Here is a 57,671-nt window from a genome sequence, read left to right as displayed (position 1 = left end):
TAACAAGGAATATAGTACCAAGTAACTAGTTCTTATTGATGAGAACTACTCCTTGGATATTTGCCTCCGGTTCTCCAACCCGGGGGCATTTTTTTGCGTTTTTATTTTGTGTTCGTGTGGATAGGATAAAGACGAAACACCCACCACAAATCAACAGACAAATCGAACCGCAAACTGCGTTTTCCAAACGCTCAGGCCGTCTGAAACCCGCTCTCGAATATTATTCATGCTATATTTCAGACGGCCTGTTTAACCGTCCCTTGCAAAGCTTGGCACAAGCACCGCTGATCGACTGCAATTAATTACTATATAATCAAACGCATTGTTACCCCTACAAAGGAGCCACACCATGACCACAAAAATTAAAATTGGTATCGTCGGTGCAACCGGTTACACAGGCGTTGAATTGTTGCGCCTGCTCAGCAGCCACCCCAACGTAGAAGTCATTGCCGTCACCAGCCGAAGCGAAGCCGGTATTGCAGTTGCCGACTACTTCCCCAGCCTGCGCGGCATTTACGACCTTGCATTCCAAACGCCCGAGGATGCCGGGCTTGACCGTTGCGACCTCGTATTCTTTGCTACGCCCAACGGCGTGGCCATGAAAGAAGCACCGTCCCTTGTCGAAAAAGGCGTACGCGTGATTGACCTGTCTGCCGACTTCCGCATCCGCGACATCCCCACATGGGAACAATGGTACAAAATGACCCATGCAGCGCCGCAACTCGTTTCCCAAGCGGTGTACGGCTTGTGTGAACTTTACAAAGACGACATCGCCAAAGCCATGTTGGTGGCTAATCCAGGCTGCTACCCTACCTGCGTTTCCCTGCCCTTATTGCCACTGCTTCAGGCTGGCCGTCTGAAAGCCAACGCGCCGCTGATTGCCGACTGTAAATCCGGTGTTTCCGGTGCAGGACGCAAAGCCAGCACCCACGCCCTGTTGTGCGAAGCAGGCGACAACTTCAAAGCCTATGGTGTCGGCGGCCACCGCCATCTGCCTGAAATCCGACAAACCCTGTCCGGACTGCAAGACCACGTTTCAGACGGCCTGATTTTCGTGCCACACCTTGTTCCGATGATACGAGGCATGCATGCCACCCTGTATCTGCACCTGCAAGAACATACCGATCCTGAAGCCTTACTGCGCGAATACTACCGCGACAGTCCTTTTGTCGATATTTTGCCTTCAGGTTCGACACCTGAAACCCGCAGCGTGCGCGGCGCCAACCTTTGCCGTATCAGCGTTCAAAAAGCTCCCGAACAAGACGATGTGTGGATTGTTCTTTCCGTCATCGACAACTTGGTTAAAGGCGCAGCCGGTCAAGCCGTGCAGAATATGAACATCATGTTCGGCCTGCCCGAAACCACCGGCCTGACCAATGCACCATTGATGCCTTAAGCCATCCTTATTAAAAACACAAGGCCGTCTGAAACTTTGATTGTTCAGACGGCCTTTATCAATTCATTCACAAACATCACTCATACACCACGCCGGCAAGCATTTCTTCTTCATTCAAGTTGCCGTACTGTTGCTCCCAATCGTGGGTAGCCTCCACCATATCGCATTCTTTGGCGAAGGCAAGCAGCCTGCCGTCCATCTGATCCAGACTCAAACTGCCCAAGCGTTCGCATTCCGAAGCCGTCAAATTACCGTCCGCTTCATGTGCTTCCGAAGATCCGAAAGGCAGGGCAAAAAAACCCAGTACCAACGCCAGTAGCACCCAAAAAATATTTTTACGCGAACGAGTCATTTCACACCTCTCATCATAATCATATAGCAGGTTCAAGTCAGAAAAACTAAACCAAATAAAACCAAACTAAGAAAAATCAAATATAAAACTAGAAATATCGATTTATCTAAGACAAAACGAATAATACTAAGAAAAAATAAAATATGCAATACTTTTTCTTAGATTGAGTAATTTTTTTCTTACAATTTTATAAAAACTAAGGTAAAATACACTCAAATCGTCCAAACCATATAAAAAACATACCTCCATAAAGGCATAAACATGGATACCTTTAAAGACCGCCTGGCTTTCTTATGGAAAGATGAAGCCCGCCAAGCCAAAATTGCCGCCGACATCGATATGACCATCGCCGGATTCAGCCGTATCTGGAACGAAGGTGGCCTGCCGAAATCGGAAACGCTAAAAAAAATCAAACAACTTAAAGGCTGTAGCATAGACTGGCTTTTGACAGGCGAAGGTTCTCCCTTCCCCGATTCCGAAGCCCCAAAAGCCACGGCAACCGACACACTGGGCAACCCTGTCGATATAGACGAATTTGTCTTCGTACCGCGTTACGACATCCAAGCAGCGGCCGGACACGGCCAGCTCGTCGGCGATGAACAGCCCATGTTCGCCATGGCGTTCCGACGCTATTGGATAGAAAATTATGTGACGCGCGACATCAAAAACCTTTCCGTTATCTCAGTCAAAGGCGACTCGATGGAAGGCGTGCTGAATGATGGCGACACCATCCTCATCAACCACAGCCAAACCACGCCGCGCGACGGCCTCTATGTTTTGCGCCTTAACGAAAACCTTTTGGTCAAACGCCTGCAACTGATACCCGGCGGCATCGTCAACGTCATTTCTGCCAACGAAGCCTACCCTACTTTTGAAATCGACTTGAAAAACCCGACCGACGACGTTGCCATCATCGGCCGTGTAGAATGGTTTGGCAGAAGCATCTAAATCTGACATACTGATGCTTGAAATTTCTGCCATACCCTCCATGTAAGCTGGCAGATCCTGTCTGCACAAACTTGCCTTGACTAACGGTTTGCGCGACAATAGTAAAAATATTCATATAAAAGGAATCACATCATGTCAGACGAAAGCCCTATTATCTTTACTGACAGCTGCTGCACCAAAGTTGCCGACCTGATCGCCGAAGAGAACAATCCCGATTTGAAATTGCGCGTATTCGTCAACGGCGGCGGTTGCTCCGGCTTCCAATATGGTTTTACCTTTGATGAAATCAAAAACGACGACGATTTTGAAATCCAGAAAAACGGCCTGACGTTCTTGGTTGACCCGATGAGCTACCAATATCTGGTTGGTGCGGAAATCGACTACACCGAAAGCCTGCAAGGTTCTCAATTCGTCATCCGCAATCCGAATGCAGAGACAACTTGCGGTTGCGGTTCGTCCTTCTCCGTATAAACAATCCGTTTTTGCCATAAAAAACAGGCCGTCTGTATCTTCAGACGGCCTTTTGTGTGAATTTATTTTAAACAATATCAGATTTACCTTATAATAATAATATCGGGCGTGAATATTTACTCTACAATAGACATAACATTGGACATGCATATTGCCATATAAATAAAAAATCATTGTCCAGCCGATTAACGACACAAAGGCACCCCCTATCCGGTCTGCCTCAGACTGCGGCCTCTGTTTTTGCCTGCATCGCAAGCCAAAACAGCTCAAACACAATAACAAAACCTTAGGCTAAACCCATTTGGTTGACGCAGTCGAAATACTCATGGGATATCAATGAGCAAACAAGAAAAATTTTTCGACGTATACGTTTCCTATCCGCCGAACACGGATAGGGAGCGCATCCATGCCTGCCTGTATGACAACCTGCCTGAAAACGAAGTCGAGAGCCTGATTCAAGCCTTGGCCGAGCGTCCGCAAGCCATTGTGGCCGAAAAATGTACCCAAGACGAGCGCGAAAATGCGCAGCATTACTTCAGCTATTTGGGTTTGGACGTGATCGTCCGTCAGGCTATGGAGTTGGAAGCGGTCGAAGAAGAACCCGTGTTGGCAGTCAACACTCCCGACCCTATCCAATGCCCAGTCTGCATGACGATTATCGACGAACTCGACGCACAGGAATGTAAAACCTGCCACTTTGATTTGACAGAAAAAAATGAGCTGGCCATCCAGCGCAAGCGCATTGAATGGCAGGAAAAAATCTCTTTCGAGCATAAAAAACAAACCGAAATTGCCCATAAGCTCAAATATGAACGTGAGCAGGAAGAGAAAAAACTGCGTAAAAAAATCCGTGCCGAATTGGAATCCCAATTACGCGAAGAGTTAGGCCAAAATCCTGAGCTGGCCGCACTTGCAGCGAGGAAGAAAACACAGTTTCTGCTTACAATGGCTATTGTATTCGCCGTTTTGAGCCTGCTTGCACTCGGCTATATAGCTGCAAAATTCTTCTAAACCGATTCAAAAACTTAAGGCCGTCTGAAAACAGATTTTCAGACGGCCTTTTATTTCCTTATTGATTGAGCCATTTCAATCAAGCCTCTTGCACATCAACGTCCACGGACCATCTGATTTTACCGTCGCGGTTTTGCTGCAACACCTGCACCCACAAACTCACGGCGCGGTGCAAATCCTGTCGGGATGTCGATTCGAGGAAAATTTGCGCACGTTCGCGTTCGGCAAGACGTACCATCAGCATGGGAGCGGCGCCAAACTGGGAGACGCTTTCAGGCAAAAGTGGGGCGAGGGTTTCTTTGGCGGCGTTGAGAAATTCCATCGCATCGGCAACGCGCGGCGCATCGGCGCGGACGGCGGTCTGAAAACTGAAGGGCGGCATGGCGAACATTTGCCGCTCGTTCAATTCGTTTTCGGCGAACACGGCGTAGTCCTGCGCTTTGACGGCGGCGAAGACGGGATGTTCGGGCAGTTGGGTCTGTATCAACACCTTGCCGGGTTTATCGGCTCGCCCCGCCCTGCCGGACACTTGCATCAGCTCGGCGAACAGTCTTTCCGGCGCGCGGAAGTCCGCGCTGTACAGGCTGCCGTCGGCGTTCAACACGATAACGAGGTTGAGCCGCGCAAAATCATGACCTTTGGCAAGCATCTGCGTGCCGACCAGAATGTCGATTTCGTTGTCGGCGATGCGGCGGTACAAATCCGCCCAGTCGTTTTTGTGCGCGGTACTGTCCCTGTCGACGCGGACGACGGCGGCCTTGGGCAGGAAGGCGCGCAGGGTTTCTTCGACGCGCTGCGTGCCGTGGCCGACGGCGGTCAGATCTTGGTTGCCGCAGTCGGGGCATTTGTACGGGATGGGTTCGCGGTGATCGCAGTGGTGGCAGCGCAGTTGGCGGGCGCGTTGGTGCAGCACCATTTTGGTGGAGCAGTTCGGGCAGCCGAAGGTATGGCCGCAGTCTCCGCAAAACAGCGCGGGCGCAAAGCCGCGCCGGTTGAGGTACACCAGCGACATGCCGCCTGCTTCAAAATTCTGTTTCAAAAGCTGTAAGGCTTGCGGCGAGAAGCCATTGTCTAGTTTCAGACGGCCTACGTTGAGAATGTCCACTTGCGGCAGTTGCGCGGCGGTATGGGCGCGTTCAGTCAGTTGCAGCAGGCGGTACGTGCCGCTTTGCGCCTTGTACCAACTCTCCAAGCTGGGCGTGGCGCTGCCCAATATGATGGGGCAGCCGCTCTGCTTCGCCCGCCACACCGCCAAATCGCGGGCGTGGTAGCGCAATTCGTTGTCTTGTTTGAACGAGCCGTCGTGTTCCTCATCGACCACAATCAGCCCGACATCATCCATCGGCGTGAACACCGCCAGCCGCGTGCCGATCACCAGCTTCGCCTGCCCCAACATCGCGCGCAAATAATCCTGCGTGCGCTTGCCTGCCGCCATCTGGCTGTGCAACACGGCAGTCGGTACGTCGGCAAAACGGTTTTCCACCCGCTTCAAAAGCTGCGGCGTGAGGTTGATTTCCGGCAACAAAAACAACACTTGCCGCCCCTGCGCCAACACTTTCGCCATCGCATCGAAATACACTTCGGTCTTGCCGCTGCCGGTAATGCCGTACAGCAGAAACGGTTGAAATTTACCGAAGGCCGTCTGAATTTCATCGGAAGCCTTCTGCTGGTCGGCATTTAATACAAACTCAGAGTACGAAACCTGCCCATTGCACGACCTTAAAACGGACTTTGCCGCTTCCGTCGTTTCAATCCAACCCTGCTTCACCCAATCTTCGATTAACTTCGCCGCCTGCGCATTCATCTGCTTCAACGCCGCCATCGTCATTCCGCCCGACAGCAACGCGTCCCATAAAGCCGCTTTTTTGTTGAACCGAGCCGGCGGCGGCGTTTGCGCCCTGCCCGCTTCGTTCAGCGCGTAAAACAGCGGCGGCTGCGGCATTTCCACCGCGCGCGTTTCCTTCAAACCCTGCGGCAGCGCGACAAACACTGCCTGCCCGGTCGGATAGTGGTAATAACGCGACGTAAATGCCAACAAATCACGCCAGCTTTGAGGCAACGGCTTTTCTTCCACAAAGGCCGTCTGAACGCTCAAAATCCGCGCCGTATCCATATCGGGCGCGATATCCGTTTCCCACACAACCCCGACCACGGTTTTATTGCGGAAAGGCACAAGTACCCGCGTTCCCGGAGGAAGCGGCTCGGAATGGGAATAAGTCAAAAGGCCGTCTGAAAGCGGCACGTTTACGGCAATACGGTGGTAGAACATACAAACAATCAAATCATTTTTTCGTATTTTAACAGCCGAAAGCTATTTTCAGACGATAATTTGAGCCTGAGTACAATGCAGACATGACAGAGGTTTGATACAATGCCTTACTTTCAACACACGCAAGTCTCTCGCATGAAAACCAAGTTAATCAAAATCTTAACGCCGTTTGCCGTCCTTCCTTTGTTGGCATGCGGTCAACCTGCCGTATCCAACGCCAACGCGGCGCCTGCACAGGCTGCCAAAGCGGAAGCGCCTGCCGACAAATCTGTTGCCGCTTCTTTGAAAGCACGTCTGGAAAAAGTCTATGCCGCCCAAGATTTGAAAGTTTTGAGCGTCAGTGAAACACCGATTAAAGGCATTTATGAAGTTGTCGTCAGCGGCAAACAAATCATCTATACCGATGCCAAAGGCGACTATATGCTTGTTGGCGACCTCATCAACGTCAACACGCGCCAAAGCATGACTGAAGAACGCGCCGCCGATTTGAACAAAATCGACTTCGCTTCCCTGCCTTTGGACAAAGCCATCAAAGAAGTACGCGGCAACGGCAAACTGAAAGTCGCTGTTTTCTCTGATCCGGACTGCCCGTACTGCAAACGCTTGGAGCATGAATTTGAAAAAATGACCGACATCACGATTTATACCTTCATGATGCCGATTCCAAGCCTGCACCCTGATGCCGCGCGCAAAGCCGAGCTGTTGTGGTGTCAGCCTAATCCGACCCAGGCATGGATCGACTGGATGCGTAAAGGCAAACTCCCAAGCGGCAAAGCAAACTGCGAAAACCCTGTTGCAGAAACCACTTCATTGGGCGAACAATTCGGTTTCAACGGCACACCGACCGTGGTCTTCCCTAACGGCCGCAGCCAAAGCGGTTACAGCCCTATGCCTCACCTCAAAGAAATCATCGAGAAAAACCAGTAATCCGGGTTTAATCTCCATAAAGGACGCTTTACGTGTCCTTTTTTCATGTCGCCTGCCATCAACTACTTTCAGACGGCCTCGATACAGACAAAGATAAAAAAGGACGTGTCCAACACGTCCTTTTTTCCCTTTACCTTACAGGTAGAATTTTTCAATTACTTTCAGGTTTTCATCCAATTTGTACACCAGCGGCTGACCGGTTGGGATTTCCAAGCCCATGATGTCTTCGTCGGAAATGCCTTCGATGTGTTTGGCCAACGCGCGCAGGGAGTTGCCGTGTGCCGCAACCAATACACGTTTGCCGCTCAGAATGGCCGGAGCGATTTGGTCTTCCCAGAAAGGCAGGACGCGCTCGAGGGTAACTTTGAGGTTTTCGCCATCAGGTACGACATCACTAGGCAGGTTGGCATAGCGGCGGTCGTTGTGGGCGGAGTGAGGGTCTTTAGGATCGAGCAGCGGAGGCAGGGTATCGTAGCTGCGGCGCCAGATGTGGACTTGCTCGTCGCCGTATTTTTCTGCGGTTTGTTTTTTATCCATACCTTGCAGCTGGCCGTAGTGGCGCTCGTTCAAACGCCATGATTTGATTTGCGGAACAAACAGTTGGTCGGATTCTTCCAAAACGATGTTACAGGTTTTGATGGCACGGGTCAGAACGGAAGTAAAGGCGATATCGAACTCGTAGCCTTTCTCTTTCAGCTTTTTACCTGCTGCTGCGGCTTCTGCCAAACCTTGCTCGCTCAGCTTGACGTCGCGCCAGCCGGTGAAAAGGTTTTTCGCGTTCCATTCGCTTTGTCCGTGACGGATGAATACTAATTCCATGATAGTTTGCTCCAATGAAGTTTGGGAAAGGGTATTTATATCACACTTTGCCGCCGCGCTGATAACACCGGCGGTTTCTTTTGATATGTTGCAAGTTTGCTTTTAGTCTTCAGACAGCCTTGTCGGAAGGTAAACGTCAAAACGCGTGCTTTTGCCTGTGTATTGATAAGCAGGTTTGCACCCGTCGAGAAATTCGCCCAAGCGCGGGCGTTTGACGACAATGCGTTTTTTGGCGGTATTCAATGCAACGTCCAACAACTCGGCTTCGTCTTGTGCCACGCCGACCAAGTCGTGAAAGTAAGCCATTTCTTTTTTCACGGCGGCGGTTTTGCGACGCTCTGGGTACATCGGGTCAAGGTACACCACATCGGGGCTGCCGTTTTGCGCGGCCAATTCCTGCATTAAATCAACGGCATTGCCGAAGTGCAAAATAATTCGTTGGGCAATCTCCCGTGTTTCTTCACTTTGCCCTGCCCTGTTGAGGCCGTCTGAAAGTAGACAGGCAACGGCAGGATTTTGTTCAAAAGTGTGTACCTTCAAGCCCAACGAGGCAAGCACAAAACTGTCGCGCCCCAGTCCGCCGGTAGCATCCCAGACAGTCGGTTGCGCAGTGTGGTTGACGGCTTTGGCAATCAACTCGCCTCCACCTTTAGTGCGCCGATAATGGGCGGCACCGCCATCAAAATCAACGCGTACACGGCCTTTTTCACCGGCGCGGCACAAGCTGATGCCGCTTTCGTCAGCAATAAGGAAACTGCCTTCTTCAGGCTGTCGGTCGATAACGGTCAGCCCGAACGGCTCGGCAAGGCTGCGAAGTTCGGCGGATGCGGTTTCGTCAAAATAAATCTTGTACATAAGGCTTATGTTTCAGACGGCCTTGAAAATTCAGGCCGTCTGAACGTTTTAATTGATGTCCAAGCGTTCCATGCGGTAGCGCATAGAGCGGAAGCTGATGCCCAAAAGCTTGGCGGCTTGGGTACGGTTGTAACGGGTTTGCTGCAAAGCCTGCTCGATGATGCTACGTTCCACTTGGTCGAGGTAATCCTGTATCTGCATGGTGCGCGGATCAAACGGCGGAATGGGGCTGTGATTGAGCGTAGTTTCGCGCGCGTCAGGTTCGGCAATATCGTCAAAGGAGAAGCCGCTGCGTTCTGCCTTAACCTGTGGGGCATTTTGAATCTGCAAGTCGTCCACTTGTATCACTTGGCCGACCGTCAGTGCAACTGCGCGTTCGAGGATATTCTCCAACTCGCGGAAGTTGCCGGGATAGCTGTAATGCAACAGGGCTTCTTGGGCTTTCGGGCTGAGTTTGTAGGTTTGATTGCCGTGACGGTGTTTATACAGCAGATACAGAATCAGCGCGCCCAAGTCTTCGCGCATTTCGCGCAAAGGCGGCATGTGCAGGGAGACAACATTGAGGCGGTAATACAAGTCCTGACGGAATGCTCCACTTTCAACCAAAGCTTCGAGGTTTTTATGGGTTGCACAAATAATGCGCACATCCACAAAGGTTTCCCGCGCATCGCCGATACGGCGCACGGCTTTTTCTTGAATGGCGCGCAGGAGTTTGACCTGCATGGCAAGCGGCAAATCGGCAACTTCGTCAAGGAACAAAGTGCCGCCGTCAGCGTGTTGGAAAAAACCTAAACGGTCTTGATCCGCGCCGGTAAAGCTGCCTTTTTTGTAACCGAAAAATTCGCTTTCCATCAGGTTTTCAGGAATGGCACCACAGTTGACGGCAATAAACGGTTTATCAGAGCGGTCGGACAACTCGTGAATCGTGCGTGCCGCCTGCTCTTTCCCCGTACCGGACTCGCCAGAGATATAAACGGGAACAAGGCTGCGGGCCAATCTGCGAATCAGGTGACGCACTTCAACCATTTGCGGCGAAGTACCCAACAGGCGCGGCATATCGTCCTCGCCTTCCAATATAGGTGCATCTTGTTGCAGAGCAGGATTGATGCTGCCGGCCGAAAAACGCTCTTTTAAGGAATTGAGCCCTTCCGGAACAGTCAAAGGCCGGTTAAATTCGCTCTGTACGCTCTTAGGAGGCGTAACGATAGGCTTGACCGGCTGAGGTTCGGGTTTATACAGGGCGGCAGAAACAGGCGCAGGCTGCGATTTGACTTTTTCAGACGGCGTGGGTTCGACAGTATTATCGGAAACCGATACTGCCGATTTAACCAATGAACGCAACTGCGACAGCGTAATCGGTTTTTGCAGATAATCAAACGCCCCTGCTTTCAAGGCTTCAACGGCTTGGTCGGCATTGCCGAAAGCCGTAATCACGGCGACGGGCGTGTCGAGCATCAACTCGTCGATGTATTGGACAACCTCGAGGCCTGAGCCATCGGGCATACGCATATCGGTCAACACCAGCGAATAATCGTTGTTGTCTAGCCTGTCTTTGGCTTCTTCAACACCAGCCGCAGTATCGACGCGCAGACCCATTTTCATCAGGGTCATTTCCATCAGGTCGCGGATGTCTGCCTCGTCATCGACAACCAAAACCGGCTCTTGCAATTTATTCATCCTGCGCTTGCTCCTTCGGTAAAATCAGTTCAAACCCGTTCATTTCAGGGTGATAATGCAGCTGCCCCATATTGGCGTGTGCCAACTCGCGTGCGACGTAAAGCCCCAAACCGGTGCCTTGTTTTTCGGTGGTGTAAAACGGCTCGAACAAATGATTTCGTACATCGGGCGGCACGCCTTTGCCGTTGTCCGCCACGACGATGGAAATATGCATCCTGCCGCTAGAGCGGATAAGGACGGTAATGGCGTTTTCGTCCTGACGGCTGTGTCGCCACGCATTGTTGCACAAGTTCCACATCACTTGCTGCAAATGCATGGGGTCAACCAATACGGTCAGGTTGTTGCCGTCCATATTCATGCGCAAACAGCCGATGGCATCGGGATTATTCAAGGTAAATTCCTGCTTGAACTCCAACCAAAATTTCATCAGATTAATCGGCTGGCGGCTGATGTTGTCTCGTTTGTTAAGCAGGGATACGTCTTCCAACATCTTGTCGATGCGTTGGATATTGCTGTCGATGATGTTGTAGAGCTTGGCCTTGAGCGGATCTGCCTCATCGCCTTCCTGCAACAAATCGCTGGCATGACGGATGGCGGACATCGGATTACGGATTTCGTGGGCAAGGTTGGCAGTCAACTGTCCGAGCGAAGTCAGCTTGGTGGACATGGCCTCCGCAGCCACTTCACGCAATGAGCGGACGTACAACATCAGCAGCTCGGTTTGCTCCTGAATCAGCGGAACGGCACGGACGTGCATGGCGTGTTGAAAAATATGGATATCGGTTTCAAAAGGTTTGTCGGGTTGACGCTGCCAGCGTGCGACCAGTTCGCCGAACACGATTTCCTGCTGATCGATAATCAGGCTGGGAAAATAGATTTTTGCCTGTTTGTTAAACAGCCACACGCGCTGGGTCGCATCAATCACCACCACCGCTTCCTGTACGCGGTTCAAAACCAAATGGTTCAAGCCGCTGATACGGCGATAGGCCAGTTGATGACGGCTGGCGGACTCTGTGGCCTGCTCCAAATAACGGGCGGCAAACGATGTCAGCATCGCCACCAGATAGCCTGCACCGATCAGCATCGAAGAATTCACCATTGATTTCGCGTCCCAATTAAACGAATCGAAACGCATACTGCCATCTAAAAACAGGTTCAAAATAAACAACATTGCCGTATAACCTGCGTACAACATGGGGTAATGGCCATAACTGAGCAGACACGACGTGGCGACAAACGGCAAAACCAAAATCCCGAAACCGGAAGCCGTACCGCCGGAGATATACACCAAAACCATGATCATGGTGATGTCGACCACGGCGCTGGCATTGGGCAAGTCCAAGGATTGCCACTGCCAGCCCGGGCGGAGCACGGAGAGCATAATCAGGAAGAAATACAACGTTATCCAGATATAAAACTCAACGTCCGGCAACGAAACGCCAATCAGGTTGCCACCTGTGTAGCTGCCGAAAGCGTGCAAAACCAAAAGCGGTAAGACGATGGCTATTCGGGCAATGTTGATTACACCGGGAATCCGCTCCCTCAGATTACCCAGTTCTTGAAGATTGGCTCTGTTCATAAGTGAACCTTTTTTATTATCATGCAATGTCGTATAAATTTAATTTATTTAGATATATTTGTTCTTGTTTCAGGACAAACTTTTCAGACGGCCTGAGATTTCCAATACTTTGCCTTTTTTACCGCGTTTGCCGTCAATATCGGCAATACGCAGTTTTTCCTGATGTTCTGCACCGCGTCGGCCGACCGATACAACGGTAAACTCAGGAGAGGTTGTTACCATAATGTGTTCCAAAGATGCGCCATCGGCCAACGACATCAGCTGCAAACCGCGGCCTTTAGGCATGACTTTGAGCTCGCCGATGGAAAACGCCAAGAGGCGGTGGTCGCTGCTGGCCAGTACGACTTTGCAGTCGGGATTGATCAGCGAGGAAGCATAGACGGCAACCGGCGGCAGGACGGTTTCGCCACTGTCCACGGTCATGACCACTTTACCCGCTTTCACGCGTCCGATCATATCGGCCAACTTGGTAATGAAGCCGTAGCCGCCGCTGCCTGAAAGCAAGTAATACTGTTCGGGCTGACCGGTGAGCATGGCGACAGGTTTCGCGCCGTTTTGCAGCTCGATTAATGATGAAACCGGCACGCCGTCGCCGCGTCCGCCGGGGATTTCAGCGGCATCAAGCGTGTAGGTTCTGCCCAGTGAATCCAGGATGACGACGGGTAAAACAGTGCGGCCTTCGAGGGTTTGTTTGAGGCGGTCACCTTCTTTGAACGCGGTTTGGCTCAAATCGAGGTTGTGTCCGGCACGGCTGCGTATCCAGCCTTTTTCCGACAGAATCAGCGTGATCGGCTCATCGGCGGTGGTCTGCGTCAGCACAGCACGTCCGGCTTCTTCCACCAGCGTGCGGCGTGCATCGCCAAACTGCTTCATGTCCGCCTGCATCTCTTTGATAATCAACTTGCGTTTTTCGTTTTCGTCGCCCAACAGGATATTCAGACGGCCTTGTTCTTCGCGCAATTCGTTCAATTCTTTTTCGAGTTTGAACCCTTCCAAACGCGCCAACTGACGCAGGCGGATTTCCAAAATGTCTTCTGCTTGGATTTCGGTCAGCCCGAACGCCGCCATCAAATCGGCTTTCGGGTCGTCTGATTCGCGGATGACTTTAATCACTTCGTCAATGTGCAGAAAGACTTTCAGACGGCCTTCAAGGATGTGCAGCCGTTTTTCCACTTGGTTCAAACGGAATTTCAGACGACGTGTTACGGTCACGACGCGGAAATCCAGCCATTCCTGCAAAATCGTTTTCAGGTTTTTCTGCGCGGGGCGGTTGTCCAGCCCCATCATCACCAAGTTCATGGACACATTGCCTTCCAGCGAAGTCTGAGCCATCAGCGTATTAATGAAGGTATCGGTATCGATGCGGCTGGATTTCGGTTCAAATACAAGGCGCACAGGATGTTCGCCGTCTGACTCGTCGCGCACGCGGTCGATTAAATCCAGCATCAGCTTTTTGGTGTTGAGCTGGTCTTGGTTGAGCTGCTTTTTGCCCGCTTTCGGTTTCGGGTTGGTTTGTTCTTCGATTTCGGCAAGGATTTTGGCGGAGTTGGCGTTCGGCGGCAGCTCGGTCACAATCACGCGCCACTGTCCACGCGCCAATTTCTCGATTTCATAACGCGCACGCACGCGCACGCTGCCCTTGCCGGTTTCGTAAATCCGACGCAATTCGTCCGCCGGAGTGATGATTTGACCTCCGCCGGCAAAATCGGGCGCAGGAATGTATTGCATCAGGTCGGCGGTTTCCAGCGTCGGTTTCTTCAACAGTGCAATAGCCGCCTGCGTGACTTCGTTTAAATTGTGCGATGGGATTTCGGTCGCCATGCCTACCGCGATGCCCGACGCGCCGTTGAGTAATACCATAGGCAAGCGGGCGGGAAGGTGCAGCGGCTCGTCAAACGCGCCGTCGTAGTTCGGCACAAAATCCACCGTCCCCTGATTGATTTCGGACAACAGCAATTCCGCAATCGGCGTCAGCCGCGCTTCGGTGTAACGCATCGCCGCCGCCCCGTCGCCGTCGCGCGAACCGAAGTTGCCGATGCCGTCGATTAAGGGATAGCGCAAGGTAAAATCCTGCGCCATGCGAACCATCGCCTCATATGCAGAACTGTCGCCGTGCGGGTGGTATTTACCCAAAATCTCGCCGACCACGCGCGCCGATTTCACCGGCTTCGCGCCCGCCGTCAAACCCATATCGCGCATGGCAAACAAAATACGTCGTTGTACAGGCTTTTGGCCGTCTGAAACTTCAGGCAGCGCGCGGCCTTTGACCACGCTCATGGCGTATTCGAGATAGGCGCGTTCGGCGTACTGACCTAACAGCAGGTAGTCTTCACCGACAGGAGATGGGCTTGAAGCGGAAATGTGTTCTGTCATCAGGATGGTAAAACGAAATAAATTAAAGAAGGATATTGTAAAGCAAAATCGGTAGTCATAGCCAATTTGAGTGATGAACGGTAGTGCAGCAACAATAAGGCTTATCGAATCAGATCAGCAAATGGAATCCATTTCGACAAAAAAGGCCGTCTGAAACCATTTCATGTTTCAGACGGCCTTTTCATTTTGGTTTTAAATCAAACTTTATTATTCTGCAGTAGCCGGTTTGGCCGCAGTTTTAATGGTTAAGGTCAACACGGCGGCGATAGCGAGGAAAACACCGGCAAAAGTCATCGCGTTGGCAGGGTTTGAACCTAAGAAGGTTTTGTACACCCAGCCGAAAGATACGGTTTCAATCAGCATTGGAATCACAATCATCATGTTCACAATACCCATGTACACGCCGTAACGTTCTTTCGGAATAGAACCGACCACAATCATAAACGGCACGCCCATCATACTTGCCCAGCCGACACCGAAACCAATCATCGGCGCAAACATCAGATATTTGTTGCCGATGTGCGGAATGGTGAGCAAGGCCAGTGCGGCAAGGGTCACGGCGAAGGCGTGAACATATTTGGCGGCATATTTGCGCGCCATCCACATCAGGCCGAAGGCGGAGATAAAGGTTACAACATTGTAGCAAGCGTTTACAAGGCCGGTCCATGCAACCGCTTGACTATACGCTTCGGTATTTTCAACAGTCGAATTCCAAACGGATTGGACGATACTGTGGGAAATATATTGCCAATAGATGAAGAGTGCGTACCATTGGAAGAGATACACCAAAGCCAGTTGCCACAGGGCAGTCGGCATTTCGCGCACGGCAACGACAATATCTTTAACAGCATGGGCTGGACCGCTCGGCTGGGCTTTAATGGCCGCCATTTCTTCAGGGCTGGGCTCGCGTTCGGCCGTTGATAAAACGGTAACCAAAACCGAACCGATAGAGCAGACCGCACCAATATAAAACGAACCGAATACCCAATACGGAATGCCCGCTTCGGAAGTTTGTTGCAACCAGCCGATTTGTTGGAAGATATAGAGGGAAACGTTGGCCAGGGTAATGCCCAAGCCGGTAAACACAGACTGCATCAAGAAACCGGTGGATTGCTGGTGTTCAGGAACGGTATCGGCAATAAAGGCACGGAAAGGTTCCATTGCCGTGTTGTTGCTGATGTCCAAGAGCCACAGCAGCAATACGGCCACCCACAAGGCGGTAACGTGCGGATAAATAAAGAGGCAGAGGCTGCAACCGATGGCGCCGATCAAGAAATACGGACGGCGGCGGCCCAATCCCGGCACCCAAGTGCGGTCACTCATCGCACCAATCATCGGCTGCACCAGCAAACCGGTAATCGGACCTGCCATATTCAAAATCGGCAACTGGCTCGGGTCGGCATGAAGAAAGCTGAAAATCGGGTTAATCGCAGTTTGCTGCAACCCGAAGCTATATTGAATACCGAAGAAACCGAAGTTCATCAGCATAATCTGGCGAAGTGTCATCGCCACTTGTGGGGAGATTTTCATAGGAAGGCTACTCCTGGGTAATAAACTATGGAAACAACAAACTCCAATTTCAGCGGTATGACGCTTTTATTATATTTGGGCTGCCCTTTTTACTGAGGCAACTCCGTTTTCAGACGGCCTTTATTTTGACCGTTTACATGAATCTTATTTTGATGTGTGTTTGTGTTGTTTAAAGCTTATTTTCAGGCCGTCTGAAACTATTTATTAATCACAGACTGACGCCAGATGGTTTCCCCAACAACCTTGACGGGCTGAGCCGTACCGGCCGGATGTTCGATGTATTGAAACAGCAAATCCGCCGCTATCGCACCCATACGCAGATACGGCAGTTCGGTACTGGTCAACGGCGGAAACAGCGTCTCCGCAATCGCGCTGTGGTTATCATAGCCAGCAACCGAAACTTGCTCGGGAACCCGCACGCCGCGCGTCCTCAAAATCCCGTACACGCGTACTGCCATTTCATCGTTGCCGCAGCAAATTACCGTCGGCGGAAGCGGCAAAGACAGCAGCTTCAAAATAGCCGAAATCAAAGACCCGCTATCATTGCTGAAGTCAGGATAACCAGTTTGCACCAAATCAGGATCGAAGACAATATCCGCATCAGCCAAAGCACGGCGGTATCCAGCCAATCTCAATCTTGTCGCTTCCACGCCCGGCTGCAAAGTCACATAAGCAATCCGCTTGTGCCCGCTTTGGATAATTCGGCGCACCAAGCCATACTGCCCTGCTTCGTCGTCCGGCAAAACCGACGGTGTACCTGCCAAATCAAAACAGTTGACCAACACCATCGGGCAACGACTGGGCACTTCCGGCAGCAATACTTCCTGATGGAAACCTGCCACATATAAAATCCCCTCGGCACGATGCTCCATAAAGGTACGGATCAGCGGCTCCATCTGACCGGGCTGCCCCGGCTTATTATCGATGTCGGCAATCATCAAAATCTTGCCTTGTGCGCGAATCCGCTGCTGAATGCCCTTAATCAAGAACATATCCGGTATGCCGTGTCCGCCCGTATTCTCGCCTGTCCGCGAAATGGCGCCGGTAATCAGACCGACCAATCCGGAACGGTGTGACCGCATAATCCGTGCCGCAGAAGATGGGATATAGCCCAAAGCAGCAATCGCTGTTTCTACTTTGGAACGGGTTTTATCACTGACCGGCGCATCGCCGTTAATCACCCGGCTGACCGTCTTAGGAGATACCCCAGCATAAGCAGCGACATCATAAATTGTAGCCATCTTACGGACCCGCCCCGACAAGATTTCAATAATGTTACATAGGATAACACAGCAGACATCGGTGTCATACCCCCTTTTTTACAGAAACTTGATGATAATCAACCGTTTCTATTGCATTTCGCATACATTTCTTAAACAAAACCGCCCACGCCATCTCCCAAAATCTGTTCAAATTTGTTAAACTACAAGCCACTACAAAAAAGCAGGAAATACCTATCTATTCTGCTTATTTTACCGTTACATACTAAGGAAACGAGATGTCCGCATACTCAGACGCATGGCAAGCCTTGGAAGCCCATCATGCCGATACTCAACACGTTACCCTGCGCGAACGCTTCGCCGCAGATGCCGAACGTTTCAATAATATGCACGAAATTCTGCACGGTTTGTTATTTGATTACAGCAAAAACCGCCTAGATGAAAACACCCTTGACTTATTGTGCCAACTGGCCGAAGCAGCCGATTTGCCACAATATATACAGGCCATGAGCAGCGGTAAAAAAATCAACACCAGCGAACACCGCGCCGTTCTCCACACTGCTCTGCGCCTGCCTGCCAATGCCAAACCTGTTTACGTCGACGGCGAAAACATCGTGTCCAAAGTTCATCACGAACTCAACCGCACCCTCGAATTCGCACGCCAACTCCTAGACGGCACCCACGCAGGCATTACCGGCAAACCGATTACCGATTTGGTTCACATCGGTATCGGCGGCTCCGATTTAGGCCCGCGCATGGCCACACAGGCGCTGCAACCCTATTGGCAAAACATCCGCGTCCACTTTGTCAGCAACTCCGATGATGCCGACCTGACCCAAACCCTTCTCGGCCTCAATCCCGAGACCACCGTATTCAGCATTGCCAGCAAATCGTTCCGCACACCGGAAACCCTGCTCAATGCCTATGCGGCGCGCACCTGGTACCGCGATGCAGGTTTGCCTGATTCCGGCATCTACCGCCACTTCTGCGCCATTTCCGCCGATGTGGCCGCAGCCCAAAACTTCGGTATCTCCCCCGACAAAGTCTTCGCCATGTCCGACTGGGTCGGCGGCCGCTATTCCGTCTGGTCACCCATCGGCCTGCCGCTGATGGTTGCCGTCGGCGAAAAAGCATTCCGCAAAATGCTGGCCGGCGCACACGCGATGGATACCCATTTCTTCGAAACGCCATTCCGCCACAACATTCCCGTCCTGATGGCGCTCATCAACGTTTGGTACAACAACTTCCAACATTCAGACGGCCAAACCGTTGTCCCATACAGCCACAACATGCGCCTCTTTACCCCGTGGCTCAACCAGCTCGATATGGAAAGCCTCGGCAAACAGCGTACTTCAGACGGCCAACCCGTTTCCTGCACCACCGGCGGCATTGTCTTTGGTGATGAAGGCGTCAACTGCCAACATGCCTACTTCCAGCTTCTACACCAAGGCACGCGTCTGATTCCCGTCGACTTTATCGTCCCCATGACCACAATCTACGGCAACCACCGCCAACACCGCTTTACCGTTGCCAACGCCTTTGCCCAAGCCGAAGCGCTGATGAAAGGCAAGACCTTAGACGAAGTGCAAATCGAATTGGCCGCCCTGCCCCAAGACGAACGCGACCGCCTTGCACCGCAAAAAGAATTCCCCGGCAACCGTCCGAGCAACAGCCTGCTCATCGACAGCCTGACGCCTTTCAACCTCGGCATGCTGATGGCTGCTTACGAACATCGTACTTTCGTTCAAGGCGTGATTTGGCGTATCAACCCCTTCGACCAATGGGGCGTGGAATACGGTAAAGAGCTGGCCAAAACCATCGAACCCGAACTCGAACGCGGCACGCCTGCACACGACAGCTCCACCAACGGTCTGATCGCCTTCTACCGCAACTGCAACGCAAGATCGAAGGCCGTCTGAAAATAAAATGCCCGTAAGACAAGCATATCTGCCTGTCTTACGGGCATTTCAAAACCTAATCGGCGGTAAGAATGAACCGTTAAAGCACCGCACTTTTAGACAAAAGTAGCTAGATTTTGATATAAAAAAAGGCTAAATCGATAATGACTTAGCCTTTTTCATCAGACTTGATTAGTTGTTTGTTGTTAATGCGCCTAAATCTTTATCAACTAAGAACAAACCTTTACCATCTTCACCAAGAAGATTTAATTTATCCAAAATTCCACTGAATAATTTTTCTTCTTCATGTTGTTCAGCCACATACCATTGTAAGAAGTTAAAGGCAGAGTAGTCTTTCTCTTCAAAAGTTCTACCAACTAATTCATTGATTTTAGAGGTAATTAACTTTTCATGTTCATAAGTTAATTCAAGTACTTGTTTCAATGATGAAAATTGATGAGGTGGTTCATCAATTTGTGTGATGATAGCCAATGCGCCGGTCTCATTTAAATAAGTGAAGAGTTTACGCATATGCTGCATTTCCTCAGCCGCATGCTCTGATAAAAATTTTGCAGCTCCTTCGAAACCTTGTTGTTCGCACCAGGCGCTCATTTGTAAATATAAGTTAGAAGAATAAAACTCTAAATTCATTTGATCATTTAATAGTTTAATCACGCTATTTGATAACATTTTATTTCTCCTATTCTTATAAAGTTTTTAATTCACGATCAATGTAGTAGAGCGCTGTACCACTTTCACCAAGAAGTTTGAATTTATCAACAATACTGTTAAATAATTTTTCTTCTTCATGCTGTTCAGCTACATACCATTGTAAGAAGTTAAAAGTAGAGTAATCCTTTTCTGCAAAAGTACTCTCAACTAACTCATTAATTTTAGATGTCACTAGTTTTTCGTGTTCAAGTGTTGTTTCAAAAACTTCTTTTAATGAAGCGTAATCGTGTTTAGGGGCGTCAATTTTACCTAACAAAGGCATTCCACTGGTTTCGCTCACATAAGTAAACAACTTTTGCATATGTTCCAATTCTTCATCGGCATGACGAAGTAAAAATGCTGCAGCGCCTTCATAACCATGTTTATGGCACCATGCACTCATTTGCAAATAGACATTTGATGAATACAACTCGAGATTAATTTGTTCGTTTAATTTTGCTGTAATTGACTTACTTAGCATAACTAACTCCTTTTCTTAATGCGGTTAATAGATGTATCACAATACAAAATTTGTATTTGCGGATGAATTTTACTCATTTTATTGAGAATAGTCAATTTTATTTTATCAATTTTTATTGTAACCCATTAATTTAAAAGGATTTTATAAATAAATCATTCTCATTTGGTTCCATTTAATGAAATGAGTTATCAATATCGCCTTTGCCTAAATTCTCTAGAGAAATGATGAGGTGTTGGAAGGAGAATCGTAGATTTCCAAAGTTTTTTGCTCTCACTTATCAACTCCAAAATACTGGATAAATAGAAAACATGAAAATTCAATGTTTTTTATAGAATTACGCATCAAAGCGATATAGTTTCAAAGTAGGTTATCCTTAATATTTGAATGTGACAATTACCATTTATTATTTAACATAATATACATATTGTTGAAAAATCTACTGGTTAACTTCAATCAGGGAAAGCATGAAGAAGTTAGGAAGTTGGTTGGAAAGTTGATTAGGGTAGATTTTATTCAAATGAAAGACTAGGCTATGAAATCAAAATTTGTGTATAAGTTACTGGTAATTTCAAAGTACCTGTACATTTTAATTTGTATATCAATACCAATCGTTTTTATTTATGAAAGCTACCAAGGAGATAATGTTGATTTTATGATTTATATTCATGCTTTTATTATTTTTTCCATATTGGGTGTATTGACTCAATATTCTACATCTAATTTTTTTGAAAAGGAAAAATAACATGATTGAACTATCCATTGAGGATCTGGAACTAATTTATGGAGGAGGCTTAGGAGAGAGAATCCTTCAAGGAGGAGCAAATGGTGCATAAATAGGAGGATCAATTGGTGCAGGTATTGGTCTGGGTGTCGGTATAGCTTTTGGCAGTATTCCTGCCGGACCAGCTATTATGGTCGGTGGCACAATTGGTGCTGCTGTTGGTGCTGCAACTGGTATGGGTGTTGCAGCATATGAGTATTACCAAGAAACTCAGCCTAAAGGGACAGTAACGGTCGGTCCGATTTCTGCTTTTGCTGTGGACAAATCAGGAAACGGCTACACTGACGGCACAAATTACCACTGATATTTCTCATCGTTCAAACGATCTCTAGGGGTCGTCTGAAACTTTCTTAACTTCAATTTTATAAATACACCCAAGCAACCCTTCTTCCGTCCTGAAGTCTCCGTTGCCCGCCAAACCAGTTGTTCCAACAAAAGGCCGTCTGAAACTTAATTTGTCAAAGTTTCAGACGGCCTTTATTCAATAAAGATAGCAGAAGCTCATTCGCCATATTCCCCATCTTTGCTACAATATCCCTTTTCTTTTTTATTGATTCCACTATGACAACCGCACCCCAACCCAGCACTTGGCGCAAGATTTTTTCGCGCAAAATGCTGATTTGTATCTTTACAGGCTTCACTTCGGGGTTGCCGCTTTATTTTCTGATCAACCTGATTCCGGCATGGTTGCGCAGCGAACATGTCGATTTGAAAACCATCGGCCTGATGGCACTTATCGGGCTGCCTTTCACTTGGAAATTTATCTGGTCTCCCGTCATTGATTTGGTCAGATTACCTTTTTTAGGACGGCGACGCGGTTGGATGCTGGTTACGCAAATTGGTTTGCTGCTGACCTTGCTCATTTACGCCTTCCTAAATCCTGCTCAGCATTTATATGTAATTATGGGCTTATCGTTGGTGGTCGCCTTTTTCTCTGCCAGCCAAGATATTGTATTGGATGCATTTCGCCGCGAAATTTTGTCAGATGAAGAATTAGGCTTGGGCAACTCTATCCACGTCAATGCCTACCGTATCGCTGCTTTGGTACCCGGCTCGCTCAGCTTGATCTTGGCCGACTTGATGCCTTGGCACAACGTATTCATCATTACTGCACTATTTATGCTGCCCGGTCTGCTGATGACCCTGTTTTTAGCCAAAGAGTCTGACATTCCACCATCTGTGTCGCGTACATTTGCCCAAACAGTCTCTGACCCTTTCAGTGAGTTCTTCTCCCGCAAAGGAATCAAACAGGCCATATTGGTATTGCTGTTTATCTTTCTCTACAAACTGGGCGACAGCATGGCCACTTCTTTGGCTACACCGTTTTATCTGGACATGGGCTTCAGCAAAACCGACATCGGCCTCATTGCCAAAAATGCCGGTTTATGGCCTGCTGTCATTGCCGGTATTGTAGGCGGTATTTGGATGATAAAGCTCGGCATCAATAGAGCTTTGTGGATTTTCGGCGTGGCGCAATGGGTTACTATTCTAGGCTTCGCCTGGTTGGCAAATTTTGGCAAGTTTGAAACCATCACACTGACAGAACAAATGATGCTTGCAGCTGTAATTGGTGCAGAAGCAGCGGGCGTAGGTCTGGGTACAGCAGCATTTGTTGCCTATATGGCTCGTGAAACCAATCCTGCATTTACAGCCACACAATTAGCCCTCTTTACCAGTCTGTCAGCCGTTCCACGTACATTTATCAATGCTTCGGCAGGTTATCTGATTGAAGCGATGGGTTACTTTAATTTCTACTGGCTATGTTTTGCTTTGGGCATACCGGGCATGTTGCTGCTGTTTAAAGTAGCACCATGGAATGGCGAAAAAGTGAATACCCGTTTGCAAGGCTAAATCTCCTTAACAAACAAAAGGCCGTCTGAATAGTTCAGACGGCCTTTATCATACAAAAACTTTATTCGGCAGCAGGTTTGACAGTGCTGCGGACATCGCCGCTTTTTTCTTTATGTTTCAAAACAGCGCGGTCGAGTTTGTCCATCAAAACATCAATCGCGGCATACATATCCTGTTCAATCGCTTCAACGTGCAAATCTTTGCCTGCCAAATGCGCATCAGCTTCGGCTTTTTGATTGACTTTTTCCACCGAGAGCGTAATGGTCACGGAGATGATGTTGTCAGCGTGGCGATTGATTCGTGCCAACTTATCGGAAACATAGTTTTTGATGGCTTCGGTAACATCAAAATTCAGACCGGTGATTTTCAGATTCATGATACAGCTCCTTCGGTTGATTAGTCCGTCAAAACGGATCGGAATATATCTACTCGGTAAATTTTCGTTTGTGTGCCGGTGGTATGCCTAATGATTCTCTATATTTTGCAACTGTACGTCTGGCGATTTCAATGCCGCGTTGTTTTAATAATTTGACGAGGGTCTCGTCCGAATAAGGTTTGCTACTGTCTTCACTTTCAATCAGCTGGCTCAATACGGCTTTGATTGCGCCTTGGCTGAACCCTTCGCCGTCATCGTCGGCATTCACTGCCTGTGTGAAGAAATAGCGTAACGCAAACAGGCCGCGCGGGCAAGACAAATATTTCTGATTGGCGGCGCGCGAGATGGTACTTTCCGCCAAACCCAATTCGGCGGCGGCATCTTTCATCAGCATGGGCGACAGGCCGATTTCGCCGAAGACGAAAAAATCTTCCTGATTTTTGACAATATACTCGGCAAGGCGGAGGACTGTGCTTTTGCGCAGTTCCAAAGAATCAATGCGCTGTTTGGCTTCGCTGATTTTTTCCTTCCACTCCGGCGCACCCTCTTCCGCCGATTTCATCAGGTCACAATATTCCTGATTGAGCTGCAGCTTCGGCCAAGCCGCTTCGTTGCTGATGACTTCCCAGCCGTCCTTGCCCTCTCTCACCCAAACGTCAGGCTGGATATAAGGCGTAGGGGTGGCAGAAGCGAAGCCGTAAGCCGGATAAGGATTCAAGCCGGCAATCATATCGAGCGCGGCTTCTATGGTTTCACTGTCGGCCTGAGGATAGAGTTTGCGGAAACGCAGAACGTTTTGTTTGCGGTTTTTGCCCAAATCTTGAAGCGAACTTTGCACCAAATGCGCGGCCATTTGTCTGGCCGGAGAAGCCGGCAAACGCATCAGCTGCAGCATGAGCGACTCGGTCAAATCGGCCGCCGCCACGCCGGGCGGGTCAAAGGTTTGCAATACGTCCAGCGCATTTTGCAGGGCTTCTTCGTCCAGCATCCATTCCAACGGCGTGTGGTCGATGATTTCTTCAAGGCTGTCGGTGAGGTAGCCTTGTTCGTCCAAAAAATCAATCAAGACATGAACATAGGCCGCTTCCACTTGCGAGAGCGGATGCTCGCACACTTGGGCATGCAGATAGTGTTTGAAATCCTCTTCTTCGGCGATGTTGCTCCAAATATCTTCGGCATCGTCGCCGCCCAACTGCTGACCGGCACGCGGCATGGTGACGGCACGGTTGAGCCCGCTGTCGGCAAACTCATCGGTTTCCGGACGCTCAAGCAGAGGATTGTCCGACAACCAGTCTTCCACTTCGCGCTCAAGCTCAAGACCCGACATCTGCAAGATGCGCAGAGACTGCTGCAGCCGCTGGTTGAGCTGCTGGGTCTGTTTGAGTTTAAGGACGAGTGAAGACATAGTGTTTGATTCGAAATGTATGGATAGTTTTTCAGACGGCTTGTATCTGACGGGCCGTCTGAAAGATTAGGTTATCAGTATTATATTTGTATTTGTAGTGATTATTCCAATATTTATAGCCGCCCTCAATCAAAATGAGGGCTTCATATACCGTCAAATATACATTCAATATTTGAAATTTTCACCCAAGTAAACCGAACGGACTCGTTCATTGTTGACCAAATCATCCGGCTTGCCTGAAGCCAATACCGTACCGTCGCTGATGATGTAGGCGCGGTCGCAGATGCTGAGGGTTTCGCGCACGTTGTGGTCGGTAATCAATACGCCGATACCGCGTGATTTGAGGAACTCGATGATTTTCTGAATATCGATGACGGCAATCGGGTCAACGCCGGCAAAAGGTTCGTCCAACAAAATGAAACGCGGCTGCATGGCCAACACGCGCGCGATTTCGACACGGCGGCGTTCGCCACCGGATAAAGACGGCGCGGGGTTGTTGCGCAGGCGTTCGATGTTCAAATCGGCCAACAGTTTTTCCAGTTCGGCATCGATGCGGCTTTTGTCCTTCATGCTGATTTCCAAAATGGCGCGGATATTTTGTTCCACGGTCATTTTGCGGAAAATCGAGGCTTCCTGCGGCAGATAGCCGACGCCGAGGCGGGCGCGTTCGTGAATGGGCAGGTGGCGCAACTCTTGTCCGTCCAGCATCACGCTGCCTGCATCGGCGGCAATCAGGCCGACAATCATGTAAAAGCTGGTGGTCTTACCTGCGCCGTTGGGGCCAAGCAGGCCGATGACTTCGCCACTTTCGATTTCAAGGGAGAAGCTTTTGACGACTTGGCGTTTTTTGAAACTTTTTTGCAGGTCTTGAACCACAAGACGGCTGTTGTTTGCGCTCATATTCTGTTGACTTTCGATATTGACCTCAGGCCGTCTGAACCTTTTTCAGACGGCCTTTTTGTGTGTTTTCTTATTTGTTTTTCTGCGTGCTGGACGGCTGGATGACCACACTGACGCGGCCGGATTTCGCGGCGGATTTCACACCGGATTTAGCGCTGCCGTTGATGGTGTAAACCTCGGTTTTGGTGTTGTACGTGATGACCGCACCTTCGGCCACATCGCCGCCGCGCTGTACTTTGGCATTGCCGGACAGGGTAACGAGGTTGGCTGCGGAAGAATACGTCACGGTATTGGCTTGGCCGTTGACCACGCCTTTGCCGCCGTCCAACTCTTGGCTGAATTTGACGGGCGAGCCGGTGGCTTTCATCAACTGCTCGCTTTTGTCGTTGCGCGAAACGGTTACGCTGCCGGCACGGATATTGAGCGTGCCTTGTTTGATGATGACGTTGCCGGAAAAGGTGGTGCTTTGGTTGTTTTGGTCAAGCGAGCCTTGGTCGGCTTCGATTTGAATCGGCTGCTTGCTGTCGCTTTGCAGGGCAAAGGCCGGGCTGGCGGCAAAAACGGCAACAAGGGCTAAGGTTTTACAAATTTTTTGTATCATAAATTGTGGCTTTCACTTTGGAAGGGAAATTCAGCAAACCGGTTTTGTGGTCATAAGTCATGCCGTTTGCCTGACCGCCGGACTGTCCGTATTGGAAAGTAACCGGGCTGTCGGTATGGGCGTATTGCGCCTCGGTATCGACATTCAAACGTTCGGTTTTGACGATGCCGGCCAAACGCTTGGCATCTGCCGCTTTATTTAAGACAACATTCTGTTCAAAAACGACTTTTTTGTTTTGAATATTGTACACGGCCTTGTCGCTGCCGACTTCGTACAACAGGCTGCCGTCGCGATAAAACGAAAGATGCGGTTTGTCCAAATGCACGTCCGCGCTATTGGGATATTGGACGGCATCGACCGCGCTCAGGTTTTCTTTCAGACGGCCTTCTTGGTCAAAACGTTTGCCGTTGATGCCTTTCATCGAATATTGCGGCTCATTCGGATTGAGGACGACTTCTTCGACCTGCACTTCGCTGATGCGGCCGAGCCACGCCGCCAGTGCGCCGAGTGAAACGGCCAACACCAGCGGAAAGGCGATTCCGTAACGCCATCTGATTTTCATCGTACATACTCTTTCAAAGCAGGTTCAAGCGTACCTTGCGCCTGCATAATCAAATCGCACACTTCACGCACCGCGCCTGCGCCGCCGGAACGTCGGGTTACATAATGGGCGTATTGCAAAGTAAACCAATGCGCTTCGGGGACGGCAACCGCCAATCCGCAACGCACCATCACGGGCAAATCGACAACATCGTCGCCGACAAAGGCGCACTCATGCTCCTCCACACCGGCCTGTTCGCGTAATTGGGCGTAGGCGGCACGTTTGTCGTGAATGCCTTTGAAGTAATAGTTGATACCGAGCTGCTTCACGCGGATACCGACGGAAGGCGCATCGCGGCCGGTAATAATCGCCGTTTGCACGCCGCTGGCCTGAAGCATTTTCAAACCGTGTCCGTCCAAAGTGTGGAACGATTTGATTTCTTCGCCGTTGTCGCGGATAAAAATGCGGCCGTCGGTCAAAACGCCGTCCACATCCAGTATCAGCAGTTTGATGCTTAAAGCGCGTTGTTGCAGGTCGGAAGAGAGGTTTTGCATAAGGTTTCCTTATTTCAGACGGCCTATTCTAGCATAAGGCCGTCTGAAAACGTTTTTGCCGTCGATTCAGACAATTCGTGCCATCAATAAATCGTGCATGTTCAGCGCGCCAATCAGCATGCCGTTTTCTTCGACCACCAGCAAACCGTTCACATGGCCGCTTTGCATGGCTTTCAAAGCTTCGGTGGCCAGGCGGTCGGCGGAGATGGTTTTCGGCGAAGCGTGCATGATGTCGTCCACTTTCAAACCGGCAAAGCTGTCGCGTTCTTGAAACAGACGGCGTAAGTCGCCATCGGTAAATACGCCTTTCAGACGGCCTTCGGCATCGGTTACCGCCAACATGCCCAAGCCTTTTTCACTCATGCGGACAATGGCCTCTTTCAACGGCGTGCCCAACAAAACGGCAGGCAGGGCTTCGTCTTTGTGCATAATATCCGCCACACGCAACAGCAGGCGTTTGCCCAAGCTGCCGGCCGGATGGCTTAAAGCAAAATCATCGGGCGTGAACGCGCGTGCACGCAACAATACCACCGCCAGCGCATCGCCCAATGCCATCACGGCGGTCGTGCTGGAAGTCGGCGCAAGGCCGAGCGGGCAGGCTTCTTTGGAAACCGCCGCGGTAATATGGATATCGGCATGACGCGCCATGGTGGAAGTCGGATGGGCAGTGATACAAATAAGCGTGATGTTTTTGCGTTTCAACGCCGGAATAATCGCCGCAATTTCGTCACTTTCGCCGGAATTGGAAATGGCAACCACGACATCGTGGTCCACAATCATGCCCAAATCGCCGTGCGCCGCTTCGGCAGGATGGACGAAAAACGCAGGCGTGCCGGTCGAAGCCATGGTCGCCGCCATTTTGCGGCCGATGTGTCCGGACTTGCCCATGCCGGTAATGACGACCCTGCCCTTGCAGTGCAACAACGCTTCTGCCGCACGGACAAAATCATGATCCAAAGCCGCCGCAATTTCACGCAAACCTTCGGCTTCCGTATCCAATACATCGCGCGCCCAGTCGAGATAAAGTGTGTTTTCCGCCATCAAAGCCACCTTTCGTGCTTGAATTTAGGTTTGTTTTGCCCAAATTAATCGGCTGTAAACTGTTCAAATTCATCGAATCGGCGTAGCATTACCGCCACTTCACAAACAAACCTATTATGTAAAAGGAATCAGAGATGACTATTTTATCGGACGTTAAAGCATTAGGACAACAAATCTGGTTGGACAATCTCTCCCGTTCGCTGGTACAAAGCGGCGAATTGGCAGAAATGCTGAAGCAAGGTGTATGTGGCGTAACTTCCAATCCTGCCATTTTCCAAAAAGCCTTTGCAGGCGATGCCCTGTACGCCGATGAAGTAGCCGCGCTTAAACAGCAAGACCTTACCCCGAAACAACGCTACGAAACCATGGCGGTTGCCGACGTACAAGCCGCCTGCGACGTATGTCTTGCCGAACACGAATCTACCGGCGGCAAAACCGGTTTCGTCAGCCTCGAAGTTTCGCCTGAATTATCCAAAGACGCGCAAGGCACAGTTGAAGAAGCGCGCCGCCTGCACGCCGCCATCGGCCGTAAAAATGTCATGATTAAAGTACCGGCAACCGATGAAGGCATCGAAGCGCTTGAAACCCTCGTTTCAGACGGCATCAGCGTCAACCTGACCCTGCTTTTCTCTCGTGCCCAAACCCTCAAAGCCTATGCGGCCTACACGCGCGGCATTGCTAAACGTTTGAAAGCAGGACACGACGTTTCCCATATCCAAGTTGTCGCCAGCTTCTTTATTTCCCGTGTTGATGCCGCATTGGACGCCACCCTGCCCGACCATCTCAAAGGCAAAGTCGCCATTGCACTGGCCAAAGCCGCCTATCAAGATTGGGCACAATACTTCGGCAGCAGCGAATTTGCCGCACTTGCCGAAAAAGGTGCCAACCGCGTACAACTTCTATGGGCATCTACCGGCGTGAAAAACCCTGCCTATCCTGACACTTTGTACGTTGACAGCCTGATTGGCGCCCATACCGTCAACACCGTTCCCGATGCCACACTCAAAGCCTTTATCGACCACGGCACCGCCAAAGCCACTTTGACCGAAGGTGTGGACGAAGCCCAAGCGCAGCTTGCCGAAACCGCCAAACTCGGCATTGATGTCGAAACTTTGGCAACTCGTTTGCAGGAAGACGGTTTGAAACAATTTGAAGACGCTTTCGCCAAACTGCTTGCTCCCTTGGCTTAAGCGGATTGAACGGATGGTCGAGAAACTTAAATCATTTTGAAAAGTCTCAGGCCGTCTGAAACCCAAATTCGGGCGTGTACGGCACGCCCTTTTCTATCACGATTTGAATACCGTGCAGGCATACTGCCCCTGCCCTACAAAACCACCCTGCCATGTATATAGGACGTTTCGCCCCCAGCCCTACCGGCCTGCTTCATATCGGCTCCCTGCTGACCGCCGTCGCCTCCTATGTCGACGCACGCGCTCATCAGGGCAAATGGCTGGTCCGCATTGAAGACCTCGACCCCCCGCGCGAAATGCCCGGCGCCGCTGCCGACATTTTGCGCACACTCGAAGCTTTCGGTTTTGAGTGGGGCGGCGAAGTCGCCTATCAAAGCCGCCGTTACGACCTATATCAAGACACCCTCGACCGCCTCAAAACAGCCGGGCTGGTGTATCCCTGCTATTGCAGCCGCAAAGACTGGCAGGCGGCGGCAACACATGGCGCAGACGGATTTGTATATAACGGCCGTTGCCGCAATCCTCAGCAAAGGCCCGACACGCAAAACAAAACGCCGGCATGGCGCATTCAAGTTCCCGATCGCGTAATCGGTTTTTCAGACGGCATTGTCGGACATTACGCACAAAATCTGGCACACGATATCGGCGATTTCGTCCTGCTTCGTGCCGACGGCTATTGGGCATATCAGCTTGCCGTGGTTGCCGATGATGCCGATCAAGGAATAACCCATATTGTCCGCGGTCAGGACTTGCTCGTTTCCACGCCGCGCCAAATCTATCTGCAACAATGCCTCGGCATTCCCACACCGGCCTACGCGCACCTTCCCCTGTTGACCAACAACCAAGGGCAAAAATGGTCGAAACAAACCCTTGCACCGGCTTTGGATTTGAATCAAAAAGAACAACTTCTCCGCCAAGTCCTAACCTACCTCAACCTACCCGATGCACCTGCCGTGAACCGTCCGCAAGAATTGCTCGATTGGGCGGTAGCACACTGGCAAATGGACAAAATCCCAAAATCGTCCATTATCACGGACTGAATTAGCGCAATTACAACAAAATTACTCTAGGTATTACAATATTTCATAAAATTATGTAAGTAATCTTCCGATTCATCCCAAACCATGCCGCAAGAAGCAAAAAATCATGTATATTTTAAAAATTTCCTAAAATTGTCACAAACTGATAATTTTAAGGTTGTAACAACATACGGCTGACGCGTTATTGAGGATGACAAAGCGCGGCAGATCTCCCACGATACGACAAAAAGAATACCGCTATGCCAAGTGCCATTATTGTAGAAGACGAAGTATTAGCAGCAGAACGCTTACGTGTATTATTGGAAGAGTGCAATGTCGTACTGCTCAACGTCTTTCACCATGCCATGCCAGCATTGGAGTGGTTGAGCGTCCACGAAGTCGACATCGTCTTTGCCGACATCGGCATGCCGGAAATCGACGGTCTCGAGTTTGTCGAACGCATTAAGCGTACCGCCAAACGCCAGCCGGAAATTGTATTCACCACAGCCTACGAAGAACACGCCCTGCGCGCGTTTGAGCTGGCTGCCGCAGACTATCTGCTCAAACCGATCAAAATGACCCGCCTGCAAACCGCGCTTGACCGCATCATCGAGAAAAACCGCGAAAAAGCAGACAGCTTCACCCATTTCAAAGTGTACAACCGCGAGCGCATGGTTGAAATCCCATGGCAACAGGCGCGTTACCTGATGGCGGAACACAAAACCGTCTATCTGTTTACCGGCGACGGCCAAAGCTACGAATTACCGAAGACCTTGGTTTACTGGGAAGAATTGCTGGGCGACAAAGTCATCCGCATCCACCGCAATGCCCTCGTCTTCCGCCACACCCTCGACAGCCTGATTCGACTGGACGATGATGAAAACGACGAATCCGCATCCACATGGAGCGCTAAAATTCTCGATATTCCGACCCCGTTGCCCGTCAGCCGCCGGCAACTCTCCACCCTGCGGAAAATCATTAAAAACAGCATCTAAAATGCCCTCCTTGATTAGTTCTTTTTAAATCAAAGGCCGTCTGAAAAGATATTTTCAGACGGCCTTTTAACTTCTTAGCCAAATAGTAGAAAATTAAAAAAGAATAGCCTAAGTCTGTCGGTTAACTTTATCCAAGCTCTCAATTTGATCAAACCTTGTTATATCCACAAACAAAGTTTTCCATTTTTTAATCCAGCATCTCTCAATTACTACCACTCAACAGAAAAGGCCGTCTGAAAAAATTCAGACGGCCTCGATGCTTAAGCCTTACCAATTAAAAGAACAATTCACGCCAGCTGATGCGTTTGAGTCCGCATGTACGGCCTTCTACTTTCAGGCTGACCAGTTGGTTAGACAAGAGACTGCGATCACCTTTGGTTGCGAAACATTTATTGTTTGGCACGCTCGGCGTGGCGTTCAACTCCTTATCCGTACCCGTGCCGCCGCTATCGCCATCGGCAGTTACCGGAGAATCGTCGGCTTTGCTGGAATTTATATAAGTAAAGTTGATAACGCCATCAAAAGTCATACCGTTGGCGTAATAAATCTGGCCATTATTTTCACGTTTGATAAAAAATGTACGATCCTTTCTGGAGATACGCGCATCACGCAAGCCCAAACGGCCACCGTTTTCAGCATTTACACCCAGAATAATCGTTTTCGCTGTCGTTTGTGTGGACGTACTATCCGGCAAACAAACATCGGTACTGGAAGAATCAGTATGAATTGTTTTGGTTTCATACTTACGGATGGTTACAACGGCTGTACGCAAAATCATCGTCGGTTTGACAGTCACACGTTCATTCGGGTCTAAAGTCAGACTCCAGCCTTTTTTGTCTTTGCCTACCTTATTGTCGCTGACATAAATGTGTTCGCCTTCACTTTCTCTGGTTTGCTGTTCCAACTCACTGATGTTTGCCAAAACCGCTTTTTTGGATTCATCAGTAGACACATCGTCGTAAATACCGTAAACGGCATTGATTTGGCCATTGGTATTGGTCAATTCATTCTGATAAATCTCGCTACCCGTACCAAAAATGACGACATACTTATCTTTACTGCGGCGTGATACCGCAGGCGCAGACGTAATCGGTTGATTACCCGAGCCTTGGAAAATCATTTGCGCCGACCATTCAGACTCGGTTTTACCTCTCAAGTCGAAGCGGAACATATTGCCATAACGGTCGCCTGCATAGGCAATATCGACAATACCGTCAAAATCGGTGTCTACCAAAGTGGGGGTAGAGAGGCCGCCTTTACCATTCGGCGCAGGAATTTTAGCCAAGAGCTTGCCGGCACTGGAAACATTTTTACCGGCATCTTGCGTACCAGCTTCTTTACCCGTCATATCATAGACATATAAAGCCGTTTCATTGTCGGCACTGTTCACATCTTCAGTACGATAGCCGCTAGCCAAGAAACCCGCATAGCGCACATCAGATTTCAAATTGACCGGAGTAGTATCGCGCTTGATGGAAACACGGCCGATTTGTGTCGAACCAATGGTATAACCGAGCTTATTGTCAGAGCCTTTTTTTGTTTCAAACAAAGGCACAGTCGTATTCCAACCACTACGATCACTGTTAGCCACTGCACCGATATTCAACGCATACGCACCGCGTCCACCCTGACCCATCGCACCAAACATAAAGGTTTGCTTATCAGGTGTTTGGCGGAGAACAAAGCCACCATTGACCATATAGCGGTGTGGCGTGTTGGAGCCGTAACCATCGCGTGCAATATCTTTCAGAACTTTGCCTAAAGTTGTTGCTTGACCTTTCTCGTCCTCACGTTCCATACCTGCCGGAATATAGCTGAGTTTCAAGTCATAAGGATTGCTAGGCGTACCATTACGGAAAATATGTACCATGCCGTCATTGGCAGCGGCGACCAAAAACTCTTGACGGTTGTCGCGCTTATCGCCAATAGCCGCAACCGAACCGTCTAAAATATCGCCCAAATTACGTTCATCTTTATTTGGATCATTAGGGTCAGTCGGACGAATTCGATAAGACTGACTATAACCTTTTGTCTCTGCATCCGCTTTGATGGCTTCATCACCACCTGCTCGGCCAGTCCATTTCAGCAATGCATTTTTCCATTCCAACTTATCTTTCGCACTGCCGTCTGAAATGCCAAAATCGGCGTTTGAAGCATTATCTGCAGCTCTATCGATGAAATAGGTCTTACTGCCATCATTAACCAAAGTAAGACGGTTATTAAATGATGGCTGAACAAACTCAGTCGTATTGATAGGCGTACCATCGCGTTTTAATTTATAAAACCGCAACTGACTGCTCCAAGAGCCGGTATTCAAATGAACCGTTGCCGCCATATCGGGAATACCTGTACTAGTCGTTGCTGGTGCAGTTGAAGAAGCGCCTTCAAATTTCGTATTTTTGCTGTCATTTTCAATATTGTCGACAATGGTTTTAAAGGCTTCAAGCAAATCTTCTTTTTTCTCAGCCTTAAAATACCAGTCTGGACGGCTCGCACCCTTTTCCAGATACTCTCTCCCTACTTGAGAGATCCCCTCACCAAAACCCACAGTAAAAGTCTGAACCAATTGCTTGCTGTAATCTACACCCTTGGGATCGCTTGGATCACCATCCCAGCTCTTACCTGCATCATCTTTGCCATCTTTTGCTGTTTTAATGTCTTTTTCTGCCAAAGTCTGGCTAAAGAAACGCATACCGCGTTTTTCATCCTTATAGTTCCTATCCCAATAAGGAACAATAATTTCGCCTGCAGCTACCCACATATACCTACCATAATTAGGATCATACTCATGCTTATATTTACTAGATTGACATAGCAATTTCTTTTCATTCTCAGGCAAGCCAAAATCATTATCATATTGATAAGGTAGAAAATCAAAGTATCCTTTGATACGACCTCCACCATCAAAGAATTTACCTTTCCCATAGCTATCATCATTAGCCTTCACTTCAGACGGCCCAAAATATTGGTATGCAGACGTACCCGCACTACGTTCAATATCGCGGTAATAGTTTGAATAGTAATAATCCCTATCGTAGTTGAAGTTAGTATTACGAGATAAGCGAGGATCTTCACCTGGAATCTGGTTACTACAACTCATATTGGCATCACCATCCGACATCACAATCACATAAGACTTCTGACAACGGTATTTGATGTTGGGCATCACAAAGTTTTTGACTACTTCATAGTAGCGGCGCGTGATTGGCGTAGCATGACCAGGGTCGATACCATCTACTCTCCTTTGAATGTCCTGCCAATTATCAGTAAAGCCCATCCTATCCGGAGTATCGGTATGACCATTGTTATGCAGGGTTTGCAAACCCCACTGGAATTGTTGTTTTTCGCCATACTTTTGCAATACTGACTTTAGAGCCTCCTTAGTAATCGTTATTCTTTTATCAGCCCATACAGATGTTTCCTTACCTTGCACATTCCATTGCATACTGCCCGAGTCATCAATCAAAAACATAATATTGTGTTTGACTTTGGGTTGGCCGCTGACGTCGGTTTTGTTTTGCAGGTAAAAAGGAGTTTGGGCAAATTGCTGCGTATTTGCCTGAACGGAAATGCTGATAAGCGCTAAAGCGGAAGCGACGCTTGCATGAATGAGGCGATGGCGGCCTGATGGAGCGTTTTGCATAATGTGTTCTTTTTTCATCGGATAATCTCAGCTAAAAATGACGTTGTTTTTATTTTTTATGGGGCTACGATTTTAGCATAAACAGCCTGTTTCATGTTTGATTCGGCTGAATTTCCCTACACCTGCATTTCAAACACAACAAAAATGAAACAATCTGTCTGCTCAGTTTTAAGACGGCCTGACTGAATATTTAGTTCAGCCTTATTCATCAAGCATTTCAAAAGCAAGAGACTGTACCGTAAAGATAAAACGTTTTTAAATTATCGATTATTTGCTCTACGCTTGAAATTCCTATTACTTTGACTTAAAATACACTGCTTCTACGGCATAGACCGCTATGTCTGAAAAAGCACGTTACACAGCAAAATCAAAGCTGCGGAGCGTGTTTTTTTTTAGCCGAGATTTCCGAAGGCTGTCTTTTTTGTAAACAATTTTTATTTTTCAGACGGCCTGACCCATTTTTTTCGAACCGACCATCATCAGGCAAACAGGATTCCATCATGACCACTCCGGCTCTTCTCGTTCTCGCTGACGGCAGCGTATTTCACGGCACATCAATCGGTTACGAAGGTTCGACTTCCGGCGAAGTCGTGTTCAACACTTCCATGACCGGCTATCAGGAAATCCTGACCGACCCTTCCTACTGCAAACAAATCGTTACCCTCACCTACCCACACATCGGCAACACCGGCACCAACGCCGAAGATGAAGAAAGCCGCAGCGTTTACGCCGCCGGTTTGATTATCCGCGACCTGCCGCTCTTGCACAGCAACTTCCGCGCATCCGAAAGCCTGCACGACTATTTGGTACGCAACAAAACCGTCGCCATCGCCGACATTGATACCCGCCGCCTGACCACCCTGTTGCGTGAAAAAGGCTCGCAAGGCGGTGCAATCTTGACCGGTGCGGATGCCACCGTTGAAAAAGCACAAGAACTGATTGCCGCATTCGGCAGCATGGTCGGCAAAGATTTGGCAAAAGAAGTTTCCTGCACAGAAACTTACGAATGGACCGAAGGCGAATGGGCATTGGGCAAAGGTTTCGTTACCCCTTCCGAACAGCCTTACCACGTCGTCGCCTACGATTTCGGCGTGAAAACCAACATCCTGCGCATGCTCGCCTCGCGCGGCTGCCGCTTGACCGTCGTTCCGGCGCAAACCAGCGCGGAAGAAGTATTGGCACTCAATCCTGACGGCGTATTCCTGTCCAACGGCCCCGGCGACCCCGAACCTTGCGACTACGCCATCAAAGCCGTACAAAAACTGATGGAAAGCGGCAAACCGATTTTCGGCATTTGTTTGGGACACCAGCTGATCAGCCTCGCCATCGGTGCGAAAACCCTGAAAATGCGCTTCAGCCATCACGGTGCCAACCACCCTGTACAAGATTTGGACAGCGGCAAAGTCGTTATCACCAGCCAAAACCACGGTTTCGCCGTCGATGCCGACACTTTGCCCGCCAACGCACGCATTACCCACAAATCCTTGTTTGACAATACCTTGCAAGGCATCGAACTGACAGACAAACCCGTGTTCTGCTTCCAAGGCCACCCCGAAGCCAGCCCGGGCCCGCAAGACGTCGGCTATCTATTCGACAAATTCATTGACAATATCAAAGCAGCAAAACAATAAAGCTGATTTTTTCAGACGGCCACACTCAACTCGACAACAGGCCGTCTGAAAACCAAACTTCAAAAATATAAATTCAGCCCCCTCTCAACATCTGTACAGCCTGAAAACCCAATCGTCTAATCAGAAAGGAAAACCAATGACTGAAAAACAAATGCACATTCTTTCCGTCACCGCCACCCTGGCCGGCGTCGGTATGTACGTTTCTTATATCCCGCAAATCCAAAACAACCTTGCCGGCAACCCCGGCTCGCCGTTGCAACCCCTCGTCGCCGCCATCAACTGCACATTATGGTTTGCCTACGGCTTTTTGAAAGAAAAACGCGACTACCCCATCATACTGGCAAACGCCCCAGGCATTATTTTGGGTTTGATTACATTTATCACTAGTTTTTAAGGAAGTTTTCAGACGGCCTGTGCAAAATAAAAACGCAAACGGTCGTCTGAAAAAAGTGGCCAAAATATCAATAGCAGGAATTTTTCAGGTAGTTTTTTATCGCAAGGCAGATGGAACAAACCCCGCGAGCGTTTTTTCAGACGGCCTTTAATATGTACCGCAAGGCACGCACGCGATGGGTTAAAGTGCAGGGAAAATGGAGAACGCGTGCGTATCGCACGCACCCTGCATACAAGCTAATAGCTTGCTATCTAAATACATTTGAGGAAAAAAGAATATGGACAAGTTTTCATCTGAAGTTTGCAAAGCCCTTGCATATTACGTTTACCGCTTAATTGACCCAAGAAATGGTGAAACTTTTTATGTAGGCAAAGGCAAAGACAACCGGGTTTTTGAACATTTGAAACAATGTTTGAAAATAGCGGAAGATGGCGAAGATGAACTGAATTTAAAATATAGTAGGATTCGCGCTATCCAAAAAGCCAAATTGGAAGTTATCCATGTCATTCATCGACATGGCATGAATGAGAAAACCGCTTTTGAAGTAGAAGCTGCTTTAATAGATGCCTATCCGGGGCTATCAAATGAACAAAGCGGACATGGCAATAGTGAATTTGGTTCGATGCATGTATCTGAAATACAAGATAAATACGATGCACCTGTTGCACAATTTGACAGCGATCATAATCTATTGATTATTAATATTAATCGTTCTTTAGATAAAGAAAAATCGGCTTATGATGCTGTTCGCCTAGCCTGGCGGCTTGATGTTGAGCGGGCAAAACGTGCGCATTACATCTTGGCGGTTGAAAAAGGCTTAATTGTGGATGTTTTACAAGCGCATGAATGGCTGCCAGCTACTAAGGAAAATTTTCCTGAGCTTAATGAAACCATAGTAGGACGTTTTGGTTTTCACGGCGAATCACTTTCTAAAAATGATGAAGTCCGCCAAAAATACCAACGTAAAAGGCTGCCTGAAGAATATCGTAAACGGGGTGCCAGCAATCCCGTTAAATATAGTTTTAAATAACCTGAAATCTCTAAGGTAAAACACCATGCCCAAACGTACCGACCTAAAATCCATCCTTATCATCGGCGCCGGCCCTATCGTTATCGGTCAAGCCTGCGAATTTGACTATTCGGGCGCACAGGCCTGCAAGGCTTTGCGTGAAGAAGGCTATAAAGTCATTCTGGTGAATTCCAACCCCGCCACGATTATGACCGACCCTGAAATGGCGGATGTTACCTACATCGAGCCGATTATGTGGCAGACGGTGGAGAAGATTATCGCCAAAGAGCGGCCCGACGCGATTCTGCCCACGATGGGCGGCCAGACTGCGCTGAACTGTGCGCTGGATTTGGCGCGCAACGGCGTGTTGGCGAAATACAATGTCGAGTTAATCGGCGCAACGGAAGACGCGATCGACAAGGCGGAAGACCGCGGCCGCTTTAAGGAGGCGATGGAGAAAATCGGCCTCTCCTGCCCGAAATCCTTTGTCTGCCACACGATGAACGAAGCCTTGGCGGCGCAGGAACAGGTCGGCTTCCCGACGCTGATTCGTCCTTCTTTCACCATGGGCGGTTCGGGCGGCGGTATTGCCTACAATAAAGACGAATTTTTGGCAATTTGCGAACGCGGTTTTGATGCGTCGCCTACGCATGAGTTGCTGATTGAGCAGTCCGTTCTCGGCTGGAAAGAGTACGAGATGGAAGTTGTACGCGATAAAAACGACAACTGCATCATTATCTGCTCGATTGAAAACTTCGACCCTATGGGCGTGCATACCGGCGACTCCATCACTGTTGCGCCTGCACAAACATTGACCGACAAGGAATACCAAATCATGCGCAACGCTTCGTTGGCGGTATTGCGCGAAATCGGCGTGGACACGGGTGGCTCGAACGTGCAATTTGCGGTGAACCCTGAAAACGGCGAGATGATTGTGATTGAGATGAACCCGCGCGTGAGCCGTTCGTCCGCGCTGGCTTCCAAAGCAACGGGCTTCCCGATTGCGAAGGTGGCGGCCAAACTGGCTGTCGGCTTTACACTGGACGAGTTGCGCAACGACATTACCGGCGGTCGCACCCCTGCGTCATTCGAGCCTTCCATCGACTATGTCGTGACCAAAATCCCACGCTTTGCGTTTGAAAAATTCCCTGCCGCAGATGACCGCCTGACCACGCAGATGAAATCGGTGGGCGAAGTAATGGCGATGGGCCGTACCATTCAAGAAAGCTTCCAAAAAGCCTTGCGCGGTTTGGAAACCGGCTTGTGCGGCTTCAACCCTCGCAGTGAAGATAAAGCGGAAATCCGCCGCGAACTGGCCAACCCGGGCCCTGAGCGTATGCTGTTTGTAGCCGATGCGTTCCGTGCAGGCTTCACGCTGGAAGAAATCCACGAAATCTGCGCCATCGATCCTTGGTTCTTGGCACAAATCGAAGACTTGGTGAAAGAAGAAAAATCAGTTTCAGACGGCCAATTACAAGACTTGGATTATGCCGCTTTACGCCGTCTGAAACGCAAAGGCTTCTCTGACAAGCGTTTGGCACAATTATTGAACGTAAGCGAAAAAGAAGTCCGCGAACACCGCTACGCGCTGAACCTGCATCCGGTTTACAAACGCGTCGACACCTGCGCCGCCGAGTTTGCCACCGAAACCGCCTATCTCTACTCTACTTACGAAGAGGAATGCGAAGCGCGTCCTTCCGACCGTAAAAAAGTGATGATTCTCGGCGGCGGCCCGAACCGCATCGGTCAGGGCATCGAGTTTGACTACTGCTGCGTTCACGCCGCGCTCGCCCTGCGCGAATCGGGCTTTGAAACGATTATGGTCAACTGCAACCCCGAAACCGTGTCCACCGACTTCGACACCAGCGACCGCCTCTATTTCGAGCCGCTGACGCTGGAAGACGTGTTGGAAATCGTCCGCACCGAAAACCCGTGGGGCGTGATTGTGCATTACGGTGGTCAAACCCCGCTCAAACTCGCCAACGCATTGGTTGAAAACGGCGTAAACATCATCGGCACATCCGCCGACAGTATCGACGCCGCCGAAGACCGCGAACGTTTCCAAAAAGTGTTGAACGACTTAGGCCTGCGTCAACCGCCCAACCGCATCGCCCACAACGAAGAAGAAGCCCTCGTTAAAGCCGAAGAAATCGGTTATCCGTTGGTTGTCCGTCCTTCTTACGTACTCGGCGGCCGCGCCATGCAGATTGTTCACTCTGCCGAAGAGTTGCAAAAATACATGCGCGAAGCCGTACAAGTTTCCGAAGACAGCCCTGTATTGCTCGACTTCTTCTTGAACAACGCCATCGAAGTGGACGTAGACTGCGTTTCAGACGGCCAAGACGTCGTGATCGGCGGCATCATGCAACACGTCGAACAAGCAGGTATCCACTCCGGCGACTCCGGCTGTTCATTGCCTCCATACTCATTGGATGAAGAAATTCAAGATGAAATCCGTCGTCAAACCAAAGCCATGGCATACGCACTGGGCGTAGTCGGCTTGATGAACGTACAGTTTGCCGTACAAGACGGCGTAGTCTTCGTACTGGAAGTGAACCCACGCGCCAGCCGTACCGTACCGTTCGTATCCAAAGCTACCGGCGTACCGCTCGCCAAAGTCGGCGCACGCGTGATGGCAGGCATTTCGCTGAAAGAGCAAGGCGTAGAAAAAGAAGTCATCCCAGACTTCTATGCCGTTAAAGAAGCCGTGTTCCCATTCATCAAATTCCCGGGTGTGGACACCATTCTCGGCCCTGAAATGCGCTCTACCGGCGAAGTCATGGGCGTAGGCGCAAGCTTCGGCGAAGCTTACTTCAAAGCCCAACTCGGTGCAGGCGAACGCTTGAGCACAACCGGCAAAGTGTTCCTCGCCGTACGCGACGAAGACAAACCGCTCATCGTCAAAACCGCACAAAACTTCCAAGCACTCGGCTACGGTGTCTGCGCCACACGCGGTACCGCCGAATACTTGAAAGAACACGGCATCATCGTGCAAGCGGTCAACAAAGTGCAGGAAGGTCGCCCACACATCGTGGACGCAATTAAAAACGGCGAAATCGCACTGGTGGTCAACACCGTCGGCAGCACAGTACAATCAGTTACCGACAGCCACAGCATCCGCCGCACTTCCCTTACCCAACGCGTACCGCAATACACCACCATCGCGGGCGGCGAAGCCATGAGCGAAGGCGCAAAAAGCCGCGAGCACTTAGGCGTATACAGCGTACAGGAATTGCATGGCCGTCTGAAAAACAAAGCCTAATCAATCCTATCGGATTTGAATAGATAAAAGGCCGTCTGAAACCTGATTGCTCAGTTTCAGACGGCCTTTCTGCAAAAAGAAGGAAAACGTAATGAAACAAACTATTCAAGAAAAACTGACTCAAATTTCACTTGCCGAACCACTGTATTTTCTGTTGGCGGCGGAGAGCGGAAGCCGCGCATGGGGCTTTGCTTCGCCCGACAGCGATTATGATGTACGCGCCATTTATATCCGTCCGCAAGAACATTATCTGCAAATTGATGAAGCAAAAGATACGTTTGAATTTATTGAAAACCAATGGTTTGACGTAGGCGGCTGGGACATCCGCAAGGCTTTGCGCCTGTTGAGAAAAAGCAATGCCGTATTGCTCGAATGGCTGCGTTCACCGATTGTTTATACACAAGATGAGGCATTCATAGGCCGTCTGAACGAACTTGCGCCCCAATACGTCCAAGCCGCCGCGTTGTTGCACCATTATCGCGGTATCGCCGGCAATGCTTTGAAAGCCATGGATTTGGCGCAGCCGATTAAATTGAAGAAATGGTTTTACGTCTTACGCCCTTTATTGGCGGCACGCTGGGCAGTGAAACAAGGCGGTATTCCGCCAATGACTTTGGTTGAGTTGATGAATGAGTGGCAGACAGATTGTGCTACCCAAATTACTGATCTAGTCGCATTAAAAGCAGGACAAGACGAAAGTTATCTGCACACATTATCGCCAGAGCTGCAAAAGCTGACTGTTGACCTATATAACGAAGTTTCTGCCTTGTCTGCCCCTGCTGCCGAACCTGCCGATAGCGGGCCTTTGAACGAATTGTTCCGCTCCACCTTGGCAACCATTTATCCGTAAAAGGCCGTCTGGATATGCTGACCCTCGAAGACTTGCATACGCAAAACCTGATTCTGCTTGAAGCCGTGTCCGGCAGCCGCGCCTACGGTTTGGCAACGCCCGAGTCCGATACCGACATCAAAGGCGTGTTTTACCTGCCTAAATCCATGTTTTACGGCATGGAATACATCCAACAAATCAGCAATGAAACCAACGATATTGTGTATTACGAACTGGGACGGTTTATCGAATTGCTGTTGCAAAGTAATCCAAACACGCTAGAGCTGCTGGCTTCCCCTTCCGACTGTGTGCGATACCGTTCGCCATTGATGGATGCATTTAAAACCGAATGGTTTATCTCTAAAACCTGTCAGCAAAGTTTTGCAGGCTATGCCTACGGACAAATCAAAAAAGCACGGGGATTGAATAAAAAAATCAGCAATCCGATGCCGTCTGAAAAGAAAAGCATCCTTGATTTCTGCCACATCGTAGAAGGCGCGCAAACTGTACCGCTGCAACACTGGCTTTCGCAACGCGGAATGGAGCAAAGGCATGCAGGCTTAATCAAAATAGCCCACGCCCGAGAACTTTATGCGCTGTTTTACGATGCCGACGGCACACTTGGCTACCATGGTATTGCACCCAAACCCGAAGCCTCAACGCTTTCACTCAGCACCATTCCAGAAGGCGAATCACCGCTTGCCCATCTATCCTTCAACCAAGACGGATACAGCAGCTACTGCCGCGAATATGCCTCTTATCAACAATGGCTGGCAGAACGCAACGAAACACGCTATCAAGGCACGCAGGCGCACGGTCACGGTTACGACGCAAAAAATATGATGCACACTTTCCGCCTGCTTGAGACCGCGCGCGATATTGCCCTTCATGGCGAAATCCGTCCACGCCGTCCCAATCGTGACGAATTGCTGGCCATCAAGCGCGGTTCTTTTCCTTACAATGAACTGTTGGCGCGTGCAGAAACATTGATTAACGAAGTAGAAAATTTGTTCGCCCAGTCCGATTTACCGGAAGCTGTAAACAGCACTTTGGCAATCAATGCCCTCGTCGAAATCCGAACCAAGATTTACGGATAAGAGAATCAAAAACAGAGGCCGTCTGAAATTATGTGTTTCCTCTTTTCAGACGGCCTTTTCATATTTCAAATTCTAACCGTCTGTCCATCAAAACAACCTTTTCCGCCGTCTCCCAACAAGGGATAGCAACATGAAATATAATTTCGTTATTGATTGGATTTATACGACAAAATTGTTGTTTTTTCATCATAATCCAAAAATATCGAGTTTAACGCCTATTCTCCTTGCTTTATAATGGCCGTCTGAAATAAAAATACAATTAAAGCAGAAGCATGTCTTTGCAACTTAAGCAGATTTGCATAATTAAACATATGCTTTAATCATAATAATGATAAAATAATACGGCTTTCCTCTAAATTAAAGGGAAAACTGCACAAGAAACGGAAAATAAAATGAGTGTCGGATTATTGCGTGTTTTGGTTCAAAGCCAGACCATCTCAAATCAACAAGCGGAACATTACAACAATCTTTTACAATCAGGCAAAGAAATCCTGCCCAACCTGTTTTCAGACGGCATCATCTCCCCTAAAGCTTTGGGGGAGTTAGTTGCGCGCGTATTCAGCTATCCCCTTTTGGATTTGCACTACTACCCGCGCAATAATGTAGTCAGCGACATTCTGACGGAAGAGCAAATGGTGCAAAACCGTTGCATTCCGATTTTCAAACGCGGACGCAAGGTTTATTTCGCCGTATCCGATCCGACCCAAATCCAAAACTTTCAAAAAATCGCTTTTGCTTCAGGTTTAAGTGTCGACTTGGTAGTGGTTCCCGACGACCAGCTCAGCTCATTGCTGGAATGGCTGGGTCAACGTTCGACAACCATTCTGAAAGAAATCAACGACGAACATGAAGCAACGCAGCAATCGCAATCGCTTTATATCGACAATGAGGAAGCTGAAGACGGCCCTATCCCCCGCTTCATCCACAAAACCTTATCCGATGCCCTGAACGCGGGCGCATCGGACATCCACTTTGAATTCTACGAACAAATGGCGCGCGTCCGTTTCCGCGTGGACGGACAATTGCGTGAAGTCGTACAGCCGCCTGTCGCCGTGCGCGGCCAGTTGGCATCACGCATTAAAGTGATGGCGCGTTTGGATATTTCCGAAAAACGTATTCCGCAAGACGGCAGAATTCAAATTGCCTTCCATAAACACGGCCGTCCGATTGACTTCCGTGTCAGCACGTTGCCGACATTGTTTGGCGAAAAAGTGGTGATGCGTATCCTAAATTCCGATGGTACATCGCTCAATATCGACCAGCTCGGTTTAGAGCCTTTCCAAAAAGAAATGCTGCTTGAGGCCATCAACCGCCCTTACGGCATGGTATTGGTTACCGGTCCGACAGGTTCGGGCAAAACTGTTTCGCTCTATACCTGCCTGAGTATTTTGAACACGGAAGATGTAAACATTTCGACGGCAGAAGATCCGGCCGAGATTAACCTGCCGGGCGTCAACCAAGTCAACGTCAATGAAAAACAAGGTCTGACGTTTGCCGCCGCACTCCGATCCTTCTTGCGTCAAGATCCTGATATTATTATGGTCGGTGAGATTCGTGACTTGGAAACCGCCGACATCGCCATTAAAGCCGCCCAAACCGGCCACATGGTTTTCTCTACCCTGCATACCAATAATGCACCGGCCACGCTGTCCCGCCTTTTGAACATGGGTGTCGCGCCTTTCAACATCGCCAGCTCGGTCAGCCTAATTATGGCGCAAAGGTTGTTGCGCAGACTGTGCCCGAACTGCAAACGTGAAGTTGAGCGCCCGCCGGTTCCGGCATTGAAAAAAGCCGGCTTTACCGATGCGGACTTGGCTCAAGATTGGAAACTCTACCGCCCGGTTGGCTGCGACAGCTGCCGCGGCAAAGGCTTTAAAGGCCGCGTCGGTATTTATGAAGTCATGCCGGTCAGCGATGAAATGCAAAAAGTCATTATGAACAACGGTACAGAAGTTGATATCATGAACATGGCCTATCAGGAAGGCATGGTAGACTTGCGTCGTGCTGGCCTCATGAAAGTCATGCAAGGCCTGACCTCGTTGGAAGAAGTGACTGCTCATACCAATGACTAAACTGCCATATTTTCGAAAATTAAAATAAAGCGGCACGGGGAAACAGTCCGCTTTATTTCTTACTAACAAGGGATAACTCATGGCTCAAGCAGAGCAAAAAAGAAGTCTGTTCGGTTCAAGAAGCAAAGGCAAGCGTTTTACATTTGAAGGAAAAAACATCGAGACCGAACGTCTTGTCCGTGGTGAAGTAGTTGCCAAAGACGAAGAAGAAGCACGCAAAAAACTCCAACGCAGAGGCATTCGTCCTTTACGTATCAGCAAAGTCAAAACCGCACGCAAACGCCGTATTACACAAGAAGACATCACGGTGTTTACGCGCCAACTGGCAACGATGATGAAGGCAGGCTTGCCGCTGATGCAGGCTTTTGAAATCGTTGCTCGCGGCCACTCCAATCCGAGCATGACCGAAATGCTGATGCAGGTTCGCTCCGATGTCGAACAAGGTAGCGCATTGGGTAAATCATTCTCCAAATATCCAAAATATTTCGACCGCTTCTATTGCAATCTGGTCAGCGCAGGCGAGTCCGGCGGCGTACTGGAAAGCTTATTGGACAAACTGGCTGTCTATAAAGAAAAAACCCAAGCCATTAAGAAAAAGGTTAAAACCGCGCTGACCTACCCGATTGCCATTATCGTGGTGGCGATTGCGCTTATCTTCATCATGATGATGTTTGTACTGCCTGCCTTTAAAGAAGTTTATGCCAATATGGGTGCAGAGCTGCCAAGCCTTACCCAACTTGTCATGAACTTGTCTGATTTATTCGTCGACTACGGCTGGATTATGATCATCCTTTTGATTGTTTCGGCCTTCGGCCTGTACAAACTCCATGAAAAATCACCTACTTTCCAAAAACGAATCGATGCTTTTATTTTGAGACTGCCTGTTTTTGGCACCATCGTCCGAAAAGCGACCATCGCCCGTTGGGCACGTACGACTTCCACCCTCTTCGCAGCCGGCGTTCCTTTGGTGGAAGTATTAGATTCAGTTGCAGGCGCATCCGGCAATATTCTTTATGAAGAAGCCACTCAAGACATCCGCGCCAAGGTAACCCAAGGTCTGTCGCTGACATCCAGTATGCAAAGTACAGATATGTTCCCCAATATGGTGATCCAAATGGCGGCCATCGGCGAAGAGTCAGGCTCTTTGGACGATATGCTGAACAAAGCCGCCGAATTCTATGAAGATGAAGTAGACAACTCCGTCTCCCGATTGTCTCACTTGATGGAACCTATCATCATGGTGGTATTGGGTTCGCTCATCGGTATTTTGCTGATTGCCATGTATCTGCCGCTGTTTAACTTGGGTAATGTCGTAGGTTGATATGCTTGATAGTATTTACTCTGCCATCGACGCCCTCTCCGTTCTTGCGCCATTCGCCATTTCTTTAGCCGTTATTTTGGGATTACTGATTGGCAGCTTTCTGAACGTCGTCATTTATCGCACGCCGATAATGATGGAACGTGAATGGACACAATTTTCTAAAGAACATTTGGGCATCAAGCTGACAGACGAAGAAAAACAGCCATTTAATCTGCGTAAACCGAATTCACGCTGTCCTGAATGCAAAAGTCCGATCAGATTTTGGCAAAATATACCCATCCTCAGCTATGTTTTCCTAGGTGGGAAATGCCACGCCTGTAAAACCCATATTAGCATACGCTATCCGTTGATTGAGCTGCTGACAGGTGTCTTATTCGGTATTATCGCGTGGCAATACGGCTGGTCATGGGCGACTATTGGCGGATTGATTCTGACTGCCATATTGATTGCGCTGACCTTTATCGATGCCGATACGCAATATTTACCCGACAGCCTGACTCAGCCCCTAATTTGGATCGGCCTGCTGTTTAATCTGAACGATACATTTGTGCCCCTGCATTCAGCCGTTTGGGGTGCAATCGCAGGCTATATGAGCCTTTATACTTTATGCGCCGTCTATAAACTTCTGACCGGTAAAATCGGCATGGGCAATGGCGATTTCAAACTTTTGGCCGCACTCGGTGCATGGCTGGGCGTAGGGATATTACCTGTTCTGATCTTCATGGCTGCCTTAGTCGGGTTGTTAGGCGCACTCATCGCCCGTGTCGGTAAAGGCCAATATTTTGCTTTTGGTCCCAGCCTTGCTGTAGCAGGATGGATTATTTTGGTTGCCAATGCACCTATTACCCAACTGGTACAATGGTGGCTCGTACAATCAGGATTCCGATAATGACATTATGGATAGGCTTGACCGGCGGTATCGGTAGCGGCAAATCATCTATCGCCCAAATGTTTGCCGAGCTTGGCGTACCCATTATCGATGCCGATGCCATCAGCCGTTCACTGACCGCTGAAAACGGCGAAGCCCTTCCTGCCATCCGCCAGCTTTTCGGCGATGAGGTTTTTGACAGCGAAGGCCGTCTGAATCGTATGGCTTTACGGGAAGAAGTTTTCAGACGGCCTCAATCAAAAAAACAACTGGAAAATCTGCTTCTACCGTTAATCTTAAACAAAATCCAACAGCAGAAACAAAAACTTGCTTCCTCTACTTACGGCATTGTCGATGTACCGCTTTTGATTGAGAATCCGGCATTTAAAGCGGAGACCGACCGCATTTTGGTTGTAGATGTTCCGGAGTCCGTCCAAATCAAACGCGTACACCAACGCAATGGTTTTTCAGAAGAACAAACGCGTCAAATCATGGCAACCCAAGCTTCCCGATCTGACAGACTGCTTCATGCCGACGATGTATTGGACAATACCCATAGCTTGGAAGAAGCAAAAATCAAGGTTGCCCGCTTGCATCAATACTATCAATCCATTGCACAAACTCTGAAAGAAACTGCATGACCGCTCCTGTTGTAAAATGTCCAACCTGCCACAAAGAAGTCGTTTGGAACACCGACAGCCCCTACCGTCCTTTCTGCAGCAAACGGTGCAAACTCATTGATTTAGGCGAATGGGCGCAAGAAAAATACACTGTTTCTTCGGAAGACGACCCCTTTTCAGACCTGTTGGACGGCAAATAAACTGCGCCACTTCCTTCAGCCTATCCAAAACAGGCTCAAAACAGTAAAATACCCTCTTTATTCCAACCTATTCCATCCACCATGCTCACCTTCCAACAAATTATTTTCAAATTACAAAACTACTGGGCAGACAAAGGCTGCACCGTTATCCAACCTTTCGATATGGAAGTCGGTGCCGGTACTTCCCATCCAGCCACTTGTCTGCGCGCCTTAGGCCCGGAGCCGTGGTTTGCCGCTTACGTTCAACCCAGCCGCCGCCCTAAAGACGGCCGCTATGGCGACAACCCCAACCGCCTGCAACACTACTATCAATTCCAAGTTGCGCTCAAACCTGCCCCAGCCAATATTCAAGACCTCTACCTCGACTCCCTGCGCGAATTGGGTATCGACCCTAAAGTACACGACATCCGCTTTGTCGAAGATGACTGGGAAAACCCTACTCTCGGCGCTTGGGGCTTGGGTTGGGAAGTTTGGCTCAACGGCATGGAAGTAACCCAATTCACCTACTTCCAACAAGTCGGCGGTATCGACTGCTCCCCTGTACTCGGTGAAATTACCTACGGTATCGAGCGTCTCGCCATGTATCTGCAAGGCGTGGAAAACGTGTACGACCTCGTTTGGGCAAAAACCCTTGATGGCAACATCGTCACTTACGGCGACGTTTATCATCAAAACGAAGTCGAACAATCCACCTACAACTTCGAATACAGCGATGCCGATTGGCTCTTGCGCCAATTCAACGACTATGAAGAACAAGCCAAACGCCTGCTTGCAGTTGAAGACACCAGTCTTGCCCTGCCTGCTTACGAGCTTGTACTCAAAGCCGGCCACACGTTCAACCTATTGGATGCACGCGGCGCCATTTCTGTTACCGAACGCGCAACCTACATCGGCCGTATTCGTGCACTGAGCCGCATCGTTGCTCAAAAATTCGTTGAAAGCCGCGAGAAACTGGGCTTCCCATTGCTTAAAAACCAATAAGCCCGCACATACTTACCACGCCGCCATCTGATACATTCAAGTGGCGGCGTTTCTATTTTCAGACGGCCTAACGTCGATGCCATCGCAAACACTTCCAGCCTGCTTTCAGGTAAAATAAGCCCTTTACTACATAAACCGTCTGAAAACATGAGTTCATCCTCTACTGCAAAAATTCCCTTTTTCTTACTTTCCCTCGTTGCCATCATTCTTGACCAGCTGAGCAAATGGGAAATCTTGAAACACTTTACCGAAGGCGAACGCCTCAATATCATTCCAGACTTTTTTGACCTGACCCTTGCCTATAATCCTGGCGCGGCATTCAGCTTTTTGGCCGACCAGGGCGGCTGGCAAAAATTCTTCTTTTTAGGTCTGGCCGTCGTTATCAGCCTGTATTTGGCCCGTGCCATTTGGCGTGATGAGTTTGGACGCTGGGGCAAACTGGGGGCAGCCATGATTATCGGCGGCGCAATTGGCAATGTGGTTGACCGTCTGATTCACGGCCACGTTGTCGATTTTCTGCTTTTCTATTGGCAAAACTGGTTCTACCCCGCATTTAACATTGCCGACAGCTTTATCTGCGTTGGCGCAGTTTGCTTGGTATTAGATGGTTTGCTGCACAAAAAAACACCTTCAAACGACACAAAGGCCGTCTGAAAACGGAACACACATGACTCAAAAAACCATTATCCTTGCCAATCCCCGCGGCTTCTGTGCCGGTGTTGACCGTGCTATCAGCATTGTTGAACGTGCACTCGAAGAATTCGGCGCACCCATTTACGTCCGCCATGAAGTCGTTCACAACAAATTCGTCGTGGACAATCTGCGGGCAAAAGGTGCCGTCTTTGTCGATGACTTGGCGGATGTCCCAAAGGGTGCCACACTGATTTACTCTGCTCACGGCGTATCCAAAGCCGTACAGGAAGAAGCGGCACAACGTGGTTTCCGCGTTTTTGATGCCACCTGCCCTCTGGTCACCAAAGTTCATAAAGAAGTAGCCCGCCTCGATGAGCAAGATTACGAAATCATCATGATCGGCCACAAAGGCCACGTCGAAGTGGAAGGCACGATGGGACAGTTGCCCCCGGGTAAAATGTTTTTGGTTGAGACAGTGGAAGATGTAGCCGGACTGAACATCAAAAATCCTGATAAGCTTGCTTATGTCAGCCAAACCACTTTATCGGTGGATGAAACCAAAGATATTATTGCGGCCTTAAACCAACGCTTCCCCAATATCCGCAATCCGCACAAAGAAGACATCTGCTACGCCACAACCAACCGTCAAACTGCCGTTAAAGAATTGGCCGAAGAATGCGATCTCGTGATTGTTGTCGGCTCGCCCAATTCTTCCAACAGCAACCGCTTGCGTGAAGTAGCCGCATTGCGCGGAGTTGATGCCTATATGGTCGATAATGCTACCTATCTGAAAAAAGAATGGTTTGAAAACAAAACCAAGGTCGGTGTCACTGCCGGGGCATCTGCGCCCGAAGTCTTGGTTCGAGAAGTCTTGCAAACCATTCAAGACTGGGGACACGAGACCATACGCGAAGGAGAAGGCGCAGAAGAAAGCATTGTATTTGTCTTGCCTAAAGAATTGCGCCGCGAGGGCGAAAACAAACAAATTCTAAATAAAGGGTAAGCTTGTTATTTGCTTTATTTGAACTTAAGGCCGTCTGAAAATTTTCAGACGGCCTTAAGTATATTTTACTAATAAAAAAGACCTGCCTTTAAGGCAGGTCTTTTCATACATGATCCTGATTATTTATCAGAAGTATGTTGCTGACGGCGCAAGATAGCAGGAATTTCAAAGTCATCCAGTACAGACTGGTTGCTGAAATCAGCCGCAGTCAGATTCATAGAACGGATATTGCGGTTGGTACGAACCAGGCTTTCAGCACTGCTTTGGCTTTGAGCTTGAGGCGCTTCTTCCGCACCGCGTACCAATTGTTGGGTACGGGCAGCAGCGCGCAGTTGGTTGTCAGTACCGTTTTCTTTCAAGCCAGTAGCAATGATGGTAATACGGATAGCGTCTTCACTCATGCTCTCATCTTCGGCAGCACCAAATTTGCATTCCACTTCAGGGTGTGCATTTTGGTTGACGATACGCATAATCTCGTTGAACTCAGACATTTTCAGGCAGCCAGGAGCAGTGGTAATGTTTACCAATACACCGCGTGCGCCATCCAAAGTAACGTTATCCAAGAGCGGGCTGGAGATAGCTTGATCGGTAGCCAAACGGGCACGGTCGATACCTTGCGCGAAACCTGAACCCATCATGGCGATGCCGCGATTGCTCATCACGGTTTTCACGTCGGCGAAGTCCAAGTTGATCATGTCGCTAGGGCAAGTCACCACTTCGGAAATACCGGCAACCGCGTCACGCAGTACATTGTCTGCCGCACGGAAAGCTTCACGCATGGTCACGTCTTCGCCCAAGGCAGTCATCAATTTATCGTTCGGGATAATAATCAGGGAATCGACACGCTCTTTGAGCTGATCCAAACCTGCTTGAGCGATATGTACGCGTTTACCTTCATAAGCAAACGGACGGGTCACAACTGCAACGGTCAGAATACCCATTTCTTTAGCGATTTCAGCCACAACAGGAGCAGAGCCGGTACCAGTACCACCACCCATACCGGTAGTGATGAACAGCATGTTTGCACCACGGATGGCATCTTCGATGGCTTCGCGATCTTCTTGAGCAGCGGCGCGACCGATTTCAGGATTTGCACCGGCACCCAAACCGCGAGTCAAGTTTGTACCTAATTGAATGCGTTTAGCCGCATTATTTTTAGCCAATGATTGCGCATCGGTATTGGCACTGATGAACTCAACACCATGAATAGTGTTGGCAACCATGTTGTTGATGGCATTACAGCCGCCGCCACCCAAACCGATAACTTTAATAACAGCAGGGCTCGTTGCTGATTCTGCTACGTCGTAAACAAATTCCATTCAATAATCCTCCGCGCCCCGCTTTATAAGGACGGTTCCAAAATAACTCATTATCCGTATTATATAAGAAGTATCCTGATACTGGCAAAAATCTTCTTACCATTCGGCTGTCGGCGTTATATTTTTACTACAATTTTTAACAGAAAATATACAAGTTTTAAATTATTCACTTAGCAATTATTTAAAACTGTTTAATTCCACTTAAATATTCAGGACAAACGGATTTTACACCGCCTGCCCTGAACGCTTTTATCAGAAATTGTCTCTGAAGAATCTTTGGATTTTTTCCCACAGACCCATTTTTTTGCCTGAATCATTCAGGGCAATCGCACCGGTTCGGCTGGTTTGTTCACCCTCTTCTGCGGCATAGGCCGTCTGAAGCAGGCCAATTGCTGTTGAATAGCGTGGATTGCGGATACGTTCGGATACGCCGCCCATTTCTTGTGGAACACCGATACGTGCCGGCAAATTAAAGACTTCTTCGGCCAACTCAACAATACCGGTCAACATAGAAGCACCGCCGGTCAAAACGATACCGGAAGTCAGCACTTCTTCAGGGAAGCCGGAACGGCGCAATTCGTTCAGTGTCAATTCCAAAATCTCTTCTACACGCGGGCCGATGATTTCAGCCAATACGCGGCGTGAAATTTGACGTGATTGACGGTCGCCAACGCTAGGAACTTCAATCATTTCATCCAAGCCGTCCATAGTCGGAATGGCGGCACCGTAATGGATTTTGATGTACTCGGCTGCACTGTGCGGCGTACGCAGGGCTTGTGCCAAGTCTTTAGTAATCAAATCGCCGGCAACGGGAATAACCGCAGTATGGCGGATGGCGCCATTGGTATAAACCGCGATGTCGGTCGTACCGCCGCCGATATCGATGACGCACACGCCCAAATCTTTTTCGTCTTCAGTCAAAACGGCATGACCACTTGCCAAAGGCTGAAGCATGATTTGATCCATTTGCAGGCCGCAACGTTGGATACATTTTTGGATATTTTGCAAAGCAGTGTTCGCACCGGTAATGATGTGTACACGGGTGTCCAAACGCACGCCGCTCATGCCGATAGGCTCCTTCACACCGGGTTGGTTGTCGATGATGTACTCTTGAACCACGGTATGTAAGATGTTGTGATCAGGCGGAATATTGATGGCTTTGGCAGTTTCGATGGCACGATCGATGTCGGCTTGCGATACTTCGCCATCTTTAATTTTGACTACGCCTTGTGAATTCAGGCTGCGGATATGGTTACCGGCAATACCGGTGACAACGTGGGAAATTTTGGTATCTGCCATCAGCTCGGCATCTTCTACCGCCTGACGAATGGCTTGCGCGGTAGCGTCAATATTGGTCACCATACCTGCACGCAGGCCGCGTGAAGGACTTTGGCCCAAGCCGACAATGTGGATTTCATTATCTTCCCGAATCTCACCGATTAAGGCGATGACCTTGGACGTACCAATGTCTAAGGCACTGATATATTTATTTTGTTGTTGTTCCATAATTGCTCGTTCGCTATGTTGTCTGACTGACGGTTTGATTATTTTTGAAACAAGATTGCTTCACGTCTAATCGGCTATTCACTGTCGGAAGGGTTTTCAGACGGCCTGTAACGGACTGAAAAACCATCCTTATAACGCATATCGACATACTCGATACGACTTTGTTTTTTGCGCAGCAACGATGGCCAAATCTGGGCAAACTGCTGCAAACGTTTGATTTCATTTTCACGCCCCAAGCGCACGGTAATGCCGTTGTTCAATACAAGCAGCCATGCCGAACGCGGCGTGTAGATCAATTCTTTGATGGTCAGTTTCAACGGACTCAAAATACCGGAAAAGTCCGCATAATGTTTGACCATGTCTTTGCCTGTCCCCTGCTGCCCTTCAAATATAGGCAGGTCTTGTTTCAGGCTTGCGGCAAACACATTGCCCTTACTGTCCACCAAGCCGCCAGCGCGCCAGTGTGCAACCGGCACGCGCTCGGTCAGGATAATTTCCACGGTTTCCGGAAAACGGCGGCGCACCATTGCCGAGTCAATCCAAGGCAATTCCTGAAAAGCGGCCTGCGCCGAATCAATATCGGCGCGGAACATATTACCCCTGATATGTTCTCGTGCAACAGTTTGCAATTCTTTGCCGGAAGCATATTTCAGCTTACCCTGAATGGCAATCTGTTTCACAGGGAAATATTTGGAATTGTAAAGCCAAGCTATGCCCGAACCTATCAGCAGAAAAGTCATCAGCAATAATAGCCTGCGGGTCAGCCGACCCAGTGCGCCTGCATCATCCCACATGAGCGGTCTTCAAAATCTCAATACACAAATCAGCAAAATCCACGCCGGTATGGGCTGCAGATTTTGGTACCAAACTGTGGCTGGTCATACCGGGCAAGGTATTGATTTCCAAAAGATACAGCTTACCGTCCATATCTTTCAGGAAGTCCACGCGCGAACAGCCATCCGCACCAATCGCCTGCGCGCCACGCACGGCCAGTTCGCGCATCAGGTTTTCCTCATCCTCACTCAAATCTTCCGACGGGCATTGATAAACCGTATCGTCGCGGTTGTATTTAGCCTCGTAGTCGTAAAACTCAGTAGCTGGAATAATATGAATGCTCGGCAGGCCTTTACCGTTCAATACCGGGCAAGAATACTCGCCGCCGCCGATAAAGCGTTCGGCAATGATTTCGCCCTGCAAGTGTTTTAATTCTTCGTAAACGCTTTTCAGACGGCCTTTTTCTTTGACTTTTACCACGCCAACGCTGCTGCCTTCTGAGGCAGGTTTCACAAACATCGGCAGGCCCAATTTTTCTTCAACGGCATCAAAGTCGCTGTCGTCATGCAATACGGCAAACTCAGGAACAGGCAAGCCCACAGCCTGCCAAATCAGTTTGCAGCGGTATTTGTCCATACCCAGCGCAGAAGCGGCTACACCGCTGCCGGTGTAAGGAATACCCATCAGTTCCAACGCGCCTTGAATCGCGCCATCTTCGCCGAAAGTGCCGTGCAGAATATTGAAGGCCGTCTGAAAACCTTGTGTTTTCAATTCAGACAACGGGGTTTCTTTGGGGTCGAACGCATGGGCATCGACACCTTTGCTTTTCAAGGCAGCCAAAATAGCGGCGCCGCTATCCAGCGAAACTTCGCGCTCGCTGGAGAAGCCACCCATCAACACGGCCACTTTGCCAAAATTCTGCATAATTTCCACTTTCTTAAATACTGATACAGGCCGTCTGAATATTGTTCAGACGACCTATCTGTCCTCAAAGGCCAATATGCCTGTTTATTATGATTGTTTCGACAATTCCACCAATGCAGACGGAACGCGGTTGATGCTGCCGGCACCCATATTCAACACAACATCGCCGTCCTGCAAAATATTCAGCAGCATTTGCGGCAGATCGGCAACGTTTTCGCAGTAAATCGGCTCAAGTTTGCCCAATACGCGGATGGCGCGCGCCAAAGCGCGGGAGTCGGCCGCGGCAATCGGCTCTTCGCCTGCGGCATAAACTTCGGTCAACACCAACGCATCAACGGTATTGAGGACTTTGGTAAAGTCTTCAAACAAATCGCGTGTACGGGTATAGCGGTGTGGTTGGAAAGCCAAGACCAAACGTTTTTCAGGGTATGCGCCGCGTGCGGCGGCCAGAGTTGCTGCCATTTCAACAGGATGATGGCCATAATCGTCCACCAGCAAAGCAGTTCCGCCGTTTGGCAACTTAATGTCGCCATATTTTTGGAAGCGGCGGCCGACACCTTCAAAGCCGAGCAAGCCTTTTTGGATCGCTTCAACCGATGCGCCAACTTCCAGCGCAACGCCGATAGCCGCCAACGCATTGAGGACGTTGTGGCGGCCGGGCATATTCAAAACAACTTCAAACGGCTCTTGCTCATGTCCTTTCATTTGGACATGAACGGTAAATTTCATTTGCGCCCCGATGTTTTCAATATCGGTTGCGTAGATATCGGCAGTATCGTCCAAGCCGTAAGTGGCGTAAGGTTTGCTCACTTTGGGCAAAATCGCGCGGACGTGTTCGCTGTCGATACACAAAAACGCTTTGCCGTAGAACGGCATACGGTGGATAAAATCGACAAACGCCTGATGCAGTTTTTCGACGCTGTGTCCGTAGGTATCCATGTGGTCTTCATCGATATTGGTGACGACGGACATAATCGGGGTCAAATGCAGGAAAGACGCATCGGACTCGTCGGCTTCGGCAACGATGTATTCGCCTTTGCCCAAGCGGGCGTTGGTACCTGCGGCATTGAGTTTGCCGCCGATAACAAAAGTGGGGTCGAGACCTGCCGCGCCGAGGATAGAGGCGGTCAGGCTGGTGGTTGTGGTTTTACCGTGCGTACCGGCAATGGCGATACCATCGCGGAAGCGCATCAATTCTGCCAACATCAACGCGCGCGGAATCACGGGAATCTGCTGTTCCAACGCCGCAACGACTTCCGGATTGTCTTTTTTGACCGCAGTAGAGGTAACGACCACGTCGGCGCCATTGACGTGTTCGGCAGTATGACCTGGGTAAACTTGGATGCCGAGAGCGCTCAAATGTTCAGTAACGGCATTACGCGCCTGATCCGAACCGGAAACTTTAAAGCCCAAATTGTGTAAAACTTCGGCAATACCGCTCATGCCGACGCCGCCGATTCCGACAAAATGGATGTTGGTCACTCGATTTTTCATCATAACGTTGCGTTCCGGTTGGTTTTTAGTGCGTAAAGGCGTTATTTTAAAGGGCTATCCGCTTCTGCGCTATGCTTTTATTGTAAAGGAATTTTAACAAAAGCAATAAAGGCCGTCTGAAACGCCGTTAATCAACTTTTCAGACGGCCTTGAATCGAAGTCTGCCTGCTTATTCGGTACAAGAGATGGCAACTTCCGCCACATCGTCCGCACTGTGCGGCAACGCCAAGGTACGGGCATTTTTCGCCCATTTCAGGCATTTTTCACGGTTTAATCCGCCGAGGATTTCGGCCAGTTTTTCTGCCGTCAGTTGAGTTTGC

General features: G+C 49.3%; 51 protein-coding genes (1 of these 51 running past the window's edge). 26 read left to right on the top strand and 25 right to left on the bottom strand.

Features of this window, described 5'->3' with window-relative positions; translation table 11 throughout:
• Positions 1–38 precede the first annotated feature (38 nt).
• Together HMPREF2560_RS11110 and argC are read left to right on the top strand one after the other, a co-directional pair.
• Entirely contained in the window at positions 39–302 is a 264-nt protein-coding gene (locus HMPREF2560_RS11110) for a hypothetical protein (protein WP_141748431.1), read from the top strand.
• Positions 303–349: 47 nt separating this feature from the next.
• Positions 350–1,396, top strand: a complete 1,047-nt coding sequence (gene argC, locus HMPREF2560_RS03870) for an N-acetyl-gamma-glutamyl-phosphate reductase (protein WP_070608518.1) — start codon at positions 350–352, stop codon at positions 1,394–1,396.
• A 76-nt stretch (positions 1,397–1,472) separates the two neighbouring features.
• Here the strand turns inward: argC and HMPREF2560_RS03865 are convergent, their stop codons facing one another.
• Positions 1,473–1,748 carry a hypothetical protein gene (locus HMPREF2560_RS03865; RefSeq protein WP_003748371.1) on the bottom strand — a complete coding sequence of 92 codons (276 nt, stop codon included), beginning with the start codon at positions 1,746–1,748 and terminating at the stop codon, positions 1,473–1,475.
• Between the two features lie 261 nt (positions 1,749–2,009).
• On the opposite strand from HMPREF2560_RS03865, the gene HMPREF2560_RS03860 reads away from it, so the two are divergent.
• The 3 genes from HMPREF2560_RS03860 to HMPREF2560_RS03850 all read left to right on the top strand — a co-directional run bounded on the left by HMPREF2560_RS03860 (position 2,010) and on the right by HMPREF2560_RS03850 (position 4,178).
• A complete protein-coding gene (locus HMPREF2560_RS03860; RefSeq protein ID WP_070608516.1) occupies positions 2,010–2,696 on the top strand; it encodes a S24 family peptidase in 687 nt (228 codons plus the stop codon).
• A 132-nt stretch (positions 2,697–2,828) separates the two neighbouring features.
• Positions 2,829–3,167: an iron-sulfur cluster insertion protein ErpA gene (erpA, locus tag HMPREF2560_RS03855; protein WP_003680162.1), complete on the top strand. Its 339-nt coding sequence runs from the start codon at positions 2,829–2,831 to the stop codon at positions 3,165–3,167.
• A gap of 336 nt (positions 3,168–3,503) precedes the next feature.
• Positions 3,504–4,178: a hypothetical protein gene (locus HMPREF2560_RS03850; protein ID WP_004518836.1), complete on the top strand. Its 675-nt coding sequence runs from the start codon at positions 3,504–3,506 to the stop codon at positions 4,176–4,178.
• Between the two features lie 79 nt (positions 4,179–4,257).
• Here the strand turns inward: HMPREF2560_RS03850 and HMPREF2560_RS03845 are convergent, their stop codons facing one another.
• Positions 4,258–6,447: a primosomal protein N' gene (locus HMPREF2560_RS03845; protein WP_070734856.1), complete on the bottom strand. Its 2,190-nt coding sequence runs from the start codon at positions 6,445–6,447 to the stop codon at positions 4,258–4,260.
• 135 nt (positions 6,448–6,582) lie between these two features.
• Here HMPREF2560_RS03845 and HMPREF2560_RS03840 point away from each other — a divergent pair, with 135 nt between their 5' ends.
• Positions 6,583–7,374, top strand: a complete 792-nt coding sequence (locus HMPREF2560_RS03840; protein WP_070608512.1) for a DsbC family protein — start codon at positions 6,583–6,585, stop codon at positions 7,372–7,374.
• A 135-nt stretch (positions 7,375–7,509) separates the two neighbouring features.
• Here HMPREF2560_RS03840 and HMPREF2560_RS03835 read toward each other — a convergent pair whose 3' ends face one another.
• The 7 genes from HMPREF2560_RS03835 to HMPREF2560_RS03805 all read right to left on the bottom strand — a co-directional run bounded on the left by HMPREF2560_RS03835 (position 7,510) and on the right by HMPREF2560_RS03805 (position 17,448).
• Entirely contained in the window at positions 7,510–8,193 is a 684-nt protein-coding gene (locus HMPREF2560_RS03835; protein WP_003679823.1) for a 2,3-diphosphoglycerate-dependent phosphoglycerate mutase, read from the bottom strand.
• A gap of 102 nt (positions 8,194–8,295) precedes the next feature.
• Positions 8,296–9,048, bottom strand: coding sequence for a class I SAM-dependent methyltransferase (locus tag HMPREF2560_RS03830; RefSeq protein ID WP_070608510.1), 753 nt, complete (start codon positions 9,046–9,048; stop codon positions 8,296–8,298).
• 48 nt (positions 9,049–9,096) lie between these two features.
• Complete coding sequence (locus HMPREF2560_RS03825; RefSeq protein ID WP_070608508.1) at positions 9,097–10,725, bottom strand: sigma-54-dependent transcriptional regulator; 1,629 nt, start codon at positions 10,723–10,725, stop codon at positions 9,097–9,099.
• On the bottom strand, positions 10,718–12,304 hold the full coding sequence (locus tag HMPREF2560_RS03820) for a two-component system sensor histidine kinase NtrB (protein WP_070734858.1): 1,587 nt from the start codon (positions 12,302–12,304) through the stop codon (positions 10,718–10,720). The genes HMPREF2560_RS03825 and HMPREF2560_RS03820 overlap by 8 nt, the downstream gene beginning before the upstream one ends.
• Positions 12,305–12,373: 69 nt before the next feature.
• Complete coding sequence (gene parC, locus HMPREF2560_RS03815) at positions 12,374–14,677, bottom strand: DNA topoisomerase IV subunit A (RefSeq protein WP_070608504.1); 2,304 nt, start codon at positions 14,675–14,677, stop codon at positions 12,374–12,376.
• A gap of 207 nt (positions 14,678–14,884) precedes the next feature.
• Positions 14,885–16,207: an MFS transporter gene (locus tag HMPREF2560_RS03810; RefSeq protein ID WP_070608502.1), complete on the bottom strand. Its 1,323-nt coding sequence runs from the start codon at positions 16,205–16,207 to the stop codon at positions 14,885–14,887.
• Between the two features lie 197 nt (positions 16,208–16,404).
• Positions 16,405–17,448, bottom strand: coding sequence for a LacI family DNA-binding transcriptional regulator (locus tag HMPREF2560_RS03805; protein WP_070734859.1), 1,044 nt, complete (start codon positions 17,446–17,448; stop codon positions 16,405–16,407).
• A 257-nt stretch (positions 17,449–17,705) separates the two neighbouring features.
• Here HMPREF2560_RS03805 and pgi point away from each other — a divergent pair, with 257 nt between their 5' ends.
• Positions 17,706–19,346 (top strand): glucose-6-phosphate isomerase, encoded by a 1,641-nt coding sequence (pgi, locus tag HMPREF2560_RS03800; protein WP_070873732.1) that lies wholly within the window; start codon positions 17,706–17,708, stop codon positions 19,344–19,346.
• 171 nt (positions 19,347–19,517) lie between these two features.
• On the opposite strand, the gene ftnA (HMPREF2560_RS03795) is transcribed toward pgi, so the two are convergent.
• A complete protein-coding gene (gene ftnA / locus HMPREF2560_RS03795; protein ID WP_003686798.1) occupies positions 19,518–20,015 on the bottom strand; it encodes a non-heme ferritin in 498 nt (165 codons plus the stop codon).
• 16 nt (positions 20,016–20,031) lie between these two features.
• A complete protein-coding gene (gene ftnA, locus HMPREF2560_RS03790) occupies positions 20,032–20,517 on the bottom strand; it encodes a non-heme ferritin (protein WP_003686837.1) in 486 nt (161 codons plus the stop codon).
• Between the two features lie 911 nt (positions 20,518–21,428).
• On the opposite strand from ftnA (HMPREF2560_RS03790), the gene HMPREF2560_RS11390 reads away from it, so the two are divergent.
• Positions 21,429–21,602, top strand: coding sequence for a hypothetical protein (locus HMPREF2560_RS11390; protein WP_224783520.1), 174 nt, complete (start codon positions 21,429–21,431; stop codon positions 21,600–21,602).
• A 257-nt stretch (positions 21,603–21,859) separates the two neighbouring features.
• Positions 21,860–23,149: an AmpG family muropeptide MFS transporter gene (locus HMPREF2560_RS03775; protein ID WP_283132701.1), complete on the top strand. Its 1,290-nt coding sequence runs from the start codon at positions 21,860–21,862 to the stop codon at positions 23,147–23,149.
• A 61-nt stretch (positions 23,150–23,210) separates the two neighbouring features.
• On the opposite strand, the gene raiA is transcribed toward HMPREF2560_RS03775, so the two are convergent.
• The 7 genes from raiA to HMPREF2560_RS03740 all read right to left on the bottom strand — a co-directional run bounded on the left by raiA (position 23,211) and on the right by HMPREF2560_RS03740 (position 28,567).
• Positions 23,211–23,525 (bottom strand): ribosome hibernation-promoting factor, HPF/YfiA family, encoded by a 315-nt coding sequence (gene raiA / locus HMPREF2560_RS03770; RefSeq protein ID WP_003679851.1) that lies wholly within the window; start codon positions 23,523–23,525, stop codon positions 23,211–23,213.
• 49 nt (positions 23,526–23,574) lie between these two features.
• Entirely contained in the window at positions 23,575–24,930 is a 1,356-nt protein-coding gene (gene rpoN / locus HMPREF2560_RS03765; protein WP_070873731.1) for an RNA polymerase factor sigma-54, read from the bottom strand.
• A 165-nt stretch (positions 24,931–25,095) separates the two neighbouring features.
• Positions 25,096–25,830 carry an LPS export ABC transporter ATP-binding protein gene (gene lptB, locus HMPREF2560_RS03760; protein ID WP_070873730.1) on the bottom strand — a complete coding sequence of 245 codons (735 nt, stop codon included), beginning with the start codon at positions 25,828–25,830 and terminating at the stop codon, positions 25,096–25,098.
• Between the two features lie 70 nt (positions 25,831–25,900).
• Positions 25,901–26,431 carry a lipopolysaccharide transport periplasmic protein LptA gene (lptA, locus tag HMPREF2560_RS03755; protein WP_003748337.1) on the bottom strand — a complete coding sequence of 177 codons (531 nt, stop codon included), beginning with the start codon at positions 26,429–26,431 and terminating at the stop codon, positions 25,901–25,903.
• A complete protein-coding gene (gene lptC, locus HMPREF2560_RS03750) occupies positions 26,412–26,993 on the bottom strand; it encodes an LPS export ABC transporter periplasmic protein LptC (RefSeq protein ID WP_070608492.1) in 582 nt (193 codons plus the stop codon). The genes lptA and lptC overlap by 20 nt, the downstream gene beginning before the upstream one ends.
• Positions 26,990–27,526 (bottom strand): KdsC family phosphatase, encoded by a 537-nt coding sequence (locus HMPREF2560_RS03745; protein WP_070873729.1) that lies wholly within the window; start codon positions 27,524–27,526, stop codon positions 26,990–26,992. Before HMPREF2560_RS03745 ends, lptC begins: the two co-directional genes overlap by 4 nt.
• A 66-nt stretch (positions 27,527–27,592) precedes the next feature.
• Positions 27,593–28,567 carry a KpsF/GutQ family sugar-phosphate isomerase gene (locus tag HMPREF2560_RS03740; protein WP_070873728.1) on the bottom strand — a complete coding sequence of 325 codons (975 nt, stop codon included), beginning with the start codon at positions 28,565–28,567 and terminating at the stop codon, positions 27,593–27,595.
• 134 nt (positions 28,568–28,701) lie between these two features.
• Here HMPREF2560_RS03740 and tal point away from each other — a divergent pair, with 134 nt between their 5' ends.
• From tal to HMPREF2560_RS03725, 3 genes are all read left to right on the top strand, one after another.
• On the top strand, positions 28,702–29,757 hold the full coding sequence (tal, locus tag HMPREF2560_RS03735; protein ID WP_070873727.1) for a transaldolase: 1,056 nt from the start codon (positions 28,702–28,704) through the stop codon (positions 29,755–29,757).
• Positions 29,758–29,909: 152 nt separating this feature from the next.
• Positions 29,910–30,797 (top strand): tRNA glutamyl-Q(34) synthetase GluQRS, encoded by an 888-nt coding sequence (gene gluQRS, locus HMPREF2560_RS03730; RefSeq protein WP_070873726.1) that lies wholly within the window; start codon positions 29,910–29,912, stop codon positions 30,795–30,797.
• Between the two features lie 239 nt (positions 30,798–31,036).
• The gene (locus HMPREF2560_RS03725; protein WP_070459495.1) at positions 31,037–31,771 is read left to right on the top strand and encodes a LytR/AlgR family response regulator transcription factor; all 735 of its coding nucleotides are present in this window, start codon (positions 31,037–31,039) and stop codon (positions 31,769–31,771) included.
• Positions 31,772–32,045: 274 nt separating this feature from the next.
• On the opposite strand, the gene pilC is transcribed toward HMPREF2560_RS03725, so the two are convergent.
• Complete coding sequence (gene pilC, locus HMPREF2560_RS03720; protein WP_283132700.1) at positions 32,046–35,414, bottom strand: PilC family type IV pilus tip adhesin; 3,369 nt, start codon at positions 35,412–35,414, stop codon at positions 32,046–32,048.
• A gap of 500 nt (positions 35,415–35,914) precedes the next feature.
• Between pilC and carA the strand changes: the two genes are divergently transcribed.
• From carA to ispH, 14 genes are all read left to right on the top strand, one after another.
• Positions 35,915–37,045, top strand: a complete 1,131-nt coding sequence (gene carA, locus HMPREF2560_RS03715; RefSeq protein WP_070873724.1) for a glutamine-hydrolyzing carbamoyl-phosphate synthase small subunit — start codon at positions 35,915–35,917, stop codon at positions 37,043–37,045.
• A gap of 136 nt (positions 37,046–37,181) precedes the next feature.
• Positions 37,182–37,439 carry a SemiSWEET family transporter gene (locus HMPREF2560_RS03710; protein WP_049225703.1) on the top strand — a complete coding sequence of 86 codons (258 nt, stop codon included), beginning with the start codon at positions 37,182–37,184 and terminating at the stop codon, positions 37,437–37,439.
• Between the two features lie 277 nt (positions 37,440–37,716).
• Entirely contained in the window at positions 37,717–38,469 is a 753-nt protein-coding gene (locus HMPREF2560_RS03705) for an LEM-3-like GIY-YIG domain-containing protein (protein WP_049344526.1), read from the top strand.
• Between the two features lie 25 nt (positions 38,470–38,494).
• A complete protein-coding gene (carB, locus tag HMPREF2560_RS03700) occupies positions 38,495–41,710 on the top strand; it encodes a carbamoyl-phosphate synthase large subunit (protein ID WP_070873723.1) in 3,216 nt (1,071 codons plus the stop codon).
• Positions 41,711–41,801: 91 nt separating this feature from the next.
• Positions 41,802–42,560 carry a nucleotidyltransferase domain-containing protein gene (locus HMPREF2560_RS03695; RefSeq protein WP_070606040.1) on the top strand — a complete coding sequence of 253 codons (759 nt, stop codon included), beginning with the start codon at positions 41,802–41,804 and terminating at the stop codon, positions 42,558–42,560.
• Positions 42,561–42,574: 14 nt separating this feature from the next.
• Positions 42,575–43,636 (top strand): DNA polymerase beta superfamily protein, encoded by a 1,062-nt coding sequence (locus HMPREF2560_RS03690; protein WP_070873722.1) that lies wholly within the window; start codon positions 42,575–42,577, stop codon positions 43,634–43,636.
• A 392-nt stretch (positions 43,637–44,028) separates the two neighbouring features.
• Positions 44,029–45,708: a type IV-A pilus assembly ATPase PilB gene (gene pilB, locus HMPREF2560_RS03685; protein WP_049331882.1), complete on the top strand. Its 1,680-nt coding sequence runs from the start codon at positions 44,029–44,031 to the stop codon at positions 45,706–45,708.
• Between the two features lie 79 nt (positions 45,709–45,787).
• Positions 45,788–47,029 carry a type II secretion system F family protein gene (locus HMPREF2560_RS03680; RefSeq protein WP_070606045.1) on the top strand — a complete coding sequence of 414 codons (1,242 nt, stop codon included), beginning with the start codon at positions 45,788–45,790 and terminating at the stop codon, positions 47,027–47,029.
• A gap of 1 nt (position 47,030) precedes the next feature.
• Positions 47,031–47,918, top strand: coding sequence for a prepilin peptidase (locus HMPREF2560_RS03675; protein WP_070606047.1), 888 nt, complete (start codon positions 47,031–47,033; stop codon positions 47,916–47,918).
• Entirely contained in the window at positions 47,918–48,538 is a 621-nt protein-coding gene (gene coaE, locus HMPREF2560_RS03670) for a dephospho-CoA kinase (protein ID WP_070606048.1), read from the top strand. Before HMPREF2560_RS03675 ends, coaE begins: the two co-directional genes overlap by 1 nt.
• Positions 48,535–48,717 carry a DNA gyrase inhibitor YacG gene (yacG, locus tag HMPREF2560_RS03665; protein ID WP_003682475.1) on the top strand — a complete coding sequence of 61 codons (183 nt, stop codon included), beginning with the start codon at positions 48,535–48,537 and terminating at the stop codon, positions 48,715–48,717. Before coaE ends, yacG begins: the two co-directional genes overlap by 4 nt.
• A gap of 81 nt (positions 48,718–48,798) precedes the next feature.
• Entirely contained in the window at positions 48,799–49,698 is a 900-nt protein-coding gene (glyQ, locus tag HMPREF2560_RS03660; protein WP_003685919.1) for a glycine--tRNA ligase subunit alpha, read from the top strand.
• 147 nt (positions 49,699–49,845) lie between these two features.
• The gene (gene lspA / locus HMPREF2560_RS03655; RefSeq protein WP_063069310.1) at positions 49,846–50,352 is read left to right on the top strand and encodes a signal peptidase II; all 507 of its coding nucleotides are present in this window, start codon (positions 49,846–49,848) and stop codon (positions 50,350–50,352) included.
• A 13-nt stretch (positions 50,353–50,365) separates the two neighbouring features.
• The gene (gene ispH / locus HMPREF2560_RS03650; protein WP_070873721.1) at positions 50,366–51,334 is read left to right on the top strand and encodes a 4-hydroxy-3-methylbut-2-enyl diphosphate reductase; all 969 of its coding nucleotides are present in this window, start codon (positions 50,366–50,368) and stop codon (positions 51,332–51,334) included.
• A gap of 119 nt (positions 51,335–51,453) precedes the next feature.
• Here ispH and ftsZ read toward each other — a convergent pair whose 3' ends face one another.
• The 6 genes from ftsZ to murG form a co-directional block, all read right to left on the bottom strand.
• A complete protein-coding gene (gene ftsZ, locus HMPREF2560_RS03645; RefSeq protein WP_063076120.1) occupies positions 51,454–52,653 on the bottom strand; it encodes a cell division protein FtsZ in 1,200 nt (399 codons plus the stop codon).
• A 252-nt stretch (positions 52,654–52,905) separates the two neighbouring features.
• Entirely contained in the window at positions 52,906–54,159 is a 1,254-nt protein-coding gene (gene ftsA / locus HMPREF2560_RS03640) for a cell division protein FtsA (RefSeq protein ID WP_003682483.1), read from the bottom strand.
• A 74-nt stretch (positions 54,160–54,233) separates the two neighbouring features.
• Positions 54,234–54,953: a cell division protein FtsQ/DivIB gene (locus HMPREF2560_RS03635; protein WP_070873720.1), complete on the bottom strand. Its 720-nt coding sequence runs from the start codon at positions 54,951–54,953 to the stop codon at positions 54,234–54,236.
• Positions 54,943–55,857 carry a D-alanine--D-alanine ligase gene (locus HMPREF2560_RS03630; protein WP_070873719.1) on the bottom strand — a complete coding sequence of 305 codons (915 nt, stop codon included), beginning with the start codon at positions 55,855–55,857 and terminating at the stop codon, positions 54,943–54,945. The genes HMPREF2560_RS03635 and HMPREF2560_RS03630 overlap by 11 nt, the downstream gene beginning before the upstream one ends.
• A gap of 87 nt (positions 55,858–55,944) precedes the next feature.
• Positions 55,945–57,354, bottom strand: a complete 1,410-nt coding sequence (murC, locus tag HMPREF2560_RS03625; protein WP_070873718.1) for a UDP-N-acetylmuramate--L-alanine ligase — start codon at positions 57,352–57,354, stop codon at positions 55,945–55,947.
• A gap of 166 nt (positions 57,355–57,520) precedes the next feature.
• Positions 57,521–57,671, bottom strand: the end of a protein-coding gene (gene murG / locus HMPREF2560_RS03620; RefSeq protein WP_070734875.1) for an undecaprenyldiphospho-muramoylpentapeptide beta-N-acetylglucosaminyltransferase. The gene runs 917 nt beyond the window's last position; only the last 151 of its 1,068 coding nucleotides appear in the window; its start codon lies off the right edge, out of view; the stop codon is at positions 57,521–57,523.

The organism is Neisseria sp. HMSC078H04, from assembly GCF_001838135.1.
Lineage (GTDB): Bacteria > Pseudomonadota > Gammaproteobacteria > Burkholderiales > Neisseriaceae > Neisseria.
This window is presented reverse-complemented; position numbering and strand designations above follow the sequence as displayed.

Excerpts from the sequence above, each read along its gene's own strand:
- ftnA (WP_003686798.1), bottom strand. The coding sequence starts at position 20,015 with ATGTTATCAAATAGCGTGATTAAACTATTAAATGATCAAATGAATTTA.
- glyQ (WP_003685919.1), top strand. The coding sequence starts at position 48,799 with ATGCTCACCTTCCAACAAATTATTTTCAAATTACAAAACTACTGGGCA.
- HMPREF2560_RS03805 (WP_070734859.1), bottom strand. The coding sequence starts at position 17,448 with ATGGCTACAATTTATGATGTCGCTGCTTATGCTGGGGTATCTCCTAAG.
- lptA (WP_003748337.1), bottom strand. The coding sequence starts at position 26,431 with ATGATACAAAAAATTTGTAAAACCTTAGCCCTTGTTGCCGTTTTTGCC.
- HMPREF2560_RS03820 (WP_070734858.1), bottom strand. The coding sequence starts at position 12,304 with ATGAACAGAGCCAATCTTCAAGAACTGGGTAATCTGAGGGAGCGGATT.
- HMPREF2560_RS03745 (WP_070873729.1), bottom strand. The coding sequence starts at position 27,526 with ATGCAAAACCTCTCTTCCGACCTGCAACAACGCGCTTTAAGCATCAAA.
- HMPREF2560_RS03835 (WP_003679823.1), bottom strand. The coding sequence starts at position 8,193 with ATGGAATTAGTATTCATCCGTCACGGACAAAGCGAATGGAACGCGAAA.
- HMPREF2560_RS03845 (WP_070734856.1), bottom strand. The coding sequence starts at position 6,447 with ATGTTCTACCACCGTATTGCCGTAAACGTGCCGCTTTCAGACGGCCTT.
- yacG (WP_003682475.1), top strand. The coding sequence starts at position 48,535 with ATGACCGCTCCTGTTGTAAAATGTCCAACCTGCCACAAAGAAGTCGTT.
- HMPREF2560_RS11110 (WP_141748431.1), top strand. The coding sequence starts at position 39 with ATGAGAACTACTCCTTGGATATTTGCCTCCGGTTCTCCAACCCGGGGG.
- HMPREF2560_RS03635 (WP_070873720.1), bottom strand. The coding sequence starts at position 54,953 with ATGTGGGATGATGCAGGCGCACTGGGTCGGCTGACCCGCAGGCTATTA.
- carA (WP_070873724.1), top strand. The coding sequence starts at position 35,915 with ATGACCACTCCGGCTCTTCTCGTTCTCGCTGACGGCAGCGTATTTCAC.
- raiA (WP_003679851.1), bottom strand. The coding sequence starts at position 23,525 with ATGAATCTGAAAATCACCGGTCTGAATTTTGATGTTACCGAAGCCATC.
- parC (WP_070608504.1), bottom strand. The coding sequence starts at position 14,677 with ATGACAGAACACATTTCCGCTTCAAGCCCATCTCCTGTCGGTGAAGAC.
- HMPREF2560_RS03630 (WP_070873719.1), bottom strand. The coding sequence starts at position 55,857 with ATGCAGAATTTTGGCAAAGTGGCCGTGTTGATGGGTGGCTTCTCCAGC.
- ftsZ (WP_063076120.1), bottom strand. The coding sequence starts at position 52,653 with ATGGAATTTGTTTACGACGTAGCAGAATCAGCAACGAGCCCTGCTGTT.
- HMPREF2560_RS03725 (WP_070459495.1), top strand. The coding sequence starts at position 31,037 with ATGCCAAGTGCCATTATTGTAGAAGACGAAGTATTAGCAGCAGAACGC.
- pgi (WP_070873732.1), top strand. The coding sequence starts at position 17,706 with ATGTCCGCATACTCAGACGCATGGCAAGCCTTGGAAGCCCATCATGCC.
- murC (WP_070873718.1), bottom strand. The coding sequence starts at position 57,354 with ATGATGAAAAATCGAGTGACCAACATCCATTTTGTCGGAATCGGCGGC.
- HMPREF2560_RS03830 (WP_070608510.1), bottom strand. The coding sequence starts at position 9,048 with ATGTACAAGATTTATTTTGACGAAACCGCATCCGCCGAACTTCGCAGC.
- lptB (WP_070873730.1), bottom strand. The coding sequence starts at position 25,830 with ATGAGCGCAAACAACAGCCGTCTTGTGGTTCAAGACCTGCAAAAAAGT.
- ispH (WP_070873721.1), top strand. The coding sequence starts at position 50,366 with ATGACTCAAAAAACCATTATCCTTGCCAATCCCCGCGGCTTCTGTGCC.
- lspA (WP_063069310.1), top strand. The coding sequence starts at position 49,846 with ATGAGTTCATCCTCTACTGCAAAAATTCCCTTTTTCTTACTTTCCCTC.
- gluQRS (WP_070873726.1), top strand. The coding sequence starts at position 29,910 with ATGTATATAGGACGTTTCGCCCCCAGCCCTACCGGCCTGCTTCATATC.
- coaE (WP_070606048.1), top strand. The coding sequence starts at position 47,918 with ATGACATTATGGATAGGCTTGACCGGCGGTATCGGTAGCGGCAAATCA.
- HMPREF2560_RS03740 (WP_070873728.1), bottom strand. The coding sequence starts at position 28,567 with ATGGCGGAAAACACACTTTATCTCGACTGGGCGCGCGATGTATTGGAT.
- argC (WP_070608518.1), top strand. The coding sequence starts at position 350 with ATGACCACAAAAATTAAAATTGGTATCGTCGGTGCAACCGGTTACACA.
- pilB (WP_049331882.1), top strand. The coding sequence starts at position 44,029 with ATGAGTGTCGGATTATTGCGTGTTTTGGTTCAAAGCCAGACCATCTCA.
- HMPREF2560_RS03695 (WP_070606040.1), top strand. The coding sequence starts at position 41,802 with ATGAAACAAACTATTCAAGAAAAACTGACTCAAATTTCACTTGCCGAA.
- rpoN (WP_070873731.1), bottom strand. The coding sequence starts at position 24,930 with ATGTCTTCACTCGTCCTTAAACTCAAACAGACCCAGCAGCTCAACCAG.
- HMPREF2560_RS03840 (WP_070608512.1), top strand. The coding sequence starts at position 6,583 with ATGAAAACCAAGTTAATCAAAATCTTAACGCCGTTTGCCGTCCTTCCT.
- erpA (WP_003680162.1), top strand. The coding sequence starts at position 2,829 with ATGTCAGACGAAAGCCCTATTATCTTTACTGACAGCTGCTGCACCAAA.
- HMPREF2560_RS03705 (WP_049344526.1), top strand. The coding sequence starts at position 37,717 with ATGGACAAGTTTTCATCTGAAGTTTGCAAAGCCCTTGCATATTACGTT.
- HMPREF2560_RS11390 (WP_224783520.1), top strand. The coding sequence starts at position 21,429 with ATGGTCGGTGGCACAATTGGTGCTGCTGTTGGTGCTGCAACTGGTATG.
- HMPREF2560_RS03810 (WP_070608502.1), bottom strand. The coding sequence starts at position 16,207 with ATGAAAATCTCCCCACAAGTGGCGATGACACTTCGCCAGATTATGCTG.
- HMPREF2560_RS03690 (WP_070873722.1), top strand. The coding sequence starts at position 42,575 with ATGCTGACCCTCGAAGACTTGCATACGCAAAACCTGATTCTGCTTGAA.
- HMPREF2560_RS03710 (WP_049225703.1), top strand. The coding sequence starts at position 37,182 with ATGACTGAAAAACAAATGCACATTCTTTCCGTCACCGCCACCCTGGCC.
- ftsA (WP_003682483.1), bottom strand. The coding sequence starts at position 54,159 with ATGGAACAACAACAAAATAAATATATCAGTGCCTTAGACATTGGTACG.
- pilC (WP_283132700.1), bottom strand. The coding sequence starts at position 35,414 with ATGCAAAACGCTCCATCAGGCCGCCATCGCCTCATTCATGCAAGCGTC.
- ftnA (WP_003686837.1), bottom strand. The coding sequence starts at position 20,517 with ATGCTAAGTAAGTCAATTACAGCAAAATTAAACGAACAAATTAATCTC.
- HMPREF2560_RS03860 (WP_070608516.1), top strand. The coding sequence starts at position 2,010 with ATGGATACCTTTAAAGACCGCCTGGCTTTCTTATGGAAAGATGAAGCC.
- HMPREF2560_RS03825 (WP_070608508.1), bottom strand. The coding sequence starts at position 10,725 with ATGAATAAATTGCAAGAGCCGGTTTTGGTTGTCGATGACGAGGCAGAC.
- HMPREF2560_RS03850 (WP_004518836.1), top strand. The coding sequence starts at position 3,504 with ATGAGCAAACAAGAAAAATTTTTCGACGTATACGTTTCCTATCCGCCG.
- HMPREF2560_RS03775 (WP_283132701.1), top strand. The coding sequence starts at position 21,860 with ATGACAACCGCACCCCAACCCAGCACTTGGCGCAAGATTTTTTCGCGC.
- HMPREF2560_RS03865 (WP_003748371.1), bottom strand. The coding sequence starts at position 1,748 with ATGACTCGTTCGCGTAAAAATATTTTTTGGGTGCTACTGGCGTTGGTA.
- carB (WP_070873723.1), top strand. The coding sequence starts at position 38,495 with ATGCCCAAACGTACCGACCTAAAATCCATCCTTATCATCGGCGCCGGC.
- lptC (WP_070608492.1), bottom strand. The coding sequence starts at position 26,993 with ATGAAAATCAGATGGCGTTACGGAATCGCCTTTCCGCTGGTGTTGGCC.
- HMPREF2560_RS03680 (WP_070606045.1), top strand. The coding sequence starts at position 45,788 with ATGGCTCAAGCAGAGCAAAAAAGAAGTCTGTTCGGTTCAAGAAGCAAA.
- HMPREF2560_RS03675 (WP_070606047.1), top strand. The coding sequence starts at position 47,031 with ATGCTTGATAGTATTTACTCTGCCATCGACGCCCTCTCCGTTCTTGCG.
- tal (WP_070873727.1), top strand. The coding sequence starts at position 28,702 with ATGACTATTTTATCGGACGTTAAAGCATTAGGACAACAAATCTGGTTG.